Here is a 56,760-nt window from a genome sequence, read left to right on the forward strand (position 1 = left end):
GCTTCGGCAAGGCGCTGGTCGTGGGCCGGCCCGACGACGTGAAGACCAAGCTGGAAGCCGCCGGTCTGGGCGACGCGGTGCGCGAATTGGAGGTGGTCAATGCCGCCAACACCACGCATCTCGATGCCTACAAGGACTTTCTGTACCAGCGACTGCAGCGCAAAGGCTTTGACCGCAAGGACATCCACCGCCTGGCCGCGCGCGACCGGCATGTGTTCTCGGCCCTGATGCTGGCGCATGGGCATGGCGACGGTCTGGTGACCGGGGCCACCCGCAAGTCGGCGCATGTGCTGGACCGCATCAGCCATGTGTTCGACGCCGACGCCGCCCATGGCGCTGCCGGGATCACCGCGCTGCTGCACAAGGGCCGGATCGTGCTGATCGGCGACACGCTGGTGCATGAATGGCCCGACGAGAACGATCTGGCGACGATTGCCGAACGCGCCGCCACGGTTGCCCGCCACATGGGGCTGGAGCCTCGGGTGGCGTTTGTCAGCTTCTCGACCTTCGGGTATCCGGTGTCCGAGCGGACCGAAAAGCTGTACAAGGCCCCACAAGTGCTGGAGGCGCGCGGCGTCGATTTCGAATACGAAGGCGAAATGACCGTCGACGTGGCGCTGAACGCCCACCAGCAAGAGGCCTATCCCTTCTGCCGCCTGACCGGGCCGGCCAACATCCTGATCGTGCCTGCGCGGCACTCGGCGTCGATTTCCACCAAGCTGATGCAGGAAATGGCCGGGGCCACGGTGATCGGCCCGATCCTGACCGGCATCGACAAGCCGATCCAGATCTGTTCGACCGGCTCGACCGCGAATGACATCCTGAACATGGCCATCCTGGCCTCGTGCGACATGGCGTGATCTAATGGCGATCTGGAACCTTGGCTCGATCAATGCTGACACGGTCTATGCGCTGCCGCACCTGCCGGCGCCGGGTGAAACCCTGGCGGCCAGCGGGTTGCAGCGGTTTCTGGGCGGCAAAGGTGCGAACATGTCTGTTGCGGCGGCACGGGCCGGGGCGCATGTGCGCCACATCGGCGCCGTGGGGTCCGACGGGCTGTGGGCGCGCGACCGGTTGACCGAATACGGGGTCGACACGCGGCACATCGCGCAGGTCGATCAGCCCACGGGCCATGCGATCATCGCCGTGGATGCGCAGGGGGAAAACCTGATCATCCTGTACCCCGGCGCCAACCACGCGATCGGGGCCGATCAGGTTTCCGCCGCGCTGACAGACTCTGACACGGGCGATCTTCTGGTTTTCCAGAACGAGACCACCGCACAGGCCGAGGCCGCGAAGCTGGGCCGCGAGCGGGGTCTGACGGTGTGCTATGCCGCAGCCCCCTTCAGCGCGCCGGCAGTGCAGGCGGTGTTGCCCTATCTGGATTTCCTGATCCTGAACGAGGTCGAGGCCGCCCAGCTGCAACAGGCCACGGGGCTGGCCCCGGCCGATCTGCCGGTCGAACATGTGATCGTCACGCTGGGGTCAAAAGGCGCCCGATATCATCAACGCGGCCAGTCGGCGGTTGAGTTTCCCGCCCACAAGGTCAAGGCCGTGGACACGACCGGGGCCGGGGACACCTTTACCGGATATGTCCTGGCCGGAATGGACCGGGGGATGCCGATGGCGCAGGCCATCACCCAAGCCAACCGGGCGGCGGCGTTGATGGTGATGCGGCCCGGCACGGCAGACGTCATTCCGGACCTGAAAGAGGTGCGCGAGGCCGCGCTGGATTAAGATCCGGCAAACGGCGCGGCGCTGCCCCACAGCTGCCGGACCCGCGCATCGCGGCCGCAGGCCTTGCGATACGCCTTGTAGGCATTCAGCTGGCGTTTCGGCCCGAACCGGGTGAACACCAGTTTTTTGCCCTTGTAGTAATCTTGGTGATAGGCCTCTGCCGGATAGAACACCCCAAGCGGCAGGATCGGAGTCACGATGGCCTGACCCAGCGCACGATTCGCTTCGGCTTTGCTGCGTTCGGCCAAAGCTTTTTCGCCTGTGTTAGAGACGAAAATTGCGGTGCGATAGCTGTCGCCCCGGTCACAGAACTGGCCTCCGGCATCGGTGGGATCGACCGAGCGGAAAAACAGGTTCAGCAAAGTTTCACGGGAAACGCGGGCCGGGTCAAAGGTGATCTGCACCGCCTCGTAATGGCCGGTGCCGCCGCTCGTGACCTGGCTGTAGGTGGGGTTCGGGGTCGTGCCGCCGGAATAGCCCGAAACCGCCTCGATCACGCCGGGTACGGACTCGAAATCGGCTTCGACGCACCAGAAACAGCCGCCGGCCACGGTCAGCGACTCGGTCCCGGCCGCCGGGGCCGGCTGAGCGCGCAGGATCAGCGCCAGCGCAATCAGCGCAAACAGAAGGGTCAGCTTGATCTGGTCGAGGCAACGGGTCATGGCGGACCTCCTTTCCGCCTCAGGCTGCCGCGCATTGGGGCGGCTGACAATCGGCTGAAACCGTTTGTCACGCGGTGGTGAGACGAGTTTATCGCCTAGCCCAGCAGCTGCCCCAGCTTCATCGCGACGCCCATGTCGCCCGAGATCTTGAGCTTGCCCATCATCACCCCGGTCATCGGGTTCAGCTTGCCGGTCAGCAGTTTGCCCAGGTTTTCGCGCGAGATGCGGATGGTGCAATCGGTCTCGCGGTCCTGGGTGCTGGCCGTGTTGTCGGCCAGCACGATCACGCCATCGGCGCCGCAATCAAACTTCAACGAGCCGTCAAAGCGCTTGTCGGCCAGCCCTTTCTGGATTCCCTCGGCGATCTCCTGCAGCATCCCTGCCTCCCTTTTTTCGCTTTTGCGTTCGGGGTGACAGAGGGCAGGGGCCGGGGCAAGCGTGACCTTACGGGAAACCGCTCAGCCCAGGGCGTGCTGCGTGCGCGGGCAGGGATGACCGTCGTAGAACGCATCCAGAACCGCCTGGAATTCGGGGGGCGCATCGGGCACGGTGCCGAACAAGGTCATGGACGACCGCAGCTTCTTGGCATCCACCTTGCTCAGAATCTCGGCCGGGTCCTTGCCGGCGTGGGTCAGCATCAGCCGGGCCACCTCGGTCAGGCGGCGGCGCAGTTCGGGGTGGGCCAGGTAGGCCGCAGCCTCGTCCAGATCCTCGATCCCGTAGAGTTGCGCCATGTGCGATTGGCCCAGCTCGGCCAGTTGCGGAAAGACGAACCACATCCAGTGGCTGGTCTTCTGCCCCTGTTCCAGTTCGCGCAGGACATCGGACCAGACCGTGTCCTGCGCTTCGATGAACATTTCCAGTTCGTCGTTTATGCCGTCATCCTCGGTCACTTGGACAACCGCTTGTCGCGCGCCGCCAGCAGCTTGAGCCGCAGGGCGTTCAACTGGATGAAGCCCGCGGCGTCTTTCTGGTCATAGGCGCCGGCGTCTTCTTCGAAGGTCACATGCGCCTCGGAATACAGCGAATGATCCGACCAGCGGCCCACGGTCGAGGCCAGACCCTTGTAGAGTTTCACGCGAACGGTGCCGGTGACATGTTCCTGGCTTTTGTCGATGGCGGCCTGCAACATCTCGCGCTCGGGGCTGTACCAGAAGCCGTTGTAGATCAGTTCCGCATATTGCGGCATCAGCTGGTCTTTCAGGTGCATCGCGCCGCGATCCATGGTGATGGATTCGATGCCGCGATGCGCTTCCAGCAGGATGGTGCCGCCCGGTGTTTCATAGATGCCGCGCGATTTCATGCCCACGAACCGGCCCTCGACCAGATCGAGACGGCCGATGCCGTGCTTGCCGCCGTATTCGTTCAGCTTGGTCAGCAGGGTGGCGGGGCTCATCGCCTCGCCATTGATGCTGACCGGGTCGCCTTTTTCAAAGCCGATCTCGATATATTCGGGCTCGTTCGGGGCGTCCTCGGGGTGGACGGTGCGCTGATAGACATAGTCGGGCGCCTGAACGGCGGGATCTTCCAGAACCTTGCCCTCGGACGAGGTGTGCAGCAGGTTTGCGTCCACCGAGAACGGCGCCTCGCCGCGCTTGTCCTTGGCGATCGGGATCTGGTGCGCCTCGGCAAATTCCAGCAGCTTGGTGCGGCTGGTCAAGTCCCACTCGCGCCAGGGCGCGATCACCTTGATGTCGGGGTTTAGCGCATAGGCCGCCAGCTCGAACCGTACCTGGTCGTTGCCCTTGCCGGTGGCGCCATGGGCCACCGCGTCAGCGCCGGTTTCCTTAGCGATCTCGATCAGGCGTTTCGAGATCAGCGGACGCGCGATGGACGTGCCCAGCAGATAAAGCCCCTCGTACTGCGCATTGGCGCGGAACATCGGGAAGACGAAATCGCGGACGAACTCCTCGCGGATGTCCTCGATATAGATGTTCTCAGGCTTGATCCCCAGCAGCTCGGCCTTCTGGCGGGCGGGCTCCAGTTCTTCGCCCTGACCCAGATCGGCGGTGAAGGTCACGACCTCACAGCCGTACTCGGTCTGCAGCCATTTCAGGATGATCGAGGTATCAAGGCCACCGGAATAGGCCAGAACAACTTTCTTGGGCGCGGACATCTGACTTCCCCTTATGCGTAAGACGATTGGCCCCTAGCGGGTTTTCGACGTGGGGGCAAGAAGCAGTGGGTTGACCGGGCGCTGCGAATAAGCGCACACCAGAGACAACCAAAGATTGTCAAAGGGGTTTTTTGAATGCTTGGATGGAAGATTTTCGCCCATTCGCTGCGGATGGTGTTCGGCAATCTGCCGCAGGTTCTGCAAATCGTTCTTGGTCCGGCCGTGATCGGAACCGTCGTAGTCATCGGGCTGTTTCTGGTGTCCGGCATTCCGGTCGAAGCCTTTGACGACAGCGATACAGGATTGCCGCCCGAGGTGAATCCGGCATCATTCATCCTGTTCATCATACTTTTGGCGATCGTGATGCTTGTCACCATGGGCTGGATCGCCGTGGCGTGGCACCGCTTCATCCTGCTCGAGGAGTATCCCAGTGGGCTTCTGCCGACCTTCCGGTTCGACCGCATCCTGGCCTATTTCGGGCGCGGGCTGATGTTGATACTCCTGTTTGCGATCGGATACCTGCCGATGCTTGTGATGATCGGAATGTTGGGCGAGGGCGCGATCGCGGTTTCGATCTTTCTGACGATCCTTTACATCGTGTTCCTGACCGTCTGCTTCTATCGGTTGTCCATCATCCTGCCTGCGGCCGCCATCGGCCATCCGATCACGCTGGGCGATGCGTGGAGCAACACCCAAGGCACTTGGGCCACCATCCTCGTTTTGGTTCTGGTTTCGATCCTGTTCCAGTTCCTGGTGCAGCTGGCCGGTGGCGTTCTGTCGATGATTCCGGTTCTGGGGGTTCTGATCGCCGTGTTCTTCGGCATGGTGATCCTGCCGATGATCAGTGTCAGCATCCTGACCACGATGTATGGCGTGTTCATCGAAAAACGCGAACTGGGCTGATCGTCCGTACACCGATGTATTCCTTGCCCTTGTCGGCCTGATGGGGCAGGGAATGCGGCATGAGTGATTTCATGACCCGCGCCCGCGCCGCCGAACAGGCGATGCGCACCGTGTTTCCTGCAACCCCGTTGCAGCGCAATACTCATCTGTCAAAGAAATACGACGCCGACATCTGGCTGAAACGTGAAGACCTCAGCCCGGTGCGGTCCTACAAGATCCGCGGCGCGTTCAATGCCATGCGCAAGCAGCAGGGGCAGGACCTGTTCGTCTGCGCCAGCGCCGGCAACCACGCGCAGGGCGTGGCGTTCATGTGCAAGCACATGGATGTGCGGGGCGTCATCTTCATGCCGGTCACCACGCCGCAGCAGAAGATCCAGAAAACTCGGATGTTCGGCGGCGACAACATCCAGATTCACCTGACCGGCGACTATTTCGACCACACGCTTGCCGCGGCTCAGGACTGGTGCGCGCAGCAGGGTGGGTATTTCCTGTCGCCCTTCGACGATGACGACGTGATCGAGGGGCAGGCCTCATTGGCCGTCGAAATCGAGGAGCAGCTGGGCGGCCTGCCCGATCACGTGGTGCTGCCGGTGGGCGGGGGCGGCATGTCCTCGGGCGTGGCGACGTGGTTCGGCGACCGCACTCACTGCCTGTTTGTCGAACCCGCAGGCGGGGCCTGTCTGCGCGCGGCGCTGGCGGCGGGCCATCCGGTGGCGCTGGACAAGGTGGACAATTTTGTCGACGGCGCGGCGGTGGGCCGGATTGGCGACAAGCCGTTCCGGCTGTTGCGTGACCGGCACCTGTCGGACGTGATCGTTCTCCCCGAGGACCGCATCTGCACCACTATGATCGAGATGCTGAACGTGGAAGGCATCGTGCTGGAACCCGCCGGCGCCCTTGCGATCGAGGCGGTGGGCGATGTCCAAAGCTTTGTACGCGGCAAGACGGTCGTCTGCGTCACCTCGGGCGGGAATTTCGATTTCGAACGGCTGCCCGAAGTCAAGGAACGCGCGCAGCGCTATTCGGGCGTCAAGAAATACTTCATCCTGCGCCTGCCGCAGCGGCCCGGAGCGCTGAAGGAATTTCTGAATATCCTCGGCCCCGAGGATGACATCGCCCGGTTCGAATACATGAAGAAATCGGCGCGCAATTTCGGCTCGGTCCTGATCGGGATCGAAACCGCCAAGCCCGAAAACTTTCTGCGCCTGTTCGCCCATCTGGACGATGCCGGTTTCGTCTATGCCGACATCACCGAGGACGAGACACTGGCCCAGTTCGTGATCTGACCGCTCACAGGCTCTGCGCCAGTTCGGCCAGGAACCTCTTGCGCGACTCGTCGAAGGCGGCCAGGAGCGCGTCCAGATCCACCTCGGCGCCCTGGCCCGCCGAGGCCCGTCGCTCGCCATCCTGGCACAGCTTGGAGAAGGTGTCGAACCCGAGGCTCAGTGCGCTGCCCTTCAGGAAATGCAGGTTCTGCTCAAGTTCGCGCCGTTCGGTATCGGCCTGCAGGCGGTCGATGACCTCGCCCACCTCGTCCAGAAAGATGTGAACGACCTCATCGAACTCGTCGGGCCCGACCTCATCCCGCAATTGGCGCACCCTGGGCCAGTTTATCATGCCCGTTCTCCGCATTGACCCATTTGTGACCTGACTACCGGGATCGGGTAAAGAGCACGTTAAGTCGGTCCCTGTGTGGTGATGCCGGGTTTTCACAGGTTGTTAAGATTGGACTCTTAGCGTTTCTACACCCTGAATAGGAAGTGCAGAGGCCGGCGTGCGATTGCCCAGCCAACCAGAGATCAAGTCTGATCTGGATTTTGGTGCCATCCAGAACGTGCTGGTGGTGGATGACAGCCGCCTTCAGCGTCGGATCCTCGTGGCATCGCTCAAGAGATGGGGGTTCACCGTCATCGAGGCGGACAGCGGTGAAGAGGCGCTCGACCTGTGCAGGCAAGGCCTGCCCGATCTGGTGCTCAGCGACTGGGTGATGCCTGGGATGGGCGGGCTGGAGTTCTGCCGCGCCTTCCGACAGCTGGAAAAAGACGCGTACACCTACTTCATCCTTTTGACGTCCAAGAGCGAAAAGCAGGAGGTGGCGCGCGGCCTGGACGCGGGGGCGGATGATTTCCTCATCAAGCCGCTCGAGGCAGACGAACTGCGCGCGCGGATTTCGGCCGGTGCGCGGATATTGGGCATGCAGCGTGAATTGTCGGAAAAGAACCGGCTGATCGAAAAGGCCTTGTCCGAACTGCGCGCCGCACATGACTTGATCGACAAGGATCTCATGCAGGCCCGCAGCATCCAGGAATCGCTGGTGCCCGAGCTGACCCGGGAGTTTGGCCGCTCGCGCGTCAGCCTGTTGCTCAAGCCCTGCGGTCATATCGGCGGCGACCTGGTGGGCATGTTCTCGCCCGGTGCGAACCGGATCGGGTTCTACAGCATCGACGTGTCCGGGCACGGCATCACCTCGGCCATGATGACCGCGCGGTTGGGTGGGTACCTGACCAGCCAGCATTTTGACCATAACGTGGCGATGGAGAAGCGGTTCAACAAGTTCTATGCACTGCTGCCCCCCGAACAGGTGGCCGAGACGCTGAATGCACGCCTGATGGCCGATACCGGGATCGAGGAATATTTCACGATGGTCTATGCGATCGTCGATCTTCGGTATGGCCATGTGAAGATGGTTCAGGCCGGCCACCCGCACCCGTTGTTGATCCGTGCGGATGGTTCGATGCAGTTCATGGGCGACGGCGGTCTGCCGATCGGCCTGATCGATGGGGCGACCTTCCGAAAGATCGACTTCTACATGCAACCGGGCGACCGGTTGCTGTTGTATTCCGACGGGTTCACCGAATGCCGGGTGGCCGACGGCGGGCTGCTTGACGAAGATGGGCTGTGCAGGCTGGCGAGGGACTGTCTAGCCCAGCACAACGGCCCCGAGTTTCTGGACGACATGTTCTGGCGGCTCACCCAGTCGATGCCGCCCGGCGAAACGATGGATGATGACGTCTCGGCCGTGTTTTTCGAGTTCAACGGGAATTAGCGCTCTGAAAGGTGCAAGCGGGCGAAATGGCGGTCGCCGGCATTTCCCAGCATCTGGACCGCATCGCCCGCGTTCATCCAGACCGCCTCGTGAAAGGCTTCGGTCGGCGGCCCCTGGCGCCGCACCGGGTGGGCGCGATAGATCAAGCAGATCTTTTCGGCCCACAGGTCGTATTCAGGCATGTAGGTAAAGCGCCGGAACGCGCCGACCCGGCGGGGGGAGGCGATCGACCAGCCGGTTTCCTCGAACACTTCTCGATGCAGGGCGGTGACCGGGGATTCGCCCGGATCAATTCCGCCGCCGGGCAGCTGCAGGTCGGGGCCGGGCTCGATCTGGCAGGTCAGCAGCAGGCTGCCGCCCCGGGGCAGCAGCGCATAGACTCCCACGCGCCGAGTATATCTGCGCCCCGGTTCCGGGGTTTCGCCGAACCGCCTGATCATGTAAGAGCCCTTTCAACTCTGGATCTTCGACCTATATGGTGGCGGTATGCCAACCCGTGGCGTTTAAGGAAACCCCATGTCTTTTGGAACGAAAATCGCGTGGGACGATACCGTCCTGCCCTTTCAACTCGATGTCTCGGATATGCGCGGCCGTGTGGCGCGGCTGGACGGGGTGCTGGACGGCATCCTGAAACAGCACGACTATCCCGAACAGGTCGAGGCGCTGGTGGCCGAGATGGCCCTGCTGACCGCGCTGATTGGCCAGACCGTCGCGCTGCGCTGGAAGCTGTCGCTGCAGGTGCAGTCGAACGGACCGGTGCGGATGATCGCCACAGATTACTATGCCCCGCGCGAAGAGGGCCAGCCCGCGCAGATCCGGGCCTATGCCAGCTTTGACCGCGACCGGCTGACCGATGGCGCGCCGTTCGATCAGGTGGGCGAGGGGTATTTCGCGATCCTCATCGACCAAGGCAAGGGAACGCAGCCCTATCAGGGGATCACGCCGCTGACCGGCGGATCGCTGAAGGCCTGCGCCGAGTCTTATTTCGCGCAGTCCGAGCAGTTGCCGACGCGGTTCTCGCTGAGTTTCGGAAAATCGACCGAACCCGGAGCCGGCGAACGCTGGCGGGCAGGCGGCATCATGCTGCAGCACATGCCCAAGGCCTCGCCCTTCGTGGCCACGAATGACGGTACCGGCGACATCTTGACGGCGTCGGACCTGGTGGATGGCAATGAAGGCGAAAACTGGGACCGCGTGAACATCCTGCTGGATACGATCGAGGATCTGGAAATGATCGGGCCGTCCGTGGCGCCGACCGACCTGCTGGTGCGCCTGTTCCACGAGGAACAGCCCCGCGTGTACGAGGCCCAGTCGGTGCAGTTCGGCTGCACCTGCTCCGAAGACCGCGTGCGTCAAAGCCTGTCGATCTACTCGGCCCAGGACATCGAGAAGATGACCACCGACGAAGGCACCGTCACCGCCGACTGCCAGTTCTGCGGCGCGCATTACGTGCTGGATCCGAAATCGGTCGGGTTCGAGGCCGAAGACCCGGATGACGGCTGACCTGATCCCGCGTCTGAGCGAAGCGCTTGCCCGTCCGGGTGACGGGTCCAGCGACTTCGACCTCAATCCCGGCACGGTTCTGCCTGCGGGGCGCAAGCTGCGCCCCGCAGGTGTTCTGGTCGCCGTGGACCTGGTCCGTGGCGATCCGCGCCTGATCCTGACCAAGCGGTCCTCGGCCCTGAAACATCATCCGGGGCAGATCGCCTTTCCGGGCGGCAAGCAGGACGACACCGATGCGGATGTGACCGCCACGGCCCTGCGCGAGGCGCAGGAAGAGATCGGCCTGCCGCCGGACCTGCCGCGCATTCTGGGCACATTGCCGGTGCATGAAACCGTCACGTCATTCGCCGTGACACCGGTGGTCGCGGTTCTGGAGCGCGGCTTTGACCCGGTGGCCGAACCGGGCGAGGTGGACGAGGTGTTTTCGGTTCCGCTTGCGCATGTGCTGAACCCTGCGAATTATGTGGTTGAATCGCGCATCTGGCGCGGAACACGGCGGTATTACTTCGCGGTGCCCTTTGGCCCCTACTACATCTGGGGCGCCACGGCCCGCATGTTGCGCGGGTTGGCGGCACGGATGAGCGAATGATGCGGATCACCGAAGACTGGATCACGAACCCGGCCACACAGAACGTGTGTGCAGCGCTGACCGAGGGCGGTGCGCAGGCGTTGTTCGTGGGGGGCTGTGTGCGCAATGCGTTGCTGGGGGCACCGGTCTCGGATCTCGACATCGCCACCGATGCCCGGCCGCAGCAGGTGATGGAACTGGCCGAACGGGCCGGGCTGAAGGCGATTCCGACGGGGATTGATCACGGCACCGTGACCGTGGTCAGCGACGGCATACCGCATGAAATCACCACCTTTCGCCGCGACGTCGAAACCGACGGGCGGCGCGCGGTCGTTGCCTTTTCCGACCAGGTGGAAGAGGACGCCGCCCGTCGCGATTTCACCATGAACGCGCTCTATGCCCGCCCCGACGGCAGCATTCTGGACCCGCTGGGCGGCCTGCCTGACCTGCAGGCGCGGCGCGTGCGGTTTATCGGCACGGCCGGGGATCGCATCCGCGAGGACTATCTGCGCTCGTTGCGGTATTTCCGGTTCCACTCCTGGTATGGCGACGCGCAGGCCGGGATGGACCCGGATGCTCTGGCGGCGATTGCGGCCGATCTGGACGGGCTCGACCGGCTGTCGCGCGAGCGGGTCGGGGCCGAGATGCTGAAACTTCTGGCCGCGCCCGATCCGGCCCCATCGGTGGCCGCCATGCGCAGCATCGGCGTTCTGGCGCATCTGCTGCCCGGCGCCGACGATCGGGCGCTGCCGATCCTGATCCATCTTGAATCGCAGGCCGGGCTTGCCCCCGACGCGCTGCGCCGTCTCGCGGTCATCGCAGGGCCCGAGGTTGCCGGGACTCTGCGCCTCAGCAAGGCGCAACTGGCCCGCCTGACCCGGATCCGAGACGGCGCGCAGGGCGGTGCTGGGGCGGCCGAATTGGGATATCGGCTGGGCCAACCAGACGGACAGGACGCGGCCCTGTTGCGCTGCGCCTTTCTGGAACAACCCTGGACGGCTGAAACGAGCGCGGCCGTCGAAAAAGGGGCGTCGGCGACCTTCCCGGTCAGGGCCGCCGATCTGCTCGGGCGTTACTCTGGCCCGGCGCTGGGCGCGAAACTGGCCGAACTGGAAAGCCGCTGGATCGACTCGCATTTCACGCTGGACCGGGACGCGTTGCTGCAAGATTGACGGGAAGTCTCAAAAGGGGATGACAAGTCCTTGGGTTTCCGGCTAGGGTGCGCCTGTCTCATGGATGGAGGACTGCGAATGTATTACGGGATCTGGTTCGGCTAAAGCCAGAACACCTGACCCGTACGGTTGGTGTTTTGGCGCCATCTGCTTTCGCATTTTCAATTTTCCTGCTCGATCGGAGCACCTCCATGTTTCGCTATTTCGAAAACCTCGTTGACCCTTTTGTTGCCTATGAAGAGGTCGACACGCCGCCGACACGGCTGTGGCCCTTCATGCTGGATTATTCCCGCCCTTTTCGGCGCGTCTTCTTCTGGGCCGCGCTGATGTCGATCATCGTGGCCGCGGTCGAAATCGGGCTGATCTATTACATGGGCCGGGTCGTCGACCTTCTGGGCGGATCGCCGTCCGAGGTCTGGCAGGCCCACGGGACCGAGCTGGTTCTGGTCGCGCTGTTCATCCTGTTCCTGCGCCCGATCCTGCATGTGCTGGACGTGCTGTTGCTGAACAACGCGATCCTGCCCAATTTTGGCACACTGATCCGCTGGCGGGCGCACAAGCACGTTCTGCGCCAGTCGGTCGGTTGGTTCGAGAATGATTTTGCCGGGCGCATCGCCAACCGCATCATGCAGACCCCGCCCGCTGCGGGCGAGGTGGTGTTTCAAGTGTTCGATGCGATTTCGTTCTCGCTGGCCTATCTGATCGGCGCGGCGATCCTGCTGATGGCCGCCGATCCACGCCTGCTGCTGCCGCTGCTGATCTGGTTCGCGCTCTATGCGCTGCTGGTGCGCTGGACGGTTCAGCGGGTGGGACCGGCCTCGCAGGCCGCGTCCGATGCGCGGTCCACGGTGACGGGCCGGGTAGTGGACAGCTATACCAACATCCATTCGGTGAAAATGTTCGCCCATGCCCAGCAGGAACTCGATTATGCGCGCGAAGCGATCGAGGAGACCCGGCGCACCTTCCAGATCGAAATGCGTATCTTCACCATCATGGATGCCGTTCTGGTCGCGCTGAACGGCGTGCTGATCATCGGTGTGGTCGGCTGGGCCATTTACCTGTGGATGCAGGGCAGTGCCTCGGTTGGGGTGGTGGCGGCGGCCACCGCGCTGACGCTGCGGCTGAATGCCATGACCGGCTGGATCATGTGGGCATTGACCAGCTTCTTCCGCCAGCTGGGCGTCGTGGCCGAGGGGATGGAGACCATCGCCCAGCCCGTCGACCTGCTGGATGCGCCGGGCGCCAAGCCGCTGCAACTGACCGATGGCCGGATTGAGATCCGCGACCTGTCGCACCACTATGGCCGCGAGACCGGCGGGCTGGATCATGTCAATCTGACCATCCAGCCGGGCGAAAAGGTCGGCTTGATCGGGCGGTCGGGGGCCGGGAAGTCGACCTTGGTCAAGCTGCTCTTGCGGTTCTACGACGTGGAAAGCGGCGCGATCCTGATCGACGGGCAGGACATCCGCACCGTCACCCAGGACAGCCTGCGCCGCAATATCGGCATGGTTCAGCAGGACAGCGCGCTGCTGCACCGCTCGGTGCGCGACAACATCCTGTATGGCCGCCCCGATGCGACAGAAGACCAGATGATCGCCGCCGCCAAACAGGCCGAGGCGCATGACTTCATCCTCGACCTGCAGGACCCGCAGGGCCGCGCCGGCTATGACGCCCATGTGGGCGAGCGCGGCGTCAAGCTGAGCGGCGGGCAGCGGCAGCGGGTGACGCTGGCGCGGGTGATCCTGAAGGACGCGCCGATCTTGTTGTTGGACGAGGCCACATCCGCCCTAGATTCCGAGGTCGAAGCCGCAATCCAGGAGACGCTGTACGGCATGATGCAGGGCAAGACCGTGATCGCCATCGCGCACCGGCTCAGCACCATCGCCCAGATGGACCGCATCCTGGTGATGGACGGAGGCCGGATCGTCGAGGAAGGCACCCATGCCGATCTTTTGGAGCAGGGCGGTCTTTACGCCCAGTTCTGGGCGCGCCAATCTGGCGGCTTCATGAACCCCGGGGCCGCGGACGAGGCAGCAGAATGACGGTCGCAGACCTGATCAAACCGTTTGAACCCACCCAGACGCCCCCGCCGCAAAGGCTGGGGGCGTTCGTTCGCTGGTGCCTGACAGGGGCCTGGCCCATGTTGTTCGCCGCTGCGCTGTTTTCGGCCCTTGCAGGTGCAATGGAGGCCGGAACCGCCTGGATTCTGGGCTGGGTGATCGACATGGCGACTGCCAGTGGGCCCGAAAACTTTCTGACACCGCGAAACCTGTGGATGATCCTGGGGGCTGTGGCGTTCTTCATGTTGATCCGACCGCTGCTGTTCGGGCTGTCCTCGGTGTCGAACAACTATATCGTCATGCCCAACATCCCGCCGCTGGTGCTGGCAAAGCTGAACCGTTGGACGCTGGGCCAGTCGGTCGCCTATTTCGACGACGATTTTGCCGGCCGCATCGCGCAGAAACAGATGCAGACGGCCAATGCGCTGACATCGGTCGTATCGGAGACCATCAGCGCCATCGTCTTTGCCCTCGCCTCGCTTGTCGGATCTTTGCTTTTGTTAGGGTCTATTCACCCCTTGGTTATGCTGCCCTTCGTGGCTTGGCTGGCGGTGTATTTCCTGCTGGTGCGCTGGTACCTGCCGCGCATTCGGACACGCTCGGCCGCGCGGGCCGGGGCGCGGGCGATGGTGTCTGGGCAGGTAGTGGACACGATCACCAACATCAAGACGGTCAAGCTGTTTGCCCATTCCGAGTTCGAGGATCAGGCCGCCCGCGACTCGATGGTTGCGCTGCGCGACAAGTCGCTGGCCTTCGGCAAGCTGTCGGCCAGTTTCCGGTTCATTTTGATGACCTTGGCCGGGCTTCTGCCGGTTCTGCTTTTGGGCGCCACCTTGTGGCTTTGGCAGGTCGGGTCGGCGACCACCGGGGATATCGTGGCGGCGGGTGCCATCTCGATTCGCATCGCACAGATGACGGGCTGGGTCAGCTTCACCCTGATGGGGATCTACGCCCATGTGGGCGAGATCGAGAACGGCATGAAAACCCTGGCGCGGCCCGACCGGGTCGAGGATGCGCCGGACGCCATCGAGCTGGCAGTGCCCGAGGGCCGGATCGAGTTCCGCGATGTCAGCTTTGCCTATGGTCGCGACGTGGGCGGGGTCTCGGACCTGACGCTAAAGGTGCAGCCGGGGGAGAAGCTGGGGATCGTCGGCGCCTCGGGGGCGGGCAAATCCACCCTGGTTTCGCTGCTTCTCAGGCTCTACGACAGGGAAAATGGCCAGATATTGATCGACGGGCAGGACATCGCCCGCGTCACGCAGGACAGCCTGCGCCGCCAGATCGGCATGGTCACGCAGGAAACCGCGATGTTCAACCGCTCGGCCCGCGACAACATCCTGTACGGCCGACCCGATGCCACCGAGGACCAGATGATCGCCGCGGCCCAAAAGGCCGAAGCGCATGACTTTATCCTCGATCTGCAGGACGGGCAGGGGCGCAAGGGATATGACGCGCATCTGGGCGAGCGCGGCGTCAAGTTGAGCGGCGGCCAGCGGCAGCGCATCGCGCTGGCCCGCGCGATCCTCAAGGACGCGCCGATCCTCGTGCTGGACGAGGCGACCTCGGCGCTAGACTCCGAGGTCGAGGCCGCGATCCAGACCGCGCTGCACCGGGTGATGGAGGGCAAAACCGTTCTGGCCATCGCCCACCGCCTGTCCACCCTCAGCGAGATGGACCGGATCATCGTTCTGGATCACGGGCGCATCGTGGAGAGCGGGCCGCATGACACCCTGCTGGCGCAGGGCGGGCTGTATGCGCGGTTCTGGCACCGCCAGTCGGGCGGGTTCATCCAGACCGAGGCCGCCGAATAAGGGTTTTGTTGGCGCATCAGCCCGGCTATCAGGCAGGCCATGAAGCAGGAATACACCATTCTCCGCCTCGGGCATCAGGGCGACGGCATCGCCGAGGGCCCGGTCTATGCCCCCCGAACGCTGCCTGGCGAGCGGGTCAGCGGCCTGCTGGACGGCTCGGAGCTGACCGATATCAAGGTGCTGACGCCGTCGGACGATCGGGTCAAACCGCCGTGCCGCCACTACAAAAGCTGCGGCGGCTGCCAGTTGCAGCACGCCTCGGACGCCTTCGTGGCCGATTGGAAGGTCAAGGTGGTGCGTACCGCGCTGGCTGCTCAGGGGCTGCAGGCCGAGATGCGCCCGATCCTGACGTCGCCGCCGCAGTCGCGTCGCCGCGCCACCATCGCGGTGCGCCGCACCAAGAAGGGCGCGCTGGCGGGGTTCCACGGCCGCGCCTCGGACGTGATCACCGAGATTCCTGATTGCCAGCTGCTGGACCCGGCGCTGACCGCCGCCATCCCCGTGGCCAAGGCGCTGGCCGAACTGGGCGGCAGCCGCAAGGGCGTGTTGTCTGTCACCCTGACCCTATCCGAAGCCGGGCTGGACGTGGCGGTGCAGGGCGGCAAACCTCTGGACGGCCCGCTGGAACTGGCGCTTGCGCAGGCGACCGAGCAGCACGGCTTGGCGCGGCTGGCCTGGGATGGCGAGGTGATCGCCATGCGCAACCCACCCGCACAGCGTTTTGGTCCGGCCACGGTGGTCCCGCCGCCGGGGGCTTTCCTCCAGGCCACAAAAGATGGAGAACAGGCTCTAACACTGGCAGTTTTGGAGATTGTTGGCCCAGCCAAGCGTGTGGTTGATCTGTTCGCGGGCTGCGGCACGTTCTCGTTGCCGCTGGCGCAACGGGCCGAGGTTCATGCCGTTGAAGGCGCGGCTGATATGACCCGCGCGCTGGACCAGGGCTGGCGCAAGTCCACGGGATTGAAACAGGTCACGACCGAGATGCGCGACCTGTTCCGCCGCCCCTTGATGCCGGACGAGCTGCGCCGCTTCGACGCCGTGGTTCTGGACCCGCCACGCGCCGGCGCCGAGGCCCAGGTGGCCGAGCTGGCTCAGGCCCGCCGTCCGGTCATCGCCTATGTGTCCTGTAACCCTGTGACCTTCGCGCGGGATGCAAAAATTCTGGTTCAGGCGGGCTATGCCCTTGAATGGGTCCAAGTGGTTGACCAATTTCGATGGTCATCCCACAGCGAACTGGTGGGCAGCTTCAAACTGGCAGAGAACCCATGACCCGACAGGAGACCCTTCGCATGACGATCCGGCAGCGCCTGCAGGCCTTTGTCGAAAACCCGCGATTTGCGCAATTCATCACCGGCGTCATTCTGGTGAACGCGGTTCTGCTGGGCATGGAAACCTCGGACACGCTGATGGCGAAGTTCGGGCCGGTGATCGTGCTGCTCGATACCATCTGCCTGACCATCTTCGTGGCCGAGATCGCGATGAAACTGGTGGCCAACGGGCGCCGGTTTTTCCTCAATGGCTGGAACATTTTCGATTTCGTGATCGTCGGCATCGCCCTAGTCCCCGGCGGCGCCGGCATTTCGGTTCTGCGCGCGTTGCGGATCTTGCGGGTGCTGCGGGTGATCTCGGTCGCGCCGCGTCTGCGCCGGGTGGTCGAAGGGTTCATCCAGGCGCTGCCGGGCATGGGCAGCGTGTTCCTGCTGATGGCGATCCTGTTCTATATCGGCGCGGTGATATCGACCAAATTGTTCGGCGACAGCTTCCCCGACTGGTTCGGAGACCTCGGCCGCTCAGCCTATACCCTGTTCCAGATCATGACGCTGGAAAGCTGGTCGATGGGCATCGTGCGCCCGGTGATGGAGGTCTATCCCTATGCCTGGCTGTTTTTCGTGCCATTCATCATGGTCACAACCTTCGCGGTGGTGAACCTGCTGGTCGGTCTGATCGTGAATTCGATGCAGGATGCCCACCACGCCGAGGAAGGCGTCAGGACCGATGCCTATCGGGACGAGGTGCTCGAGCGGCTGGACTCGATCGAACGCCGCCTGACCGAACATATGAACAGCAAAAAGTGATTTCCGTTTCCGCCGGATTTTGGCATGATGCTGCAAAACGAGCAGGCAGTGAAATCATGGATCGTCGAGCATTTGGATTGGGTGCACTGGCAACACTGAGCCTTTCGGCTTGTGGAAGTGGGGGCCCTCGATTTCTGACCTACAACGGACCCGAGGTGACATCCATCGTTGTGAACAAGGGCGCGCGCAAGATGTACCTGCTGCATCACGAGCAGATCTTGCGCGAGTATGATGTCGAGCTTGGCTTCGCTCCAAGCGGCACAAAGGTCAAGCGCGGAGACGGCCGCACACCCGAAGGCACCTATCTGATCGACCGCCGCAACCCTCGCAGCCGATATCACCTGTCGGTCGGAATTTCCTATCCAAACGCGCAGGACGTCGCCAAGGCCAAGTCGATGGGGGTCGATCCCGGCGGCGACATCTTCATCCACGGCCAGCCGAACCTGCGCAAAGAGCGCAAGCGCGCGAAAAAGACCCCGGACTGGACCGCAGGCTGCATCGCCGTCAAGAATGACGAGATCGAAGAGATCTATGCCATGGTCAAGCCCGGCACGGTCATCACGCTGCGTCCGTGACCGGCCGCCAGTCGCCGAAACCGAACTGGACATAGTCGCGCTGATAGGCATCGGCCGCCAGCGCCTCGAGCCGGGCATCGTAGATCTGTTCCAGCCTGTAGGGCGCATCCGGCTCTAACGGGGGCGGCGCGGGCGGTGCGCCGTGGCCAAACCTGCGCGCAAGATCCGGCAGGGCGGTTGCCATCTCATCCTCGCGCAGGATCAGGTCAGGCTGGGCAAAGGCGGCGATGCCCTCCAGCACCTGCGCCTGGCTGCACCACAGCCCATCCACCCGGATCGGGGTCTGCCCCGCGAGGTTCAGCTTCAGAAACTCCAGAAACGCGGCAAAGGCCGCATGATGCTGATCCAGCGTATAATTCTGTTCGCGCAGCTGCCCCGGAATGGGCAGTTTGAACCGATTGCGCAGCGTGGCGCGGATGGCGGCATAGCTGCCCGGCCCGGTGGCAAGGATCTTGTTGCAGAATGTAGTATGGGCGCGGGCCAGCGGGTGTCGCAGCACGGTGAATTTGCGATGCCCCGGGCGCGTCTTCATCCAGCGGCGCACCTGTTGCTGGTTGCGTCGGGTCAGCAGCCCGTCGGGCGGGCAGCCGTCCAGCGCGGCCAGCCAGTGGGTCACCGCCTGCTCGGGTCCGCCGCGCACCGGCAGATATATCAGCGGCGTGTCCGGAGCCGCGACATAGCGGGGCACGCCGGGGCCGCGGCGCGGTTCGAAACTTGGTGGGCGGTGCAGGTTGAACCAATCGGTGTCGCGCAGCGCCTGTTGCATTTCCTCGGGGTTCGAGACCTTGGACAGGGCGGGTGCCGGATTCTGCGGTTTTAGGTCGGGGGCCAGCCGATCCAGCCGCGCAGCCACACCCAGCCAGGCGGCCAGCCCGTTCAGAACCTCCAGATCCGACAGGTCGTCATATCCGATGTGGAAGGCAACCTGTCCGGTGCGTTGCAGGTGGTTCAGGACCGCAAGGCGATGCTCCTGTCTCCGGTCCAGATAGTCGGCGAATTCCTGCGGATCGAAGGGCACCGTCGCATCGCGCCGCTGTTTCACGTTGGTCAGCTTCCACTGCTGGGTGGCGCGGGCGATCTTCAACGAGATGTAGCTGTCCAGCGGGTTGCGGGTCAGGATGATTTTGGCGCAGCGCGGATCGTCCAGCGCCAGCGCCAGCGCGCGCGGGTCGTGCGACGGAAAAAACCGGAACCCGTGCAGGCCGCCCGGTGCCCTGCGCACGGCCTGGATCACCGCGGCGGGGTCCTGGTCGCGCTGGTCGATGGAGAAACCCAGAACATGGGTCTCTTTCGGGTACCCGATAAAATGCGGGTTGAACAGCTCGCCATGGCAGGTCACGCCGTCCAGCGCGTTCAAATGCGTCTCGAGTAGGTTCGAGCCGGTGCGCATGTCGGCCAGGATGATGAAATGGTCAAACGGGCTGGGCATTCCGGATCATTGCACCAGATAGGGCTTGTGATAAGACCGGGTCTGGCCGCCGAACACGTCGTCGACCGGAAAATCCCCCATCAGGAAGGGGTGCATGCCTTGGTTCTTTAGGTTCTGCAGGAATTTTCCGAACCCGGTCAGATCGACCATCCTGGGCGCTTCGATCAGGTGGCCCGGCTGCGACACGCCCATCTCGTCGATGACGGTCTGCAGATGCTCGATCGGGGATTCGAGGAATTCTGCCATCGACCAGATTCGCACCCGTGCCTTGGTCCAGACGGAATCGAGCACCTCGAGCTGCTCGCTCTCGATCTTCTGCAGCCGCGCGGCCTGGGCGCGGATTTCCCCGAAATTCTGGTTCGACCGGAACAGGGGCACCGCCCAGGCGCCGGTAACGACCGAAACCTGCGCGTTCTTGTCCCGCGCCAGGAACCAGTTGATCTTTTGCGTATCGGCGGGGCCGAACTGAAAACACTGCCGCTCGCCGCGGGTGTTCCAGATCAGGTTCGACAGAAAGGCGGTTGGGTTGTAGTCACGCAGCGTCGCGCTGTCGCTGAGCGCGCCGTTGATGAGGGTTTCCCGGCCTGCGAACTCGGCCCGCTCGGGTGCGAACAGATGGCCATGGACCCGCGCGCCGGTGGTGTTGGACAGCCAGTCCTCGAAATCGACGAACAGCTCCGAAAATCCCTGAAACACCGAATAGGGGAACGCGGTCAACCCGTTCTCGCTGCCGTGGCGGGGAAAGCGGCTTTGCATGTACAGCCCGTCGCGTCCGCGGGTGCGACGCTCGACCGCGCGGGAAAACACCCGGTCGATCTTGCCCGGATTGGGTTCGGCAGGTTTCAGCGCGCCGGGCTGGTCGGACAGGAACGCCTGGTACAGCCGGTCGGCTTGTAGCCAGATTTTGCGGGCGACGAAACAGTCGGACCGGCGCAGCAGCTGCAGGTGATCGTCATAGAAGATGTGCGGCCGGCCCTGGTAGTCGAATTTAGACAGGGTCAGCGACCGGCTTTCGATCTGGGTGGAATACAGCCGCGCCAGTGTCTGGAAATAGCTTTCGTCCGGAATCCAGACATGCCGGAAATAGCGATCGTAAATCGGGCGTTTCGGGTCCTGCAGGATCGCCGACAGCGTCTGGCGGGTCAGGCACCACCACTGGCTGCCCATGTGGGGCACCAACCCGTCGGGGATTCGCCGCCGGTAGCCGACTGCGCGTTGCAGCTTTACGAACCGGTCGAACAGCTTGCGGTGCTTGCGCCACGAGAACGGAAACCGCAGCGTGAACCGCTCGGCATCCAGCCCGCCCACGGTCCAGCTGACATCGGCGGTGGTGGCGCTTTCGATGAAGTCCGCGCGCGGCCGGTCAGCCAGATAGTCGATCAGGTCCTGTACCGGGCGCAGCGGCAGGCACGCGCCCGAGGACAGAAAGACGTGACGCACGCCCGGGAAGCGGTCCAGCATCAGTTCCGCGGCCGTCTGGGTGGCCGCGACGATCCCCCAGCCGCCCCAGTGACAGACATGGCGGTCACAGAACACGATCAGCGGATCATCGGCGCAGGCCGACACGAAATCGTCATGCACCTGTCGGGCGACCTTACGATCGACATGGATCACCACAGGGCATCCCGCAGCCGTCCAGTGCCGGGCCACCTGTTCGGCCCGGCCCAGCGCGGTATGGACCAGCATGATGATGCCCAAGCTGCCATTCATGCCCAGTTCCCCTTGGACATCAGACCCAGAATCTCGAGCTGGCGCCAGTTGATGTATTTCTCGGACCATTTGCACCAGAAGACAGGCCGGTTTTCCAGCTCGGCCAGATAGGCCTTGTATTCCGCCGACCCGCGATAGTGCTGGCCCCGCCGCAGCTCTTCCTGCACCTTGGTGCCCAGGGTGTCGATCAGCTTGGCATGCAGCAAGGCGCCGCTGGCCTTTTCTCCGCCCCATTCGTCATAGACCTGGTTCAGGCCGCGCGGCAGCAAGGCATGGGTCGAACTGACATAGACATATCGCCGGTCCCATCTGACCAGCGGGATCTTGTTCAGGGCCGGGGCCTTTTCCGGCCGGTCCCGGAAGAACATGCGCGCGCGCGGGCCACCCTGGATCCAGAGGTTGCCGTATACGGGGTTTTTGCTGATCACATAGTTGCCCGAGTCGAACCAGGGCGCGATTTCGAACGGGTCCTGACCTTCGTGATACGGGGCCTCCTGGATCGGGCCTTCGGGGTACATGTCCAGCAGCATGGTGCCGAAGCTGCGCACCCCGGTGCCGTCCAGCCAGTCGGTCAGCGCGCGCAGCGGGCGCGTGTCGCAGAAGGGATAGACGAAGAACTCATCCGGATCGACGGTCAGGACCCAGTGGCCATGCGCGTATCGGCGCAGCAGGTGGTTGGACCAGTCAACCCCGAATGTGGCCCGGCGATAGCTGGCCGCCGTATGCCAGACCGAGACGTCGGGCTGCTGTGCCAGGTATTCCAGCGTGCCGTCATCGCTGTCATTGTCCACGAACAGAAAGTGGTCGATGCCCAGCTTTCGGTAGTAGGACAGGAACCAGGGCAGGCGGATCTTTTCGTTGCGCACCACGCTCATCAACAGGATGTCGTCCGAGCGGATCTGGCGGGTCTTGTCCTGAACGGGTTTCAGATCGCGGCCGCGGCGGGCGCAACGCAACAGACGGCGCTTGCGCCGCAGTCTCATCCGATAGGAATCCAAAAGGCTCACGCGACTGCCCAACCTTTTTCCTTACGCGAGCATGCCCGGGGCTGGTTGCGGCCAGAGTGGTGCCGGGCAATGACGTTTTATGACATTTTCGCACCTTGCAAGGCAATCTATTTAAATGGCGTTATCCAGACAGGGGTTTTCCGGGTGCGGAGTTCCCCCTTCAGCGCCAGCCGCCCGAAGACATCAGCCCCAACGCCTGCAGATGCGCCCAGCCCGCAAAGCGCTCGGAACGGGCGGTCCACAAGTCAGGTCCGGCGATGATGCCATCATAGTATGGCCCGAATTGGTCGGGATCGTGAAAATGCTGGCGCCTGCGCTTTTCCTCCTGCGATTTGGCGAGGACCTGCGGCAGGAACTTGGTGTGCAGCATCACCCCCGAAGGCGCCTCGCCCCCCGGCCCATCATAGGCATGGTTCAGATGTCGGGGCAGCGCCGAGTGGCAGGAATTCACATAGGCGAACCGGCGGTTCCACTTGACCAAGGGGATCTTGTTCAACGTCGGCGCCCGCTCGGGCCGGTCGGCAAAGAAAACCCGGTCACGCACCCCGCCTTGCACCCACAAATTGCCCAGCGGCTGTTGCCGCCGCACGCGATAGGGGCCGGGGTCGAACCAGGGCAGGGTCTCGGTCGGGTCGGTATCGGGGTCGTGCGTCTGGCTGCCCAGCGGTCCCTTGGGATAAAGGTCGAGCATCAGCGCGCCGAAAGCCAGCTGCCCGCGGCTGTCCAGCCATCGAGTCAGGTCATGCAGGGTGCGGCTGTCGTGATGGGCATAGATCAGCAGTTCGTCGGCATCCACCATCAGGGTCCAGTGGCCATGGCCATAGCGCATCTGCAACCAGGTCAGCCAGTCCAGCCCGAACCGCGCCTCGCGATAGCTGGCCCCGGTCTGCCACAGCGAAACGTCCGGCTGGTTGAGCAGGTAGGTGACCGAGCCGTCATCGCTGCCGTTGTCGACCATCAGGAAATGATCGACCCCCAGCCGGCGATAGTGGCGCAGGAACCAAGGAAGGCGCTCCATCTCTTTGCGTAGGGTGGTAAAGGCCAGAATGTCGGTGGGCGCGATCAGCCGGGTCTTGTCCGAAACCGGCGTCAGCGCGTGGCGGCTGCGGAAGGACCGCCACAACAGGCGCTTGCGTTTCAGGCGCAGGCGGTATCTGCGAATCCAGCCCGGGGCGTTTTCGTCATGATGGTGCGCGGCGCCCATGGCACGATCACTTTTCGTAATGGCCATTCTGATGCCAGCGCCAGGCATCGGCGATCATCACTTCCAGCCGCGACCGTTTAGGCCGCCAGCCCAGTTCGGCCTCGGCCCGGGTCGAGCCTGAAACCAGCTTGGTGCAGTCGCCCGCCCGGCGCGGACCGACATTGAAGGGCACCTCGCGGTTGGTCACGCTGTGCGACTGCGCGATCACCTCTTTTACTGAAAACCCGGTGCCGGTGCCCAGATTGAACACCCGGCTACCCTTGCCCTGTTCCAGCCAGCGCAGGCCCAGCACATGCGCATCCACCAGGTCGCAGACATGGACATAGTCGCGGATGCAGGTGCCGTCGGGCGTGTCGTAATCTGTGCCGTAGACGGTCAGCGCGTCGCGCTTGCCGTCGATCGCGTCCAATAGCAGCGGAACCAGATGGGTCTCGGGGCGGTGGAACTCGCCCACGTCGCCGTCAGGGTCGGCACCAGCCACGTTGAAATAGCGAAAGATCACGTGGTTCAGCCCGTGCGCCTGTTCGAAATCGCGCAGGATATCCTCAATCGCACGTTTCGAGGCGCCATAGGCGTTCAGCGGGTGTTGCGGCGTGGTTTCGTCCAGCACCACGTTGTCGTGGTCGCCATAGGTTGCGCAGGTGGACGAGAAAACGAAATCCAGGCAACCGGCGGCCACGGCCGCCTCGATCAGGTTCAGTGATCCGGTGACGTTGTTGCGCCAGTACCGGCCCGGCTCGCTCATGGCTTCGCCGACTTGGCTGAGCGCGGCGAAATGCATCACCGCCGCCGGTTGGTGCTTGGCAAAGACCTGATCCAGCCGCGCGCGGTCCAGCAGATCGCCCTGTTCGAACGGGCCGAATTTCACCGCATCCTGCCAGCCGGTTACAAGGTTGTCATAGGTCACGGGCACATAGCCCGCCTGCGCCAGCGCCTTGCAGGCATGAGATCCGATATATCCGGCGCCGCCGGTCACGAGTATGTTTGTCATCCGTGGTCCTGCCGAATGTCTGCCGCTCATGGGTTAATTGCTGCGCTGCCCGCGCGGAACGGGGAATCTGCGCCTATTCCAACCCCATCGCGGCCATCATACTTTCGATTTTGGCCACGTCCTGCGGATTGTTCAACTCCCAGAACTGGCGGCCTTTTGCCTCGACCTCGACACACAGAACCTTGCGTCCGTTTTCCATGAACCGCAGCTGTTCCAGCCCCTCAAGCCGTTCCAGCGGCCCGACCGGCCAACCCGGATAGGCGGCCAGCGCGTCGGGGCGGTAGGCATAGACGCCCACATGATGGAACACCGGCGTCGGATCCGACCCGGCATAGGTGTCGGCGGTGAAGGGGATCACTTCCTTCGAGAAATAGAGCGCGCTGTGATCGGTCGCGAAGACGGCCGTGGTGCCGCCCACCCGGCCGTGCCTGCGGTCGTTCAGCAGCCCGTTCAGCGCCTCGCCGTCGCACCGCAGCACCGGCGTGGCCACGCCGGCCTCAGGCGCAGCGCGCAGGCCATTGACCAAATCCTCGATGAACCAATGCGGGGTCAGGGGGGCGTCGCCTTGCAGGTTGACCACGATCTCGTATCCGCCGCCCAGCCTGTCATGCGCCTCGGCGCAGCGTTCGGTGCCGTTGGCGCAGCTTTCTGAGGTCATCACCACCTCGGCGCCAAAGCCCTCGGCCGCAGCGCGGATGCGGTCGTCATCGGTGGCCACCACCACCCTGTCGACGCCCGAGACCGACATGGCCGCGCGCCAGGACCGCTCGATAAGGGTCATGGGCTTTCCCGTTGCGCCGGTCAGCGGCACCAGCGGTTTGCCCGGATAGCGGGTCGAGGCATAGCGGGCGGGGATCGCGATCAGAACCGACATCAGGCCTCCTTGAGTTCGACGCCCGGGGCATAGGCAATAAAGAACGGGTTGGCATAACCCTCCTTGCCGTAGGTCAGCGGCGTGTGGTCGTCGAAACGCACCACATGGCCCCCGGCTCCGGCCAGCACCGCGTGGCCTGCGGCGGTGTCCCACTCCATGGTTCGCCCGACACGCGGGTAGAGGTCGGCCTCGCCCGTGGCCACCAGGCAGAATTTCAGCGACGAGCCCGCCGACTTGCTGTCTTTGACCTGGTATTTGTTGATGTAGTCATCCGTGGCCTGATCGCGATGCGATTTCGAGGCCACCACCAAAAGCGCCGAATTGTCCGGATCAGAGACTGAAATCGGCGTGACCTCGCCCGGTTTGTCCTTGTCCAAGGCGCCGGTCTCCTCGACCGAGCGGCCATCGGCCAGGGTATAGAACATGCGCCCGCGGGCCGGGGCATAGACCACGCCGCGGGTGGGCACGCCGTTTTCGACCAGCGCGATGTTCACGGTGAAATCCCCGCGCCGGTTGATGAATTCCTTGGTGCCGTCCAGCGGATCGACGATTAGAAAGGTGTCGCCTTGCTGGCTGTGCGACGCGGCCTGTTCCTCGGTCACCAGCAGGATGTCGGGGAAAGCGGCGCGCAGCCCGGCCGAGATCAGCGCATCGGCGGCTTCGTCAGCTTCGGTCACTGGGCTGGAATCGGATTTGACCTTCACGTCAAAATCATCGGCATCGTAGATCTCCATGATCTTGTCGCCCGCTTCCAGGGCCAGGCGTCTGATCACGGGGATGAGGTCGTCATAGGTCACAAAAATGCTCCGTTTCCATGGTTTGTTGATCCGAAAACCTGACGAACTTATGCTGTGCCGGATACGGAACGGCAAGGAATTCGTGCCAGGCTGTCGGAACAAACCCGGGAAAGAGCGTTCGAGTGTTCTATTACAAGCGCAGCAGCAGTCTGCTTGGCAGCGCCTTCACCACGGCGGAACTGGTGTTCCACGCCGTCGTGCGCAACATCCGCTCGCAGCACAGCAACGCCGTTCTGGCCATCGTGATGAACATCCTGCAGGTCGTGCTGCTGGCCAGCGTATTCTACCTGATCATGTCTTTCATGGGTGCCCGGGTGGCCAAGATCCGCGGCGAGTTCATCCTGTACCTGCTGTCGGGCATTTTCCTGTTCATGACCCATATCAAGGCGGTGGGCGCGATCGCCTCGTTGGGGGGCACCAACAACCCGATGATGCTGCATTCGCCGATGAACATGATGGTTCTGCTGCTGGCGGCGGCTTTCGGCGCGCTGTATACGCAGATCGTGTCGATCCTGGTGATCCTGTTCGTCTACAGCGTGGCGGTTACCCCGATCGAGATGCAGGACCCCGGCGGCGCCTTCGCGATGTTGGTGCTGGCTTGGTACACGGGCTGTTCCGTGGGGCTGGTGTTCATGGCGCTCAAGCCGTGGCTGCCGACGGTGTCCCTGATGCTCAGCAACGTCTATCGGCGGTTGAACATGGTGTTTTCCGGCAAGATGTTCGTCGCCAACGCGTTGGGCGGCTATTTGCTGGCGATGTTTGCCTGGAACCCGCTGTTCCATGCGATCGATCAGTGCCGCGGGTTCATCTTTCGCAACTATTTCCCGCGCAACACCAGCTGGGAATATGCGCTTTGGGTCGGCATCGCGCTGATGATGATCGGCCTGCTGGGTGAATTCTATACACGCAAGCACATCTCGAAAAGCTGGGACGCCCGGCGCTAGGTCGCCACGCGCAGGGTCAGGTTGATGCGGCCACCCCGGGGCAGCAGGCGCGACGACCCGAACCGGATCCGGTCGATTCCGTGATAGGCCAGCCGTGCGGGGCCGCCCATGACCACCACGTCGCCCGAGTTCAGCCACACGGATTCGGTTTTTCCGCCGCGGGTGGTGTTGCCGATGCGGAACAGAGCGTCATCCCCCAATGAGATTGACACGACCGGCCACGAGAAATCGGCCTCGTCCCTGTCCTGGTGCAGGCCCATGCGGGCGCCTTCGCCGTAATAGTTGATCAGGCAGCAGTCCGGGTCGCGGTCCAGCGCGGTCACCTCGCGCCAGATGGTCAGGATCGGCTGCGGGATGTCCGGCCAGGGCATGCCTTTGGGGTGCGCGCCCTGGTAGCGGTATCCGCGGCCGTCCGACACCCAGCCCAACGGCCCGGCCGAGGTCATGCGCACCGACATCTTGCGCCCCGAGGCCGTGCTGGGATGAAACAGCGGCGCGGCTTTCAGAACCGGTCGCAAGGCGTCGACCAGCTGTTGCTGGGCGGCGCCGTCCAGATGGCCTTTTCTGATGTCGAATCCGCGTAAATTCAGGCGCGTCACGGCAGAAACCTCATTCCTTTCGAAATCCTTGCCAAAAAAGGCCCAAGATTCCCGAAAACCTGCATTTCACAGTGCTTGCAGGCCTTGGGCCTCGCCCTTATATACGCCGGGACGCGCGAGGGTGTAGTGCCACCGCGCCCAACAGATCGGGGCTGGGATGCCATAACGGGTTCTGGCCTCGGGACATCGCCTTGAAAAGAAAGGGATCGAAATAATGGGAAAAGTAATCGGGATTGACCTCGGGACCACCAACTCGTGCGTGGCCATCATGGACGGCTCGCAGCCGAAGGTCATCGAAAACGCAGAAGGGGCGCGGACCACGCCCTCGATCGTCGCCTTCACCGAGAATGAGCGACTGGTCGGACAGCCGGCAAAACGCCAGGCGGTCACCAACCCTGAAAACACAATTTTCGGCGTCAAGCGCCTGATCGGCCGCCGGGTCGACGACCCCGAGGTCGAAAAAGACAAGAAGATGGTGCCCTATCGCATCATCGACGGCGGCAACGGCGACGCATGGGTCGAAGCCCGCGGCGAAAAGTACTCCCCAAGCCAGATTTCGGCCTTCATCCTGGGCAAGATGAAGGAAACTGCTGAAAGCTACTTGGGTGAGGAAGTCACGCAGGCCGTCATCACCGTTCCGGCCTATTTCAACGACGCCCAGCGTCAGGCCACCAAGGATGCCGGCAAGATCGCCGGCCTGGAAGTACTGCGGATCATCAACGAGCCGACCGCCGCCGCTCTGGCCTATGGCCTGGACAAGAAAGACAGCCAGACCATCGCGGTCTATGACCTTGGTGGCGGTACCTTCGACGTGACCATCCTGGAAATCGACGACGGCCTGTTCGAGGTCAAGTCGACCAACGGTGACACCTTCCTGGGTGGTGAAGACTTTGACATGCGCATCGTCAACTACCTGGCCGAAGAGTTCAAAAAGGAACACGGCGTCGACCTGAGCCAGGACAAGATGGCGCTGCAGCGACTGAAGGAAGCTGCCGAAAAGGCCAAGATCGAGCTCAGCTCGACGACCCAGACCGAGATCAACCAGCCGTTCATCTCGATGGGCTCGAACGGCCAGCCGCTGCATATGGTCATGAAACTGACCCGCGCCAAGCTGGAATCGCTGGTCGGTGACCTGATCAAGAAATCGCTGAAACCCTGTCAGGCCGCTCTGAAAGACGCCGGCATCTCGGCCAGCGACGTGGACGAGGTGGTTCTGGTCGGTGGTATGACCCGGATGCCGAAGGTCATCGAAGAGGTGACCAAGTTCTTTGGCAAAGAGCCCCACAAAGGCGTGAACCCTGATGAAGTCGTGGCCATGGGTGCTGCAATCCAGGCCGGCGTTCTGCAAGGCGACGTCAAGGACGTGGTCCTGCTGGACGTGACCCCGCTGTCGCTGGGCATCGAAACCCTGGGCGGCGTGTTCACCCGTCTGATCGACCGCAACACCACGATCCCGACCAAGAAGTCTCAGGTATTCTCGACCGCCGAGGACAACCAGAACGCGGTGACCATCCGGGTGTTCCAGGGTGAACGCGAAATGGCGGCCGACAACAAGCTGCTGGGTCAGTTCAACCTTGAAGACATCCCGCCGGCTCCGCGCGGCATGCCTCAGATCGAGGTGACTTTCGACATCGACGCCAACGGCATCGTTTCGGTTTCGGCCAAGGACAAAGGCACCGGCAAAGAGCAGAAGATCACCATCCAGGCTTCGGGCGGTCTGTCGGAAGACGACATCGAACGGATGGTCAAGGATGCTGAAGAGAACGCCGAGGCCGACCGCAAGCGCAAGGAGCTGGTCGAGGCCAAGAACCAGGCCGAAAGCCTGATCCATGCGACCGAGAAATCGATCGAGGAGCATGGCGACAAGGTCGATCCGTCGACCATCGAGGCGATCGAACTGGCCGTGGCCGCGCTTAAGGACGAATTGGAATCGGACAATGCCGACAAGATCAAGTCGGGCATCCAGAACGTGACCGAAGCGTCCATGAAGCTGGGCGAGGCGATCTACAAGGCGCAGTCTGAAGAGGCCAGCGAAGAACCGACCGCCGCCGATGCGGGCCCCGGCGATGACGACATCGTCGATGCCGAGTTCGAAGATCTGGACGATGACAAGCGCACCTAACGGCTAACCGGGCCAGTTCGGGCCGGTCCGGATACCGGGCCGGCCCGTTTTACGTTGAGGCAGAAGGAAACACCGATGTCAAAACGCTGCTATTACGAAGTGCTCGGCGTATCCAAGGGCGCTTCGGCGGAAGAGATCAAGAAGGCCTTTCGCCGAAAGGCGAAGGAGCTGCATCCCGACCGCAACAAGGACAACCCAGAGGCCGAGGCGCTGTTCAAAGAGGCCAACGAGGCCTATGACATCCTGCGCGATGCCGACAAGAAAGCCGCTTATGACCGGTTCGGTCACGCGGCCTTTGAGAACGGCACCGGCGGTGCGCGCCCGGGTGGCGGTTTTGGCTCGGGCGATTTTTCCAGCGCCTTTTCCGACGTGTTCGACGATCTGTTCGGCGATTTCATGGGCGGCCGGCAGGGCGGTGGGCGCCGGGCCGCGCGGGGGTCCGACCTGCGCTACAATCTGCGCGTGACCTTGGAAGAGGCCTACTCGGGGCTGCAGAAAACCATCAACGTGCCGACCGCCGTGGCCTGTTCGTCCTGCGAAGGCACCGGCGCCGAAGGCGGGGTCGAACCCACCACCTGCCCGACCTGTTCGGGCATGGGTAAGGTGCGCGCGCAACAGGGCTTTTTCACCGTCGAGCGCAGTTGCCCGACCTGTGCGGGCCTGGGCCAGATCATCAAGAACCCCTGCAAATCCTGCCACGGCTCGGGTCGGGTCGAGAAGGAACGCGCGCTGTCGGTCAACATTCCAGCAGGTGTCGAAACCGGAACCCGCATCCGCCTGGCGGGCGAAGGCGAAGCCGGCATGCGCGGCGGTCCTCCGGGCGACCTCTACATCTTTGTCGAGGTGACGCCGCACAAGCTTTTCGAGCGGGATGGCATGAACCTGTATTGCCGGGTCCCGGTCAGCATGGCCAAGGCGGCGCTGGGCGGCTCGATCGAGGTGCCCACCATCGACGGTGGCCGCGGCCGGGTGCAGATTCCGGCCGGCAGCCAGTCGGGCCGGCAGATGCGTCTGCGCGGCAAGGGCATGCCAGCGCTGAGGGGCGGCGGTGTCGGGGACATGTTCATCGAACTGGCGGTCGAGACCCCGGTCAACCTGACCGCGCGGCAGAAAGAACTGCTGAAGGAGTTTGACGAGCTGGGCGAAGACAACCACCCGGAATCCAAGAGCTTCTTCTCATCCGTCAAATCCTTCTGGGAGCGGATGCAAAGCTGATCCCAGTGTTTCAGACAGCCAAGGGCCGGCGAAACATCGCCGGCCTTTTTCGTTCTGAGTCCAGTTTGGTCCGAAACTGCGCGGAATTGGCCCTTGATTCCTCGCCCTAGCCTTGAGAATGTGCGCCCAACCGTTGGGGTGCCCCGAACCCGGGGCTGAGAGGCGCGCGAGCCAACCCATCGAACCTGATCCGGGCAATACCGGCGGAGGGAACGGTCTAAAACACTCAGACGTTTTCCATGCCCGCGTTGCCCCACATGCAAGAAGGGAGCGACATGGCGCATATCGCTTTGACCATCGCGGGATCCGACAGCGGCGGAGGGGCCGGCATTCAGGCCGACCTCAAGGCGATGTCGGCGCTGGGTGTGTTCGGTGCCAGTGTCATCACCGCCGTCACCGCCCAGAACACGCAGGCGGTCACCGCCGTACATGGCATCCCGCTGGACGTGATCGCCGCGCAGATCGACGCGGTTCTGTCCGATCTGGACGTGCGCGCGGTCAAGATCGGCATGTTGGCCACGCCCGAAATCATCCAGACCGTCGCCGACGGCCTGTCCGGCTTTACCGGGCCCATCGTGCTGGACCCGGTGATGATCGCCAAATCGGGCGATGCCCTGCTGGCGCGTGAGGCGGTGCAGACGTTGCGCGAGGTGCTTCTGCCCCGCGCCACCGTCCTGACCCCGAACCTGCCCGAGGCGGCCTGCCTGCTGGATCAGATGGTTGCGGAGACCACAGACGAAATGACCGCGCAAGGCCATGCCCTGTGCGATCTGGGTGCGGGCGCGGTTCTGATGAAGGGCGGGCATGGCAAGGGCGATGTCTGCCGGGATCTGCTGGTATCTCAGGATGGGGTCGTCGCTCAGTTCGAGGCCCCGCGGGTGAACACGAAGAACACGCATGGCACGGGTTGCACCCTGTCTTCGTCCATCGCGGCCGGATTGGCCAGAGGGCTAGGGCTGGCGGATGCCGCTGCACAGGCACATTCCTATCTTCAGGGCGCAATTGCGGCGGCGGACGGTCTTGCAGTCGGGCACGGGCATGGCCCCGTTCACCATTTCTATCGGGTCTGGGAGGCGTGACGGTCTGGTCCGTCATAGGTGCCGGGGTGGCCGGTCTGGCCGTGGCCTCGGAACTGGTCGCGCGGGGTGCGCAGGTACGGGTGTTTGACCCCGGCGGGCCTCCTGGGCCACATGGTTGTTCCTGGTGGGCGGGCGGCATGCTGGCGCCGTGGTGCGAATATGAAAACGCCGAGGAACCCGTGCTGCGACTGGGGCAACAGGCCATCGATTGGTGGGCAGCCCGCACTCCGGTCACGCGGCAAGGAACGCTGGTTGTGGCCAACATGCGAGACCTGCCCGACCTGCGCCGATTTGCCCGCCGGACTGAGGGGTTCACGCAGGTCGATCAAGCGAAAATTGCTGAATTAGAGCCTGATTTGCACGGTTTTTCCCAAGGCCTGTTCTTCGCAGATGAGGCCCATCTGGACCCTCGCCGCGCGCTGCAGGACCTGTATCGCGGCCTTCAGGACAAGGGCGTCGAATTCCATCGCAAGCTGGCTCCGTCGCGGCTGGACAACGCCATCGACTGCCGTGGCCTGCACGCGCGCGACATCCTTCACGACCTGCGCGGCGTGAAGGGGGAAATGCTGGTGATCCGCTGCCCCGACGTGACGCTGACCCGTCCCGTGCGGCTTCTACATCCTCGGATGCCGCTCTATGTCGTGCCGCGGGGCGAGGGCGTCTACATGCTGGGCGCCACGATGATCGAATCCGAGGACAGCAGCCGCATCACCGCGCGCTCGATACTGGAACTGCTCAGCGCGGCCTATGCGCTGAACCCGGCCTTCGGCGAGGCCGAAGTGCTGGAGATCGGCGTCGATCTGCGCCCGGCCTTTGCCGACAACCTGCCGCGCATCCGCCGGCTGGGCCGGACGATCTATGCCAACGGGCTGTATCGCCATGGCTACCTGCTGGCCCCGGCCTTGGCCCGGGGCGTGGCCGATCTGGCGCTCGAGAACACACATTCGGAGATGGTCGATGAAGATCGTGCTTAATGGCGAACCGCGCGAGGTGCGCGCCGAAACCCTTGGTGAATTGCTGGCGGAATGCGGCTTTTCCGGCCGAGTTGCCACCGCGGTGAACGAGGAATTCGTGCCTTCCAGCCTGCGCATCGCGCACAAACTGGCCGAGGGCGACCGGGTCGAGGTCGTCGCACCGATGCAGGGGGGCTGAGATGAAAACGTTTTACGGCACCGAACTGCCCAACCCGCTGATGCTGGGCACCGCGCAATATCCCAGCCCGGCGATCCTGGAACAGGCCTTCCGGACCAGCGGTGCGGGCGTGGCCACGGTGTCATTGCGGCGCGAGGGCGCGGGCGGGGCGGGTCAGGCGTTCTGGTCGATGATCCGCGATCTGGGCGTGCTGATCCTGCCCAACACCGCCGGCTGTCACACGGTCAAAGAGGCCGTCACCACCGCCCACATGGCGCGCGAGGTGTTCGACACACCGTGGATCAAGCTGGAACTGATCGGTCACACCGACAGCCTGCAGCCCGACGTGTTCCAACTGGTCGAGGCCGCGCGCATTCTGACCGACGAGGGGTTCCAGGTGTTTCCCTACACCACCGAAGACCTGATCGTGGCCGAGCGTCTGCTGGCCGCTGGATGTCAGGTTCTGATGCCCTGGGGCGCGCCGATCGGGTCGGGGCGGGGTTTGAACAACGAATACGCCCTGCGCGCGATGCGGGCCGAGTTTCCCGACGTGCCGTTGGTGGTGGATGCGGGCATCGGCCTGCCCAGCCACGCCGCCCACGCGATGGAGCTGGGCTATGACGCGGTTCTGTTGAACACCGCCGTTGCCCGCGCGGGCGATCCGGTGGCGATGGCGCAGGCCATGGCGCTGGCGGTGCGGGCCGGGCAATTGGCGCATCAGGCCGACCCGATCGAGCCGCGCGACATGGCCGAACCCTCGACCCCCGTGATCGGAAAGGCCTTTCTGTCATGACGCTCGACCGCTTTTATCCGATCTTCGATCACACCGACTGGCTGCGGCGGATGCTGCCCCTGGGCGTGAAGTTGGTGCAGCTGCGCATCAAGGATCAGCCCGACGCGGTGGTGCGCGCGGAGATCGCCACCGCGCAGGCCCTGTGCCGCGACCACGGCGCGGTGCTGGTGGTGAACGACTATTGGCAGGCCGCCATCGACGCAGGCTGCGATTGGATCCACCTGGGGCAGGAGGACTTGGACGACGCCGATCTGCCTGCCATCCGCAAGGCCGGGCTGAAACTGGGCGTATCCACGCATGACGATGACGAGCTTGAACGCGTGTTGTCGATGGACCCGGACTATGTGGCACTGGGGCCGGTCTATCCGACCATCCTGAAAAAGATGAAATGGCACCAACAGGGCCTGCCGCGCGTGACCGAGTGGAAACGGCGCGTGGGTGACATCCCTCTGGTCGGCATCGGCGGTATCAGCGTCGAGCGCGCGCCGGGCGTGTTTCAGGCCGGGGCCGACATCGTCTCGGCCGTGACCGACATCACCCTGAACGCCGACCCCGAAGCGCGGGTGCGCCAGTGGATCGAGGTTACGCGATGAGCCGCTATGCCCGCCAGATGATCCTGCCCGAGGTCGGGGTCGAGGGGCAGAACCGGCTTGCCCGCGCGCGGGTTTTGGTCGTCGGCGCCGGCGGGCTTGCCGCGCCCGTGCTTCCGCTGCTGGTCGGGGCTGGGGTGGGGCATCTGACCATCGTCGATGCCGATACGGTGGACCTGTCGAACCTGCATCGCCAGACGCTGTTTGCCGAGTCCGATTGCGGCCGCCCCAAGGCCGAAGCGGCCGCCGAACGCTGCCGGACACTGAACAGCGAGATTACCGTTGCAGCGCGAAAACAGACTCTAACGCCTGCCAATGCCGCTGAATTGGTGGCCGAGGCCGATCTGGTTCTGGACTGCGCGGACAGTTACGCGGCCAGCTATACGTTGTCGGATACCTGCCTGGCGCAGGGCAAGCCGCTGATCAGCGCCTCGGTTTTGGGCCTGTCGGGGTATGTTGGCGGGTTCTGCGGCGGTGCGCCCTCCTTGCGCGCGGTTTTTCCCGACGCGCCGGACAGTGGCGCCAGTTGTGCCACCGCGGGTGTTCTGGGCCCGGTCGTGGCGATGATCGGCGCGATGCAGGCGCAGATGGCGCTGGGCGTGATCCTGGGCCTCGAGCCTTCGCCGTTGGGCCAAATGATGCAGGTGGACGGGCGCAACTGTATCAGCAGCGGCTTCCGCTTTGACACCGCGCCGGAACCGGACGGCCATTTCCCCTTTGTTGCCCCCTCGCAACTGACCCCGGACGACCTGGTTGTCGACCTGCGCAGCGTCGATGAGGCCCCCCAGCCGATTCACCCCAACGCTCGCCGATTGACGGTCGAAGCGCTGAAAACAGATCCTAACAAAGGAAAATCGCTGGCCCTCTGCTGTGCCACAGGGCTGCGCGCCTGGCGCGCGGCCGAGGAACTCCGCCCCCATTGGCCCGGCCGGATCGTTCTGGTCGCCGCCGCAACGTCGTGAAGCAAAAGGAAACGCAGACCATGAAGAAACTGATCACCGCCTTTGCCCTGCTGGCCGCCGCGCCCGCCTGGGCGCAGGACAAGATGACCGTTCTGCTGGACTGGTTCGTGAACCCCGACCACGGGCCGATCATCGTGGCGCAGGAAAACGGCTATTTCGCCGAACAGGGGCTTGAGGTCGAAATCGTTCCGCCCGCTGATCCGTCGGCCCCGCCGCGCCTTGTGGCCGCCGGTCAGGCCGATCTGGCCGTGTCCTACCAGCCGCAGCTGCACCTGCAGATCCACGAGGGCCTGCCGCTTAAACGGGTCGGGACGCTGGTCGCCACGCCGCTGAACTGCCTTCTGGTGCTCGAGGACGGCCCGATCAACACGCTGGCCGATCTCAAGGGCAAGAAGATCGGCTTTTCGGTTGCCGGTGTCGAAGAGGCGATCCTGACCGCGATGCTGAACGCGCATGGCGTGTCGCTGGACGATATCGAGATGATCAACGTCAACTTCTCGCTGTCGCCGTCGCTGATGACCGGGCAGGTGGACGCCGTGATCGGCGCCTTCCGTAATTTCGAACTGAACCAGATGGATATCGAGGGCGTCCCGGGCCGCTGCTTCTACATCGAGGAAGAAGGCGTGCCGCCCTATGACGAGCTGATCTATGTGGCCAACCCCGAAACGATGGACAAGGACATGATCGCCCGTTTCCTGGCCGCGACCGAGAAGGCCACGCAGTTCATCGTGAACAATCCGGAAAAAAGCTGGGAGATCTTCGCCGCCACCTCGCCCGAGTTGCAGGACGAGCTGAACGCCCGCGCCTGGGTCGATACCCTGCCGCGTTTCGCACTGCGCCCGGCGGGATTCGATGCCGGCCGCTATGCCCGGTTCGAGGCCTTTCTGAAAGAGTCCGGCATGATCGACAGTATCAACCCGGTCAGCGACATCACCATCGACGTGACCGCGCAATGAGCGAGTACGGCAAAGCCTTCGCACTGATGCGCGACGCGGCGCACGGGCCGTGGCGGGACTATACCCGCCACGCCTTTGTCGAGGGACTGAAGGACGGCACCCTGCCGCGCGCGGCGTTCCTGCATTACCTGCGGCAGGATTACGTGTTCCTGATCCACTTCTCGCGCGCCTGGGCGCTGGCGGTGGTGAAATCGAAAACCCATGCCGAGATGCTGGCCGCGTCGCGCACGGTGAACGGTCTGATCAGCGAAGAGATGAAGTTGCATATCGGCATTTGCGAGGCCGAGGGCATCAGCCAGGACGAGTTGTTCGCCACGCCCGAACGCCCCGAGAACCTGGCCTATACCCGCTATGTGCTCGAGGCCGGCTACAGCGGTGATCTGCTGGATCTGCTTGCGGCGCTGGCGCCCTGCGTGATGGGATACGGGGAAATCGGCACCCGGCTGGCGGCCGAGGCCACCTCGGACAACTATCGCGATTGGATCGACGCCTATTCCAGCAGTGAATATCAGGAAGCCTGTCAGGCTGTGGGTGAACTGCTGGATTCCGCTCTGATACGGCGACTTGGGGCGGATTTCCGTACCACACCGCGTTGGGATCGCCTGTGCCAGACCTTCCGCACCGCGACCGAGCTCGAAGTGAATTTCTGGCAGATGGGTCTGACCCCATGACCCCGCCCCCCGATCTGATCCTCAGCGGACAGGCCAGCATCGACGGCGCGCCGCTGTTCGCGCCGCTGACCCTGTCGCTGAAGGCGGGGCAGTGGACCTGTCTGCTGGGCGGATCGGGGGTCGGCAAGACCACGGTTCTGCGCCTGATCGCCGGGTTGGCGACGGGGGCCGAGTTCACCGGCGAGATCCGCGCCAGCGACGGGCTGCCGGTGGCCGAGCGCGTCGCCTACATGGCGCAGGACGATCTGCTGCTGCCTTGGGCCACGGTCGCGAAGAACGTGGCGCTGGGTGCCCGGTTGCGCGGCGAACGGATCGACGAGGACCGCCGCGCCCGGCTGATCGAACGGATGGGGTTGCGGGATCACATGACCAAGAAGCCCTCGGAACTGTCCGGCGGGCAGAGTCAGCGCGTGGCGCTGGCCCGCACCCTGATGGAGGACAAGCCGATCATCCTGTTGGACGAGCCGTTCTCGGCGCTGGATGCGCGCACCCGCGCTGACATGCAGGACCTGGCCGCCGAAGCGTTGCAGGGACGCACCGTCTTGCTGGTCACCCACGACCCGGCCGAGGCCGCGCGTCTGGGTCAGTCGATCATGGTGATGACGCGCCGTGGCCTGACCCCGTGTCAGCCGCCCCATGCGCCAGTGCCGCGCAAGGTGGACGATCTCGAGACGCTGGAAACGCAGGGGGCGCTGCTGAAGCTGCTGCGGGAGGAGGTGGCATGAAGACGCTCTCGGCCCTTGCCGCGACACTGTTTGCGCTGGCCCTTTGGCAGGCGATCGTCACCCTGACCGGCCTGCCGAAATTCATCCTGCCTGGCCCGGCGGTGGTGGCCGAGACCTGGTGGCAGAACCGCTGGCTGATCGCCGAGCACACCTGGATCACCGCCATCGAGGTGCTGATCGGCCTGGCCTTTGGAACGGTGCTGGGTGTCATAACGGCGCTGCAGCTGGCCAATTCCCGCGCCGCGCGGGTGCTGGTGCAGCCGATGCTTGTGTTCACCCAGGCACTGCCGGTCTTTGCGCTGGCGCCATTGCTGACCCTGTGGCTGGGCTATGGGCTGTGGTCCAAGGTCGCGATGGCCGTGCTGATCATCTATTTCCCCATCACCGCGTCGTTTTTCGACGGGCTGATGCGCACGCCGCCCGGCTATCTGGACCTGGCCCGCACCATGCAGGCCAGCCCACGCAGCGTGTTGTGGCATATCCGCATCCCGGCAGCGCTGCCCTCGCTGGCCTCGGGGATGCGGCTGGCGGCAGTCTATGCCCCGATCGGGGCCGTGATCGGTGAATGGGTCGGCTCGTCTCAGGGGTTGGGATACCTGATGCTGCTGGCCAATGGCCGCGCCAAGACCGACCTGATGTTTGCCGCGATGCTGACGCTGGGGGTGTTCTCGATCCTGCTGCATCTGGTTGTGCGCCGCGCCACGGCCCGCATGGCCGGTGAGGCGCGTTAACCATTCGGAAACCGATTCTGCGGCAATCATGGGCGTATGACCAAGGACGCCTTTGCCGAAGCCCCATCGCTGTTCGAAAGTGACGAAGCGCCGGTCACGCCGCTGCCCACGGGTCGGCTGCCCTCGTATATCAAGGACCACCGCAAGCGCCTGCGCGAACGGTTCATGTCGGGTGGCGCGGGGGCGATGCCGGATTACGAGCTGCTGGAACTGGTCCTGTTCCGCTCGATCCCCCGGCAGGACGTGAAGCCGCTGGCGCGGCGGCTGCTGGATACGTTCGGTGATTTCAACCGGGTGCTGACCGCCCCGGTCGAGCGTCTGCGCCAGATCAAGGGCGTGGGTGATACCGTCATCACCGACCTCAAGATCCTCGAGGCCTGCGCCCATCGCATGGCCCGCGCCCGGGTGATGCAGCGGCATGTGATCTCCAGCTGGGACGCGTTGCTGGATTATTGCCACACCACCATGGCGCATCGCGAGATCGAGCAGTTCCGCGTGTTCTACCTGGACCGCAAGAACGTGCTGATCGCGGATGAGGAGCAGGCCAAGGGCACCGTCGATCACGTACCCGTCTACCCGCGCGAGGTCGCCAAACGCGCGCTGGAGCTGAACGCCTCGGCGCTGATCTTGGTGCACAACCACCCGTCGGGCGACCCGACGCCGTCGCAGTCGGATATCGACATGACCAACCGCATCAACGATGCCTGCGCCGCACTTGGGCTGACCTTGCACGACCACCTGATCATCGGCAAATCGACCGAACTGAGCTTCCGGTCAGAAGGTTATCTCTAACCGCTAGCGCACCCAGACTTCGACACGACGGTTGGCCTTGCGGCCCCAGTCAGTGTCGTCGCAGGCCAGGGGCATCGCCTCTCCGAACCCCTCGACCGAGATGTCGACGGAGTCGGGCACCGATGTCTGCACCGCTGCCAGAACCGCGTTGCGCACGGTCTGCGCCCGGCGCAGGGCGATCCGGGCATTGGACTCGGCCGGTCCGTCGCCGTCGCTGAAGCCGACGAAGACCAGCTTGCGCCCGTCATATTGGCCGGCCTCCAACGCCTGCGCCAATTGCTGGATGTTCGACCGTGACTGTGCGTCCGGCCGCGACGATCCCGGCTCGAACCGGAACGATAGCGACACGCGCGAGAGGGGGCGCAGGGTTTCGACCATGCGTTGCAGCTCCTGCAGCCCCACTTCGGACCCGCCCGAAGTGATGGCATTGGCCAGCCGGTCCCCTTGCAGCCCGATCTGAACGGCCTCGTGCGATTGGTCGGTGAACCCGGCTTTGCGGATCACCATCTGGGCCTCGGGGCCCAGGGCATAGGCCAGAAACTGTCGGGCGATCTTGGGCAGGCGCCGCTGTGGCAGATACAGGAACATCGGTAGGGTCAGGGGGTAGTCCTCGGTCTTGATGGCCGGGCGGGTGGCCCGCATCGCGTGACCGCAGCCCCCCGCCAGCGGCAGGGCGCGCAACCCGCGGGCCTGGGCCAGGGTGGCGATTCCGATGGCAAAGGGATCGCGCGCGATGGCTGCGACCAGATCGCTGCCCCGTGCATGGCGGATCGTGGTGTCGGCGGGTTGTGCCCGGGCGGGTTGCAACAGCTGGTCCTGCACGGCCTGCGCCAGGCCTGATCCCGCATCGGGCAGATGCAGGGAAATCGGCGCGTCCGGTCCGCCGAGTTCGGCCCAGTTGGTTACCGCGCCGCTGAACACGCGTGCCAAGTCCGCCGGCGAGATCTGCGTCAACGGATTGTCCGGTGCCACCACCGGCACGAGCGCGTCCAGCGCCACCACCCGCGAGCGGCGCGGCCGGGTCAGGTCGCCAAGACCGGCATCACGGGCCGCGGCGATCTCGGGCGCGCGGATCTCGCGCATCGCCAAGGCGATGTCGGTTTCATCGGCGATCAGATCGGCAAACGCCTGGCCGGTAGGGGTGGCGTGCAGCGTAAATCGGGCCATGGGCGCATCGCGTCCGGCCCGATGCAGGGCCAGTTGAAACCGGTCGGCGCCCAGGTCGGTGCGTATCAGCATCAGCCCTTCTCGTTCGGCAAAGCCTTCGATCAGCGCAGGAAACAGAGTTTCGGCCATCACCGGGGCGCCCGACAGGTGCAGTTCGGTGACGAAATCGGTCAGGTTGGGGCAGGCCGGGCCATCGCAGGTCACCCCCGAGCCGTCCACCGTCAGCTCTCCGAACCGGGTCCCGACGCGGTAGAACTCGCCGTCATATCCCAGAAGGGTGCCCGTGATCTCGACCTGACCGTCATGCGAGGTCAGTGTGATGTCTTGTGCCAGGGCGCCCGATACACCCGTGAACAGCGACACCGCCGTCACCGCCGCGCGAAGAAATGTCATTAATCCCGTTGACCCGCCTGCCGATTAGTTTGCGGCGATTTTCAGGTCTTGGAACAGATTATTCAACACCAGAAAATCCTGCCCGCTGTCGCAGGCGGGTAGAACAAGCGACAATTCGCGAGACCGCAGTTCCTGGTCGCTCAGCAGCTCGAGCGATTGCATGCTCAGCTCCTGCCCGCAGTTCGCGGGGGTGATTTCGGCCTCGACGGTCAGAGCGACTGATCCGTCGGTTCCGTTGCCGTTCTTGGGAATCGAGTAGATTTCGACCTTGCGGCCGCCGCCGGTGCCATAGTGCTCCACCCGGCCTGTGCCTTGCGCTTCCGCGTTCGACCAGACATGCCCGGCTTCGCCATACGACGCACCGAATTCCAGCGCATGCAGCTGCAGCTCGGTGCTGCCCGACCATTGAAGGGCCACACGGTCGAATCCGGCGATTTCGGGCACATGGGTGGTGGCCACCGTGCCCAGCTTGTCATCGAACGAGATCAGGAAAATCGCGTACTCGGCCAGAACGGGGATGGTCAGATCCAGCCGCCCGTCCTGATCGGTCTGTCCGGTGAAGACCATGCCGCTGTGCAGCAGTTCGACTGTCTGGTTCGGATGGCATGGCGCCGTCACGACGACATGGGCGGAAGCCAGTGGCACGGTCGTCGCCCGGGCACGCAGCCCGCAATCGGCCGCGGCGGTCGCGTCGGCGGGGGCAGGGCGCGCGGTGTCCGGGGTTGGGGTGTCGCCGGTGGCCGGAGAGGCGGAGGTCAGGACGATGTCCTCGAGCCCGGCGATCATCGTACTTTCGGCAACAGCAGTCTGGCCCGCAGAGGGGGATGCGGCCGACTGCGCCGCCGGGCCGTACTGCATCAGATACCCGATGGCCAGCGCGCACGCGACCGTACCGCCGGTGGTCACATAGTTTCGAATCACGAACAAGACACCCTCCCCAGTTGAAGGAGCGAGGGAGACTGTCGTTAAAGATCGCGGCCAATCTGTGGCCGCGACGCGGAGTCATTGTGTCGGAAATTGGGCCGGGTCAGACCAGCCGGCCATGGCAATGCTTGAACTTCTTGCCCGATCCGCAGGGACATTGATCGTTGCGCGAGGGATTGCCCCAGGTTGACGGGTCGTCCTCGACGAAGCCGGGGCGCGCATCGCCCGAGGCCTTGGCTTCGGCCACCGCTTCGGCCCGTTCGGCGGCCTTCTGGATCTGGGCCTGCTGCGCCTGCATCTGGGCCAGCATCTCGCGCTGCTCTTCCTCGCTCAGCGGGCGCACACGTGCCAGATGTTGGGTCACCGTCTCGCGCATGCCGTCCAGCATGTTCTCGAACAGCTGGAACGCCTCGGTCTTGTATTCGTTCAGCGGGTCGCGCTGGGCATAGCTGCGGAACCCGATGACCGAGCGCAGATGCTCCAGCGTCAGCAGGTGCTCGCGCCATTTGCTGTCGATGGTCTGCAGCAGCACCTGCTTTTCGATGTTGCGCATGTTCTCGGGGCCGAAGGCGACGGCCTTCTGGGCCATCATCTCGTCGGCGGCCTTGATCAGGCGCTCACGTATGGCTTCATCGTCCACGCCTTCTTCGGCGGCCCAGTCCTGAACCGGGGCATCCATGTTCAGCTTGTCCTTGACCGCCGCGTGCAGCCCCTCGGTATCCCATTGGTCGGCATAGCTCTTGGGCGGCATATACTGGTCGATCAGGTCGTCGATCACCTGCTCGCGCATGTCTGACACGATGTCGGATAGATCGTCGGAGGACATGATCTCGCGGCGCTGGCTGAAGATCACCTTGCGCTGATCGTTCATAACGTCGTCGAACTTGAGGACGTTCTTGCGCATGTCGAAGTTGCGGGCTTCGACCTTGGCCTGCGCGCGCTCCAGCGATTTGTTCACCCAAGGGTGCACGATCGCCTCGCCTTCCTTCATGCCCAGTGTGGTCAGAACCTTGTCCAGCCGTTCCGAGCCGAAGATGCGCATCAGGTCGTCTTCCAGGCTGAGGAAGAACACGGTGCGGCCCGGGTCGCCCTGACGGCCCGAGCGGCCGCGCAGCTGGTTGTCGATGCGGCGGCTTTCATGGCGTTCCGAGGCCAGAACGAACAAACCTCCGGCCTCCAGCACCTTCTGCTTTTCCTCGGCGTGGCGAGATTCTTCCCGGGCACGCAGTTCCGCCGGGTCGGCGTCGGGGTTCTCGGCCAGCGCCTGCATCACGCTCATTTCCACATTGCCGCCCAGCTGGATGTCGGTGCCGCGGCCGGCCATGTTGGTGGCGATGGTCACTGCGCCCAGACGTCCGGCCTCGGCCACGATCTGGGCCTCCTGCTCGTGCTGGCGGGCGTTCAGGACGTTGTGCTTGATGCCTTCCTTGGTCAGCATCTGGCTGAGCATCTCGGACTTCTCGATCGAGGTCGTGCCAACCAGAACCGGCTGGCCCTTGGCGTTGGCTTTCTTGATCTCTTCGATCATGGCCGCGTATTTCTCGGCCGCGGTGCGATAGACCTGATCATCCTCGTCCACGCGAGCGATCGGCTTGTTGGTCGGAATCTCGACAACGCCCAGGCCATAGATCTCGGCGAATTCCTCGGCCTCGGTCAGGGCGGTGCCGGTCATGCCGGCCAGCTTGTCGTACAGGCGGAAATAGTTCTGGAAGGTCACGCTGGCCAGGGTCACGTTCTCGGGCTGGATCGGCACCCCTTCCTTGGCCTCAATCGCCTGGTGCAGACCTTCGGACAGGCGGCGGCCCGGCATCATGCGCCCGGTGAATTCGTCGATCAGAACCACGTTGCCGTCGCGGACGATGTAGTCCTTGTCGCGCTGGAACAGCTTGTGCGCGCGCAGGCCCTGGTTCACGTGGTGCACCACCGTGGTGCTTTCGGGGTCGTACAGCGACTGGCCCTCGGGCAGCAGGCCGCGGGCCTGCAGCTGTTCTTCCAGGAACTCGTTGCCTTCATCTGTGAACGTCACGCTGCGGGATTTTTCGTCGATCGTATAATGATCTTCCTGCAGCTCGGGGATCAGCGCGTCGATGGCGGTGTACAGATCCGACCGGTCCTGCGACGGCCCCGAGATGATCAGCGGCGTGCGCGCCTCGTCGATCAGGATCGAGTCGACCTCGTCCACGATCGCGAAATTGTGGTACTTCTGGTAGACGTCCGCCAGGTCCGACTTCATGTTGTCGCGCAGATAGTCGAAGCCCAGCTCGTTGTTGGTGGCATAGGTGATGTCGCAGGCATAGGCGGCCTTTTTCTCGGCATCGGGCTGACCCGACCAGATCACACCGGTCGTCATGCCGAGGGCGCCGAACACCTTGCCCATCCATTCGGCGTCGCGCTTGGCCAGGTATTCGTTGACCGTGACCACATGCACGCCCTTGCCGGTCAGTGCGTTCAGATAGGCGGGGAAGGTGGCGACCAGAGTCTTGCCTTCGCCCGTCTTCATCTCGGCGATGTTGCCCTGATGCAGGAAGATACCGCCCAGAAGCTGCACGTCGAAGGCCCGCAGACCCAGAGCCCGTTTTGCGCCCTCGCGGACGTTGGCGAAGGCTTCGGGCAGCAGGTCGTCCAGACTCTCTCCCTCCTTGGCGCGTTTGCGCAACTCGTCGGTCTTGGCCTTCAGATCGTCATCCGAGAGCTTCTCGAACTCCGGCTCCAGCGCGTTGATCTTTTCGACCAGCGGGCGGGTTGCCTTGATCTTGCGGTCGTTCGGTGTTCCGAACACCTTTTTGGCAAGCGTACCGAGTCCCAGCATGTTCACTCCAGCGGATCTTTTCTTGTCTTGGTTGCGACAGGCTTGCCCACCTTGCGCGCAACCCATAGATAGCTGGGAGGAAAGATGGTCCTGTCAAAGGCTTCAAGCGATGTAAGCGGCAGGTTCCAGAGTGTCAACGCCACGCCCTGTCGCGGCCAGAATATAGGATGAATTCATGCCCAAAGGTCTCACTTTTCTGCCATCGCTGGCGCTTGCGGCCATGATGGCCCTGCCGGTTGCCGCCGAAACCGAACCTTCGGCCGACACGGTTGTGGCGCGCGTCAACGGCGACGAGATCACTTTGGGCCATGTCATTGCCACCGCGGCCAGCCTGCCGCCGCAATATCAGCAGCTGGATGACGAGGTGCTGTACCAGTTCATCGTAGAGCAGCTGATCCAGCAGCAGCTGCTGAGCCAAGAGCAGGAAGACCTGACCCGCCTGAACGCGCTGATGCTGGAAAACGAGGCGCGCTCGCTGAAGGCGGTGCAGACGGTGAACCAGATCACCGATGCCCAGGTGACCGACGAAGCGATCCAGGCCGCCTATGACGCGCAGTTCGCCGAGTTCCAGGGCGAGGACGAGTTCAACGCCAGCCACATCCTTGTCGCGACCGAGGAAGAAGCCAAAGAGATCAAGGCGCAACTGGATGACGGCGCCGATTTTGCCGAGCTGGCCAAAGAGAAATCCACCGGCCCGTCCGGCCCCAACGGCGGCGCGCTGGGCTGGTTCGGAAAGGGTCAGATGGTGCCCGAATTCGAACAGGCCGTGATCGGGCTGGAAAAAGGTCAGGTCTCGGACCCGGTGCAGACCCAGTTCGGGTGGCATGTCGTGATCCTGAACGACAAACGCAAATCCGAAGCGCCCGAGTTTGCGGCGGTGCGGGATGAACTGGCCCAGTCCGTTCGTCAGGAGGCCATTCAGGCCAAGATCGACGAGCTGACCCAGGCGGGCAGCGTCGAGCGCCCCGAGGTCGAGGGCCTGACCCCGGACGTGGTCCGCAAGCTGGACCTGGTTCAGGAGTAAACCCCAGTGGCCAAGATCACCAAGGTGTCTCCGCTGGCCCCCGCGGCCTTTCCTGATCTGCCGGTTGTCGACGGTGTGCGATTCGCCACGGTCGCCGCCGGGGTGCGGTATCAGGGCCGCACCGACGTGATGCTGGCGGTGCTCGATCCGCGCACCGCGGTGGCGGGGGTATTCACCCGCTCGGCCACCCGTGCGGCGCCGGTGCTGGATTGCCAGGACAAGATCGGCGGACCCAGCGACGGGCCGGCGGCGATCCTGGTGAACTCGGGCAACGCCAACGCCTTTACCGGGCAGTACGGGCAGGCGTCGGTCGAGCAGATCACCGAAGCCGTGGCGCAGGCGACCGGTGTGGCGCAGAGCCGCGTGTTCACCTCGTCCACAGGGGTGATCGGCGAGCCGCTGCCGCATGACCGGATCGTGGCCCGGCTGGACGAACTGACCGCCGGCCTGCGCGCCGACGCGCTGGAAGAGGCGGCGCGGGCGATCATGACCACCGATACCTTCCCCAAAGGCGCCAGCGCGCAGTTGGAGATTGATGGCAAAACAGTCTCTATTGCGGGGATTGCCAAAGGGTCGGGCATGATCGCGCCCGACATGGCGACGATGCTGGTCTATATCTTCACCGATGCGAAGATCGAGCAACCGGCGCTGCAACGGTTGCTGGCCGAGCAGACCGACCGGACCTTCAACTGCATCACCGTGGACAGCGACACCTCGACCTCGGACAGCCTGCTGCTGTGCGCGACGGGCGCGTCAGGGGTGGAGGCCACCGGCAATGCCGATTTCGCGCGGGCGCTGGAATCGGTGATGCTGGACCTGGCGCATCAGGTGGTGAAGGACGGCGAAGGCGCCACCAAATTCGTCGAGATCCGCGTGACCGGCGCCGCCTCGGACGCCGATGCCAAGGTCCACGGTATGGCCATCGCCAATTCACCGCTGGTCAAGACCGCCATCGCGGGCGAGGATCCGAACTGGGGCCGTGTCGTCATGGCGATCGGTAAATCCGGCGCGGCGGCCGATCGCGACACGCTCAGCATTTCCTTCGGCGATATTCTCGTGGCCGAAAACGGCTGGGTCAGCCCAACCTATCGCGAGGAACACGCCGCCGCTTATATGAAAGGCCAGGAACTGGTGATCGCGGTCGATCTGGGGCTGGGCGCGGGCAAGGCCACTGTCTGGACCTGCGACCTGACGCACGGGTACATCGAGATCAACGCGGACTACCGGTCGTGACATCAGAGCAATTCCAGCAGAAGTGGAGCCCGGTTTTGCGTCCGGGACTGCGACAATGAAAACGGTTCTCGTCTCTGCCGTCGCCTTGATCGACGTGGATGGGCGGGTGCTGCTGGCGCAGCGCCCGGAGGGTAAGTCCATGGCCGGGCTGTGGGAATTTCCCGGCGGCAAGATCGAGCCGGGTGAAACCCCCGAGGCCGCCCTGATCCGCGAATTGCACGAGGAACTGGGCATCGACACCTGGGCCTCGTGCCTGGCGCCGCTGACCTTTGCCAGCCACAGCTATGACGATTTCCACCTGCTGATGCCACTGTTTGCCTGCCGTAAATGGCAGGGCATTCCGCAGTCAAAAGAAGGGCAGGCGCTGAAATGGGTGCGCGCGAACGACCTGCGCAACTATCCGATGCCGGCGGCAGATGTTCCACTGATCCCGATCCTGCGGGATTGGCTGTAACAATTCGTAAGATTCCGGAAAACATCACGAAAAAGTTGACGCTGATCGTCCTCCTTGTCCTTAATCGGGGCAGCGGCGCGCGGGTCTGACCCGGCGACGTCGTTCCGGCCCAAACCGGGGTCGGATGGGGAGGAGAGATAGAATTGGCTCAGACGCAGTCGGGCGCCGAGGGGATGCACTCCCTTCCGGCGCTGCTACACCGCAATGCGACGCAGTTCGGGGATGCCCCGGCCTACCGCGAAAAGGAATTCGGGATCTGGCAGTGCTGGACCTGGGCGGAAACGGCCGCCGAGATCCGTGCGCTGGCGTTGGGGTTCCTGGAGCTCGGCGTTGAAAAGGGCGACCATATCGCCGTAATCGGGCGCAACCGTCCGGCGCATTACTGGTCGATGATCGCGGCCCAGATGGTGGGTGCGGTGCCGGTGCCGCTGTATCAGGACTCGGTCGCCGAAGAGATGGCCTATGTGCTGGAGCACTGCGGCGCGAAATACGTGGTCTGCGGCGACCAAGAGCAGGTCGACAAGGTCATCGAGATCCAGCAGGATCTGCACCAGGTCAAGCATATCCTCTATACCGACAAGCGCGGCATGCGGAAATACGACCACAGCCAGATGAACGCGCTGAGCGACATCATGGCCGAGGGGCGCGCCGGGCATCACCGGTTCGATGCCGAGCTGGACCGCCGCATCGCCGAGATCACCTATGACGACACCTGCGTGATGCTCTATACCTCGGGCACCACGGGCAAGCCCAAGGGCGTGGTTCTGTCGAACCGCAACGTGATCGAAAGCGCAAAGAACTCGGCCGAATTCGACCACCTGACCCGGAACGAGGATATCCTGTCCTATCTGCCGATGGCTTGGGTGGGAGACTTCATCTTCTCGATCGGTCAGGCCTATTGGTGCGGCTTCTGCGTGAACTGCCCTGAAAGCGCCGACACGATGATGACCGACCTGCGCGAGATCGGGCCGACCTATTTCTTCGCGCCGCCGCGGGTGTTCGAGACCCAGTTGACCAACGTGATGATCCGGATGGAGGATGCCAGCCCGATGAAGCAGCGGATGTTCCGCTATTTCATGGATCACGCGAAGAAGGTCGGTGGACGCATCCTGGACGGCAAGCCGGTCAGTTTCATGGACCGTTTGAAATACGCGATCGGCAACGTGCTGGTCTATGGGCCGCTCAAGGATACGCTGGGCTATAGCCGCATTCGCGTGGGATACACCGCGGGCGAGGCGATCGGGCCCGAAATCTTCGAGTTCTACCGCTCGCTGGGGATCAACCTCAAACAGCTTTATGGCCAGACCGAGGCGACGGTGTTCATCACCGTCCAGCCCGACGGCGAGGTGCGGGCCGACACGGTGGGCGTCCCGGCCCCCGATGTCGAGCTTAAGATCGCCGAGAATGGCGAGATCTTCTATCGCTCGCCCGGCGTGTTCGTCGAATATTTCAAGAACCCCGAATCCACCGCCTCGACCAAGGACCCCGAAGGTTGGGTGGCCACGGGCGACGCGGGCTTCATCGAGGAAAGCAGCGGCCACCTGCGGATCATCGACCGCGCCAAGGACGTGGGCAAGATGGCCGATGGCTCGATGTTTGCGCCGAAATATGTCGAGAACAAGCTGAAGTTCTATCCCGACATCCTCGAAGCGGTGCTGTTCGGCAATGGTCGCGACCGTTGCGTGGCGTTCATCAACATAGACCTGACGGCGGTGGGCAATTGGGCCGAGCGCAACAACATCGCCTATGCCTCGTACCAGGAACTGGCGGGCCATACGCGGGTGCTGGAGACGATCCGCAGCCACGTGGAAGAGGTCAACACGTCGGTTGCCGCCGACGAGATGCTGTCGGGTTGCCAGGTGCACCGGTTCGTGGTGCTGCACAAGGAACTGGACCCTGATGATGGCGAGATCACCCGCACCCGAAAGGTGCGCCGCAAGTTCGTCGAGGACAAATACGCCGACATCATCGCCGCGCTCTATGACGGGTCCGAGACGGTCTCGACCACGACCGAGGTGACCTATGAGGACGGACGCAAGGGATCCATCAGCGCCACGCTGCAGATCGTCGACGTGCCGGTCGCGCCGGTGTCGCATCAGAAGGTGGCCGCGGAATGAGGCCGGTCGCGCGCCGCTCGGCCTGCGGCCATCGCCCCGCCCGCCGTCCCGTTCACCCGCAGTTTGAGGAGTAGACGATGCTGGATGCATCCGACGACGGATATGTCACCGAGGATGGCCGCAAGATTGGCGGCGTGGTGATGGAGATGAAGAACATCACCCTGCGGTTCGGCGGCGTGGTGGCTATCAAGGACATCTCGTTCGACATTCGCCAGGGCGAGATCCGCGCGATCATCGGGCCCAACGGTGCGGGCAAGTCCTCGATGCTGAACGTGATTTCCGGCTTCTACGTCCCGCAGGAGGGCGAGGTCTGGTTCCACGGGGCGAAGCGCCCGCCGATGAAACCCTATGAGGTGGCCCGGCAGGGCATCGCCCGGACCTTTCAGAACATCGCCCTGTTTGAAGGCATGAGCGTTCTGGACAACGTGATGACAGGCCGCCTGAATTTCATGAAGACCAACATCGTGCAGCAGGCGATCTGGCGCGGCAAGGCCGAGGCGGAAGAGGTGGAAAACCGCGAGGCGGTGGAAAAGATCATCGACTTTCTGGAAATCCAGCACATCCGCAAGACACCGGTGGCGCGGCTGCCCTATGGCCTGAAGAAACGCGTCGAGTTGGCCCGCGCACTGGCCGCCGAACCCAAGCTGCTGCTGCTGGACGAGCCGATGGCGGGCATGAACGTCGAGGAAAAAGAGGACATGAGCCGCTTTATCCTGGATGTGAACGACGAATTCGGCACGACCATTGCCCTGATCGAGCATGACATGGGCGTGGTGATGGACTTGAGCGACCGCGTGGTCGTGATGGATTACGGCAAGAAGATCGGGGACGGCACGCCGGACGAGGTGCGCAACAACCAGGAAGTCATCGACGCCTATCTGGGGGTAAGCCATGACTGAGCACCGTACAGAATTGAGGGGAGGCGCAGATGCCTGATCAGTTGATTTTCGCGATGGAGGTCTTTCTGAACGGCCTCATGGCCGGGGTGCTGTATGCGCTGGTCGCGCTGGGCTTTGTGCTGATCTACAAGGCGTCTGGGATCTTCAATTATGCCCAGGGGGTTATGGCCCTGTTTGCGGCGATGACGCTGGTGGGGATCATGAACGGGCAGGTGCCCTTTGCCCATCTGATCAACGCCATTTTCGGCACGCATGTCTATACGTTCGGCTGGACCGTTCCGGCGTTTCTGGCGATCATTCTGACGATGGCGGTAATGGTGTTGCTGGCCTGGGCGGTGCAGCGCTTTGTCATGCGCCACCTGGTCGGGCAGGAGCCGATCATCCTGTTCATGGCCACGATCGGCCTTGCCTATTTCCTGGAAGGCGTGGCCGACCTGATGTGGGGGTCCGAGATCAAGACACTGGACGTGGGTCTGCCGCAGGGCATCAACCTGTGGATCGACGAGACCACCTACAACATCTTCGGCTACGGCTTCTTCATCGACAATCTGGACATCGTGGCGACGGTCATCGCGGCGCTTCTGGTGGCGGCACTGGTTGCGTTCAGCCAGTACACCAAGCAGGGCCGGGCCATGCGGGCCGTGGCCGACGACCACCAGGCCGCACTGTCGGTCGGTATCTCGCTGAACTTCATCTGGATCATGGTCTGGTCGGTGGCCGGGTTCGTGGCGCTGGTCGCGGGCATCATGTGGGGCACCAAGTCGGGCGTGCAGTTCTCGCTGTCGCTGATCGCGCTCAAGGCATTGCCGGTTCTGATGTTGGGTGGGTTCACTTCGATCCCCGGCGCCATCGTCGGCGGGCTGATCATCGGTGTGGGCGAGAAGCTGTTCGAGTTCGCAGTGGGCCCGCTGGTGGGTGGCGCGACCGAGAACTGGTTCGCCTACGTGCTGGCGTTGATCTTCCTGGTGTTCCGGCCGCAGGGCCTGTTCGGCGAGAAGATCATCGAGAGGGTGTAGGCCATGACCAAGCTGATCGCCATCATCAACGTGATCGCGTGGGCGGGGTTCTGGGCCTTTGGGTACATCGCCCTAACCTCGGACGATCTGACCGCCAATCAGCTGACCGTGGCCGCGCTTTTGGCCTTTGCCGGGCTGGTCATGGGCGTTCTGGCTTACATGAAACTGGTGCGCGCCTCGGAGGCGAGCGGATATGCCAAACGGTCCAACCAACTGGACGTCGAAGCCCGCAACCGGGCGCAGGAACAATGGGGAAAGTAAGACATGTTCTATCGTGAGGCCGGAGACTTCAAGACCTCCTACAGGGACGACAACCAGACTTTCCCGATCAAGTTCGACCGGTATCGGTATTATGTGGTGCTGGCGGTGGCGTTCGGGATAATTCCGTTCATCATCAACGACTATTGGGCCAACGCGCTGCTGCTGCCCTTCCTGATCTATGCGATCGCGGCGATTGGGCTGAACATCCTTGTGGGGTATTGCGGGCAGGTTTCCTTGGGCACCGGGGGGTTCATGGCCGTGGGCGCCTATGCCTGCTACAAGCTGATGACCGCCTTTCCCGACGTGTCGATGTTCATCCATGTGATCCTGGCCGGCGGCATCACTGCCATCGTGGGCGTGCTGTTCGGCCTGCCCAGCCTGCGGATCAAGGGGTTCTATCTGGCGGTGGCGACGCTGGCGGCGCAGTTCTTCTTGGTGTGGCTGTTCAACCGGGTGCCGTGGTTCTACAACTATTCGGCCTCGGGGCAGATCAACGCGCCGGAACGTGACGTGTTCGGCATCATCATCACCGGCCCCAACGCGCCGGCCTGGGCGACCTATCTGTTCTGCCTGATCTTCCTGACCGCCTGCGCGATCATCGCCCGCAACCTGACCCGCGGAACCACCGGGCGCACCTGGATGGCGATCCGCGACATGGACATCGCCGCCGAAATCATCGGTGTGAACCCGCTGCGCGCCAAGCTCAGCGCCTTTGCCGTCAGTTCGTTCTTCGTGGGCGTGTCGGGCGCGCTGTTCTTCGCCATCTACCTGGGCGCGGTCGAGGTGGGCGAGGCCTTCGGCATCCAGAAATCCTTCCTGGTGCTGTTCATGGTCATCATCGGCGGGCTGGGCTCGATCTTCGGATCCTTCGCCGGCGCCGCCTTTCTGGTGCTGCTGCCGGTGGTGCTCAAGGTCGTGGGCGCGGACATGCTGGGCTGGCCCACCGACATCGTCGCGCATCTGCAGCTGGTGATCGTGGGCGGGCTGATCATCCTGTTCCTGATCCTCGAACCGCACGGTCTGGCGCAGCTGTGGCGCGTCGCCAAGGAGAAACTGAGACTCTGGCCTTTCCCGCACTAGGGACCGGCCCAATCAAGAAAGGGGCGCAAAGCCCGAACCAACATCGGACAAACCAAGGGAGGAGACACCCGATGAACAAGAAACTGGCAACCATGGCGCTGAGTGCGCTGATGGCCGCAGGTCCGGCAATGGCCGACCTCGTGTTCCCGTCGCTCAGCTACCGCACCGGGCCTTACGCCGCGGGCGGCATCCCCTTCGCGGATGGCTACGCGGATTATTTCACTCTGCTCAACGAGCGGGACGGCGGCATCGGTGGTGTTCCGGCCAAGGTCATCGAGTGCGAAACCGGCTACAACACCGAGAAGGGTGTCGAATGCTATGAATCGACCAAAGGCGAAGGTGCGCTGGTGTATCAGCCGTTGTCAACCGGCATCACCTATCAGCTGATCCCGAAAACCACTGCTGACGACATCCCGATGCACACGATGGGCTATGGCCGCACCTCGGCCAAGAACGGCAAGGTGTTCAGCCACACGTTCAACTATCCGGCCAACTACTGGGACGGCGCCTCGGGTGCGATCAACTATCTGCTGGACGAGAACGGCGGTGACCTGAACGGCAAGAAAATCGCGCTGGTCTATCACAACTCGGCCTATGGCAAAGAGCCGATCCGCACGCTGGAAGAGCTGTCCAAGAAGCACGGCTTCGAGCTGGTGGCCCTGCCGGTCGATCACCCGGGCCAGGAGCAGAAATCGCAGTGGTTGCAGATCCGCCGCGACCGTCCCGACTATGTCCTGATGTGGGGCTGGGGCGTGATGAACCAGGTCGCCATCCAAGAGGCCGCGAACATCCGGTTCCCGATGGAGAACTTCATCGGCATCTGGTGGTCGGGCGCTGAACATGACGTGATGCCCGCCGGTGCGGCCGCCGATGGCTACAAGGCGCTGACTTTCCACAATGTCGGCTCGGACTTTCCGCTGTATGACGATCTGAGGAAATACGTCGTCGATGCAGGCAAGGCCGCCGGTGCCGGCGATCAGGTCGGTACGGTCCTGTACAACCGCGGACTCTATGCCGCGATGCTGGCCGCCGAAGCCGCCAAGAAGGCGCAGGAAATCTCGGGCAAGGCCGACATCACTGGTGCCGACATGCGGGCCGGTATGGAAGCGCTTGAGATGACCGAAGAAAAGATGGCCGAACTGGGACTGCCGAATTTCGGCCCGACCTTCACCGTGAGCTGTGAAAACCACGGCGGCAACGGAATGGTGGGTGTGACCCAGTGGGATGCGGACACCAAGACTTGGTCGCTGATCTCGGACTTCAAGCCGACCGATGGCGACGTGATCGGTGCGCTGATCGAGGAAGACTCGGCCGCTTATGCCGCCGAGAACAACATCGAATCGCGCTGCAACTGAGCGGCACGAACACCGGGGCGGCGGCTGACCGCCGCCCCGAACCGGACAAGCCCCGAACGGGGCAGGCATGAGGACACGCGCTGATGCTGGATGCGGCACAAACCACTGACGTGCAGGCGGAAACCCTGCTTGAGGTCAACAATATCGAGGTGATCTACAACCACGTGATCCTCGTGCTGAAGGGCGTCAGCCTGACCGTGCCCAAGGGCGGGATCACCGCGCTTCTGGGCGGCAACGGGGCCGGCAAGACGACGACGCTCAAGGCGGTGTCGAACCTGCTGAAATCCGAACGTGGTGAGGTGACCAAAGGCTCGATCAAGTATCGCGGCCAGAACGTGCACGAGCGCGACCCGGCCGATCTGGTGCAGAAGGGCGTCATCCAGGTGATGGAAGGCCGCCACTGTTTCGAACACCTGACTGTCGAGGAAAACCTGCTGACCGGGGCCTATACCCGCAAGGACGGCAAGGCCGCCATTCAGCAGGACCTCGAGATGGTCTACAACTATTTCCCCCGCCTAAAAGAGCGGCGCCGCAGCCAGGCGGGCTATACCTCGGGCGGGGAACAACAGATGGTGGCCATGGGCCGCGCGCTGATGTCCCGCCCGGAAACCATCCTGCTGGACGAGCCCTCGATGGGACTGGCGCCGCAGCTGGTCGAGGAGATCTTCACCATCGTGAAGGACCTGAACGAACAGGAAGGCGTGTCCTTCCTGCTGGCCGAGCAGAACACCAACGTGGCGCTGCGCTTTGCCCATTACGGATACATCCTTGAATCGGGGCGCGTGGTGATGGACGGCCCTGCCGCCGAACTGCGCGAGAACCCGGACGTCAAGGAATTCTACCTCGGCATGTCCGACGAAGGCCGCAAGAGCTTCCGCGACGTGCGGTCCTATCGTCGCCGCAAAAGGTGGCTGTGAGCGGATGGAGGATCTGGCGATGACATTCTACGATGCTCTGGAAACCCGTTCGGCCGACCAGCGCGCCGCCGAGCAATCGGCCGGTCTGCGCGAACAGCTGGCGCGGGCGAAATCCGCGCCCGGTTTCGCGGCCCATTTCGCCGATGTCGATCTGGATGCGATCCAGACCATCGCCGATCTGCCCAGGGTGCCGGTTCTGCGCAAGTCCGACCTGACCAAGGCGCAGGGTCAGCACCCGCCCTTTGGTGGCTTTACCGTCAAGCCTGCGCATGGCTTTGCCCATGTGTTCCAGTCGCCGGGGCCGATCTATGAACCCGGCGGAGTCGATTACGACTGGTGGCGCATGGGCCGGTTCCTGCATGCGGCGGGCGTGGGCCGGGGCGATATCGTGCAGAACTGTTTTGGCTATCACTTGACACCCGCGGGCATGATCTTTGAAAACGGCGCCCGTGCCGTGGGCGCAGCCGTGCTGCCCGCCGGCACGGGCCAGACCGAACTTCAGGTGACCGCCGCGCGCGACGTGGGCTGTACCGCCTATGCCGGCACGCCCGATTACCTGAAGGTGATCTTGGACAAGGCCGACGAGATGGGCGTTTCGCTGAACTTCTCGAAGGCCGTCGTGGGCGGCGGGGCTCTGTTCCCCAGCCTGCGCCAGGCCTATGCCGATCGGGGCATCTCCTGTCTGCAGTGCTATGCCACGGCCGATCTGGGCAATATCGCCTATGAAAGCGCCGCGATGGAGGGCATGATCATCGACGAGCATGTCATCGTCGAAATCGTGACCCCCGGTACCGGAACACCGGTGGCGGAAGGCGAGGTCGGCGAGGTCGTGGTGACCTCCCTCAACCCCGACTATCCGCTGATCCGCTTTGCCACCGGTGATCTGTCGGCGGTGTTGCCCGGGCAGTCGCCCTGTGGTCGCACCAACCTGCGCATCAAGGGCTGGATGGGGCGTGCCGACCAGACCACCAAGATCAAGGGCATGTTCGTGCGACCCGAACAGGTGGCCGCGCTGGTCGCCAAGCATGACGAGATCGTCAAGGCCCGCGTGATCGCCGCCCGGCAGGGCGAGATGGACACGATGACCGTTCAGATCGAAAGCCCCGGCGGCGACGCCGATACCTATGCCAAATCTGTGGTCGAGGTGCTCAAGCTGAAGGGTGCGGTTCAGGTGGTGCCGCCTGGCTCGCTGCCCAAGGACGGGCTGGTGATCGAGGATCAGCGCGTCTACGATTGATCCGGCCCCGGGTTCTGCGGCTAAATACGCCGCAGAATCCTGTGCCTGCCCACTGGCGTTTCCGAGTTTTTTGGTCGATTAAAGGGGAACCGCAACCTTTGTCGACCCGAGGCCATGGCCCAGATCGAATTTTCAGAACATGGATCGCGCAACCGCGGGGCCTTCGGCACGCGGTTCGTCGGGGCCTTGGCCTATCTGTTGGCGGCAGTCTGCCTGTTGCCGATGGTCGCCGTGGTGCTGGCGGCCGTCACCGGCGGTACCGACACGATCCGGCATCTGCTGGACACGGTCCTGCCCGGCTATGCCGCCACCACGGCTATTCTG

At 63.6% G+C, this 56,760-nt stretch carries 55 protein-coding genes, 1 pseudogene and 1 riboswitch (2 of these 57 cut by a window edge); of the genes and pseudogenes, 39 read left to right on the forward strand and 17 right to left on the reverse strand.

The features are described 5' to 3' along the window. On the forward strand, positions 1–860 hold the 3' end of the coding sequence (locus AC2FMM_RS14300; RefSeq protein ID WP_496681606.1) for an NADP-dependent malic enzyme. The gene continues 1,396 nt to the left of window position 1, outside the view; only the last 860 of its 2,256 coding nucleotides appear in the window; its start codon lies off the left edge, out of view; its stop codon occupies positions 858–860. A 4-nt stretch (positions 861–864) separates the two neighbouring features. Next, positions 865–1,737, forward strand: coding sequence for a ribokinase (locus tag AC2FMM_RS14305; protein WP_496796916.1), 873 nt, complete (start codon positions 865–867; stop codon positions 1,735–1,737). On the opposite strand, the gene msrA is transcribed toward AC2FMM_RS14305, so the two are convergent. From msrA to AC2FMM_RS14325, 4 genes and pseudogenes are all read right to left on the reverse strand, one after another. Continuing rightward, positions 1,734–2,399 (reverse strand): peptide-methionine (S)-S-oxide reductase MsrA, encoded by a 666-nt coding sequence (gene msrA, locus AC2FMM_RS14310; RefSeq protein WP_496796917.1) that lies wholly within the window; start codon positions 2,397–2,399, stop codon positions 1,734–1,736. The genes AC2FMM_RS14305 and msrA overlap by 4 nt on opposite strands. Positions 2,400–2,494: 95 nt before the next feature. Further along, positions 2,495–2,779: pseudogene (locus AC2FMM_RS14315) on the reverse strand (SCP2 sterol-binding domain-containing protein); the annotation flags it as partial. Between the two features lie 78 nt (positions 2,780–2,857). Then, on the reverse strand, positions 2,858–3,256 hold the full coding sequence (locus AC2FMM_RS14320) for a DUF1810 domain-containing protein (protein ID WP_496796949.1): 399 nt from the start codon (positions 3,254–3,256) through the stop codon (positions 2,858–2,860). Positions 3,257–3,288: 32 nt separating this feature from the next. Beyond that, positions 3,289–4,515, reverse strand: a complete 1,227-nt coding sequence (locus tag AC2FMM_RS14325; protein ID WP_170373152.1) for an argininosuccinate synthase — start codon at positions 4,513–4,515, stop codon at positions 3,289–3,291. 135 nt (positions 4,516–4,650) lie between these two features. Between AC2FMM_RS14325 and AC2FMM_RS14330 the strand changes: the two genes are divergently transcribed. Continuing rightward, on the forward strand, positions 4,651–5,418 hold the full coding sequence (locus tag AC2FMM_RS14330) for a hypothetical protein (RefSeq protein ID WP_496796918.1): 768 nt from the start codon (positions 4,651–4,653) through the stop codon (positions 5,416–5,418). A 59-nt stretch (positions 5,419–5,477) separates the two neighbouring features. After that, positions 5,478–6,704, forward strand: a complete 1,227-nt coding sequence (gene ilvA / locus AC2FMM_RS14335) for a threonine ammonia-lyase IlvA (RefSeq protein WP_496796919.1) — start codon at positions 5,478–5,480, stop codon at positions 6,702–6,704. A 4-nt stretch (positions 6,705–6,708) separates the two neighbouring features. Here ilvA and AC2FMM_RS14340 read toward each other — a convergent pair whose 3' ends face one another. Further along, positions 6,709–7,035: an Hpt domain-containing protein gene (locus AC2FMM_RS14340; RefSeq protein WP_496796920.1), complete on the reverse strand. Its 327-nt coding sequence runs from the start codon at positions 7,033–7,035 to the stop codon at positions 6,709–6,711. Positions 7,036–7,198: 163 nt separating this feature from the next. On the opposite strand from AC2FMM_RS14340, the gene AC2FMM_RS14345 reads away from it, so the two are divergent. After that, positions 7,199–8,464, forward strand: coding sequence for a PP2C family protein-serine/threonine phosphatase (locus AC2FMM_RS14345; RefSeq protein ID WP_496796950.1), 1,266 nt, complete (start codon positions 7,199–7,201; stop codon positions 8,462–8,464). Here the strand turns inward: AC2FMM_RS14345 and AC2FMM_RS14350 are convergent. Further along, positions 8,461–8,904 carry an NUDIX hydrolase gene (locus AC2FMM_RS14350; RefSeq protein WP_496796921.1) on the reverse strand — a complete coding sequence of 148 codons (444 nt, stop codon included), beginning with the start codon at positions 8,902–8,904 and terminating at the stop codon, positions 8,461–8,463. The two genes, AC2FMM_RS14345 and AC2FMM_RS14350, sit on opposite strands and share 4 nt — an antisense overlap. A 76-nt stretch (positions 8,905–8,980) precedes the next feature. Between AC2FMM_RS14350 and hslO the strand changes: the two genes are divergently transcribed. The 8 genes from hslO to AC2FMM_RS14390 all read left to right on the forward strand — a co-directional run bounded on the left by hslO (position 8,981) and on the right by AC2FMM_RS14390 (position 18,228). Then, entirely contained in the window at positions 8,981–9,967 is a 987-nt protein-coding gene (gene hslO, locus AC2FMM_RS14355; protein WP_496796922.1) for an Hsp33 family molecular chaperone HslO, read from the forward strand. Continuing rightward, positions 9,957–10,556 (forward strand): CoA pyrophosphatase, encoded by a 600-nt coding sequence (locus AC2FMM_RS14360; protein ID WP_496796923.1) that lies wholly within the window; start codon positions 9,957–9,959, stop codon positions 10,554–10,556. The genes hslO and AC2FMM_RS14360 overlap by 11 nt, the downstream gene beginning before the upstream one ends. After that, on the forward strand, positions 10,553–11,707 hold the full coding sequence (locus AC2FMM_RS14365; protein ID WP_496743430.1) for a CCA tRNA nucleotidyltransferase: 1,155 nt from the start codon (positions 10,553–10,555) through the stop codon (positions 11,705–11,707). Before AC2FMM_RS14360 ends, AC2FMM_RS14365 begins: the two co-directional genes overlap by 4 nt. Positions 11,708–11,898: 191 nt before the next feature. Further along, the gene (locus tag AC2FMM_RS14370) at positions 11,899–13,749 is read left to right on the forward strand and encodes an ABC transporter ATP-binding protein (protein ID WP_496796924.1); all 1,851 of its coding nucleotides are present in this window, start codon (positions 11,899–11,901) and stop codon (positions 13,747–13,749) included. Then, on the forward strand, positions 13,746–15,578 hold the full coding sequence (locus AC2FMM_RS14375) for an ABC transporter ATP-binding protein (RefSeq protein ID WP_496796925.1): 1,833 nt from the start codon (positions 13,746–13,748) through the stop codon (positions 15,576–15,578). Before AC2FMM_RS14370 ends, AC2FMM_RS14375 begins: the two co-directional genes overlap by 4 nt. Positions 15,579–15,617: 39 nt before the next feature. Further along, positions 15,618–16,847, forward strand: a complete 1,230-nt coding sequence (locus AC2FMM_RS14380; RefSeq protein WP_496796926.1) for a class I SAM-dependent RNA methyltransferase — start codon at positions 15,618–15,620, stop codon at positions 16,845–16,847. 20 nt (positions 16,848–16,867) lie between these two features. Continuing rightward, positions 16,868–17,653 carry an ion transporter gene (locus tag AC2FMM_RS14385; protein ID WP_496681584.1) on the forward strand — a complete coding sequence of 262 codons (786 nt, stop codon included), beginning with the start codon at positions 16,868–16,870 and terminating at the stop codon, positions 17,651–17,653. Between the two features lie 56 nt (positions 17,654–17,709). Further along, positions 17,710–18,228 (forward strand): L,D-transpeptidase family protein, encoded by a 519-nt coding sequence (locus tag AC2FMM_RS14390; protein WP_496681582.1) that lies wholly within the window; start codon positions 17,710–17,712, stop codon positions 18,226–18,228. Here the strand turns inward: AC2FMM_RS14390 and AC2FMM_RS14395 are convergent. From AC2FMM_RS14395 to cysQ, 7 genes are all read right to left on the reverse strand, one after another. Next, positions 18,212–19,657, reverse strand: a complete 1,446-nt coding sequence (locus AC2FMM_RS14395; RefSeq protein WP_496743434.1) for a nodulation protein NodH — start codon at positions 19,655–19,657, stop codon at positions 18,212–18,214. The two genes, AC2FMM_RS14390 and AC2FMM_RS14395, sit on opposite strands and share 17 nt — an antisense overlap. Before the next feature lie 6 nt (positions 19,658–19,663). Further along, on the reverse strand, positions 19,664–21,367 hold the full coding sequence (locus AC2FMM_RS14400) for a DUF5927 domain-containing protein (protein ID WP_496796927.1): 1,704 nt from the start codon (positions 21,365–21,367) through the stop codon (positions 19,664–19,666). Next, complete coding sequence (locus tag AC2FMM_RS14405; protein ID WP_496711008.1) at positions 21,364–22,350, reverse strand: glycosyltransferase family 2 protein; 987 nt, start codon at positions 22,348–22,350, stop codon at positions 21,364–21,366. Before AC2FMM_RS14405 ends, AC2FMM_RS14400 begins: the two co-directional genes overlap by 4 nt. 184 nt (positions 22,351–22,534) lie before the next feature. Continuing rightward, positions 22,535–23,578, reverse strand: a complete 1,044-nt coding sequence (locus AC2FMM_RS14410; RefSeq protein ID WP_496796951.1) for a glycosyltransferase family 2 protein — start codon at positions 23,576–23,578, stop codon at positions 22,535–22,537. Positions 23,579–23,585: 7 nt separating this feature from the next. Then, positions 23,586–24,569 carry a UDP-glucose 4-epimerase GalE gene (gene galE, locus AC2FMM_RS14415; protein WP_496796928.1) on the reverse strand — a complete coding sequence of 328 codons (984 nt, stop codon included), beginning with the start codon at positions 24,567–24,569 and terminating at the stop codon, positions 23,586–23,588. Positions 24,570–24,642: 73 nt separating this feature from the next. Then, a complete protein-coding gene (locus tag AC2FMM_RS14420; protein ID WP_496681572.1) occupies positions 24,643–25,443 on the reverse strand; it encodes a 3-deoxy-manno-octulosonate cytidylyltransferase family protein in 801 nt (266 codons plus the stop codon). Continuing rightward, the gene (gene cysQ, locus AC2FMM_RS14425; RefSeq protein WP_496796929.1) at positions 25,443–26,240 is read right to left on the reverse strand and encodes a 3'(2'),5'-bisphosphate nucleotidase CysQ; all 798 of its coding nucleotides are present in this window, start codon (positions 26,238–26,240) and stop codon (positions 25,443–25,445) included. The genes AC2FMM_RS14420 and cysQ overlap by 1 nt, the downstream gene beginning before the upstream one ends. A gap of 122 nt (positions 26,241–26,362) precedes the next feature. Here cysQ and AC2FMM_RS14430 point away from each other — a divergent pair, with 122 nt between their 5' ends. Beyond that, entirely contained in the window at positions 26,363–27,184 is an 822-nt protein-coding gene (locus AC2FMM_RS14430) for an ABC transporter permease (protein ID WP_496681567.1), read from the forward strand. Here the strand turns inward: AC2FMM_RS14430 and AC2FMM_RS14435 are convergent. Beyond that, positions 27,181–27,783, reverse strand: coding sequence for an alpha-ketoglutarate-dependent dioxygenase AlkB family protein (locus tag AC2FMM_RS14435; protein WP_496687820.1), 603 nt, complete (start codon positions 27,781–27,783; stop codon positions 27,181–27,183). The genes AC2FMM_RS14430 and AC2FMM_RS14435 overlap by 4 nt on opposite strands. Before the next feature lie 214 nt (positions 27,784–27,997). Between AC2FMM_RS14435 and dnaK the strand changes: the two genes are divergently transcribed. The 13 genes from dnaK (at position 27,998) to radC (ending at position 39,550) form a co-directional block, all read left to right on the forward strand. After that, complete coding sequence (dnaK, locus tag AC2FMM_RS14440) at positions 27,998–29,905, forward strand: molecular chaperone DnaK (protein WP_496681563.1); 1,908 nt, start codon at positions 27,998–28,000, stop codon at positions 29,903–29,905. 75 nt (positions 29,906–29,980) lie between these two features. Further along, positions 29,981–31,120, forward strand: coding sequence for a molecular chaperone DnaJ (dnaJ, locus tag AC2FMM_RS14445; protein ID WP_496681560.1), 1,140 nt, complete (start codon positions 29,981–29,983; stop codon positions 31,118–31,120). A gap of 124 nt (positions 31,121–31,244) precedes the next feature. Beyond that, positions 31,245–31,349, forward strand: a riboswitch (TPP riboswitch). 46 nt (positions 31,350–31,395) lie between these two features. After that, positions 31,396–32,199, forward strand: coding sequence for a bifunctional hydroxymethylpyrimidine kinase/phosphomethylpyrimidine kinase (gene thiD, locus AC2FMM_RS14450; protein ID WP_496796952.1), 804 nt, complete (start codon positions 31,396–31,398; stop codon positions 32,197–32,199). Next, on the forward strand, positions 32,196–33,173 hold the full coding sequence (locus AC2FMM_RS14455) for an FAD-dependent oxidoreductase (protein WP_496796930.1): 978 nt from the start codon (positions 32,196–32,198) through the stop codon (positions 33,171–33,173). Before thiD ends, AC2FMM_RS14455 begins: the two co-directional genes overlap by 4 nt. Then, positions 33,157–33,351, forward strand: a complete 195-nt coding sequence (gene thiS, locus AC2FMM_RS14460; RefSeq protein ID WP_170342698.1) for a sulfur carrier protein ThiS — start codon at positions 33,157–33,159, stop codon at positions 33,349–33,351. Before AC2FMM_RS14455 ends, thiS begins: the two co-directional genes overlap by 17 nt. Before the next feature lies 1 nt (position 33,352). Next, positions 33,353–34,123 (forward strand): thiazole synthase, encoded by a 771-nt coding sequence (locus AC2FMM_RS14465; RefSeq protein WP_496711001.1) that lies wholly within the window; start codon positions 33,353–33,355, stop codon positions 34,121–34,123. After that, complete coding sequence (locus AC2FMM_RS14470; RefSeq protein WP_496796931.1) at positions 34,120–34,716, forward strand: thiamine phosphate synthase; 597 nt, start codon at positions 34,120–34,122, stop codon at positions 34,714–34,716. Before AC2FMM_RS14465 ends, AC2FMM_RS14470 begins: the two co-directional genes overlap by 4 nt. Next, positions 34,713–35,675 carry a ThiF family adenylyltransferase gene (locus AC2FMM_RS14475; RefSeq protein ID WP_496796932.1) on the forward strand — a complete coding sequence of 321 codons (963 nt, stop codon included), beginning with the start codon at positions 34,713–34,715 and terminating at the stop codon, positions 35,673–35,675. Before AC2FMM_RS14470 ends, AC2FMM_RS14475 begins: the two co-directional genes overlap by 4 nt. Positions 35,676–35,695: 20 nt before the next feature. Further along, positions 35,696–36,631 carry an ABC transporter substrate-binding protein gene (locus AC2FMM_RS14480; RefSeq protein WP_496796933.1) on the forward strand — a complete coding sequence of 312 codons (936 nt, stop codon included), beginning with the start codon at positions 35,696–35,698 and terminating at the stop codon, positions 36,629–36,631. After that, positions 36,628–37,302, forward strand: a complete 675-nt coding sequence (gene tenA / locus AC2FMM_RS14485; RefSeq protein ID WP_496796934.1) for a thiaminase II — start codon at positions 36,628–36,630, stop codon at positions 37,300–37,302. The genes AC2FMM_RS14480 and tenA overlap by 4 nt, the downstream gene beginning before the upstream one ends. Then, positions 37,299–38,027 (forward strand): ABC transporter ATP-binding protein, encoded by a 729-nt coding sequence (locus AC2FMM_RS14490; RefSeq protein WP_496796935.1) that lies wholly within the window; start codon positions 37,299–37,301, stop codon positions 38,025–38,027. The genes tenA and AC2FMM_RS14490 overlap by 4 nt, the downstream gene beginning before the upstream one ends. After that, complete coding sequence (locus AC2FMM_RS14495) at positions 38,024–38,758, forward strand: ABC transporter permease (RefSeq protein WP_496796936.1); 735 nt, start codon at positions 38,024–38,026, stop codon at positions 38,756–38,758. The genes AC2FMM_RS14490 and AC2FMM_RS14495 overlap by 4 nt, the downstream gene beginning before the upstream one ends. A 36-nt stretch (positions 38,759–38,794) precedes the next feature. Then, positions 38,795–39,550, forward strand: coding sequence for a RadC family protein (radC, locus tag AC2FMM_RS14500; RefSeq protein ID WP_170457055.1), 756 nt, complete (start codon positions 38,795–38,797; stop codon positions 39,548–39,550). A 3-nt stretch (positions 39,551–39,553) separates the two neighbouring features. Here the strand turns inward: radC and AC2FMM_RS14505 are convergent, their stop codons facing one another. The 3 genes from AC2FMM_RS14505 to secA form a co-directional block, all read right to left on the reverse strand. Next, positions 39,554–41,110, reverse strand: coding sequence for a phosphate ABC transporter substrate-binding/OmpA family protein (locus AC2FMM_RS14505; protein WP_496796937.1), 1,557 nt, complete (start codon positions 41,108–41,110; stop codon positions 39,554–39,556). A gap of 24 nt (positions 41,111–41,134) precedes the next feature. Then, positions 41,135–42,031 carry a hypothetical protein gene (locus AC2FMM_RS14510; protein WP_496711065.1) on the reverse strand — a complete coding sequence of 299 codons (897 nt, stop codon included), beginning with the start codon at positions 42,029–42,031 and terminating at the stop codon, positions 41,135–41,137. 106 nt (positions 42,032–42,137) lie between these two features. Further along, the gene (gene secA / locus AC2FMM_RS14515; RefSeq protein ID WP_496681025.1) at positions 42,138–44,843 is read right to left on the reverse strand and encodes a preprotein translocase subunit SecA; all 2,706 of its coding nucleotides are present in this window, start codon (positions 44,841–44,843) and stop codon (positions 42,138–42,140) included. A gap of 175 nt (positions 44,844–45,018) precedes the next feature. Between secA and AC2FMM_RS14520 the strand changes: the two genes are divergently transcribed. The 12 genes from AC2FMM_RS14520 to AC2FMM_RS14575 all read left to right on the forward strand — a co-directional run. Then, entirely contained in the window at positions 45,019–45,867 is an 849-nt protein-coding gene (locus AC2FMM_RS14520) for a peptidylprolyl isomerase (RefSeq protein WP_496796938.1), read from the forward strand. Positions 45,868–45,873: 6 nt separating this feature from the next. Next, complete coding sequence (argJ, locus tag AC2FMM_RS14525; protein ID WP_496796939.1) at positions 45,874–47,100, forward strand: bifunctional glutamate N-acetyltransferase/amino-acid acetyltransferase ArgJ; 1,227 nt, start codon at positions 45,874–45,876, stop codon at positions 47,098–47,100. Positions 47,101–47,155: 55 nt separating this feature from the next. Next, positions 47,156–47,554 (forward strand): 8-oxo-dGTP diphosphatase MutT, encoded by a 399-nt coding sequence (mutT, locus tag AC2FMM_RS14530; protein ID WP_496681018.1) that lies wholly within the window; start codon positions 47,156–47,158, stop codon positions 47,552–47,554. 173 nt (positions 47,555–47,727) lie between these two features. Then, on the forward strand, positions 47,728–49,671 hold the full coding sequence (locus AC2FMM_RS14535) for an AMP-binding protein (RefSeq protein WP_496796953.1): 1,944 nt from the start codon (positions 47,728–47,730) through the stop codon (positions 49,669–49,671). A gap of 77 nt (positions 49,672–49,748) precedes the next feature. Then, positions 49,749–50,570: an ATP-binding cassette domain-containing protein gene (locus AC2FMM_RS14540; protein ID WP_490361278.1), complete on the forward strand. Its 822-nt coding sequence runs from the start codon at positions 49,749–49,751 to the stop codon at positions 50,568–50,570. A gap of 29 nt (positions 50,571–50,599) precedes the next feature. Beyond that, positions 50,600–51,586 (forward strand): branched-chain amino acid ABC transporter permease, encoded by a 987-nt coding sequence (locus tag AC2FMM_RS14545; RefSeq protein ID WP_170443916.1) that lies wholly within the window; start codon positions 50,600–50,602, stop codon positions 51,584–51,586. Positions 51,587–51,589: 3 nt separating this feature from the next. Beyond that, a complete protein-coding gene (locus AC2FMM_RS14550; RefSeq protein WP_170443918.1) occupies positions 51,590–51,847 on the forward strand; it encodes a hypothetical protein in 258 nt (85 codons plus the stop codon). A 3-nt stretch (positions 51,848–51,850) separates the two neighbouring features. Then, positions 51,851–52,927, forward strand: coding sequence for a branched-chain amino acid ABC transporter permease (locus AC2FMM_RS14555; protein ID WP_005979938.1), 1,077 nt, complete (start codon positions 51,851–51,853; stop codon positions 52,925–52,927). A gap of 71 nt (positions 52,928–52,998) precedes the next feature. Continuing rightward, on the forward strand, positions 52,999–54,282 hold the full coding sequence (locus AC2FMM_RS14560; protein ID WP_496710991.1) for an ABC transporter substrate-binding protein: 1,284 nt from the start codon (positions 52,999–53,001) through the stop codon (positions 54,280–54,282). Between the two features lie 83 nt (positions 54,283–54,365). Then, on the forward strand, positions 54,366–55,199 hold the full coding sequence (locus AC2FMM_RS14565) for an ABC transporter ATP-binding protein (RefSeq protein ID WP_490361275.1): 834 nt from the start codon (positions 54,366–54,368) through the stop codon (positions 55,197–55,199). A gap of 19 nt (positions 55,200–55,218) precedes the next feature. Beyond that, on the forward strand, positions 55,219–56,436 hold the full coding sequence (locus tag AC2FMM_RS14570; protein ID WP_496796940.1) for a phenylacetate--CoA ligase family protein: 1,218 nt from the start codon (positions 55,219–55,221) through the stop codon (positions 56,434–56,436). Positions 56,437–56,550: 114 nt separating this feature from the next. Beyond that, a protein-coding gene (locus tag AC2FMM_RS14575) for an ABC transporter permease (protein ID WP_496796941.1) crosses the window boundary here: on the forward strand, positions 56,551–56,760 show its start. The gene runs 1,458 nt beyond the window's last position; 210 of the gene's 1,668 nt are visible here — the first part of the coding sequence; it begins with the start codon at positions 56,551–56,553; its stop codon lies off the right edge, out of view.

Source organism: Ruegeria sp. BHSC043 (assembly GCF_059612985.1).

Bases quoted from the DNA above. Each gene is read 5' to 3' on its own strand.
- AC2FMM_RS14305 (WP_496796916.1), top strand. From the start codon at position 865: ATGGCGATCTGGAACCTTGGCTCGATCAATGCTGACACGGTCTATGCG.
- msrA (WP_496796917.1), bottom strand. From the start codon at position 2,399: ATGACCCGTTGCCTCGACCAGATCAAGCTGACCCTTCTGTTTGCGCTG.
- AC2FMM_RS14320 (WP_496796949.1), bottom strand. From the start codon at position 3,256: ATGTTCATCGAAGCGCAGGACACGGTCTGGTCCGATGTCCTGCGCGAA.
- AC2FMM_RS14325 (WP_170373152.1), bottom strand. From the start codon at position 4,515: ATGTCCGCGCCCAAGAAAGTTGTTCTGGCCTATTCCGGTGGCCTTGAT.
- AC2FMM_RS14330 (WP_496796918.1), top strand. From the start codon at position 4,651: ATGCTTGGATGGAAGATTTTCGCCCATTCGCTGCGGATGGTGTTCGGC.
- ilvA (WP_496796919.1), top strand. From the start codon at position 5,478: ATGAGTGATTTCATGACCCGCGCCCGCGCCGCCGAACAGGCGATGCGC.
- AC2FMM_RS14340 (WP_496796920.1), bottom strand. From the start codon at position 7,035: ATGATAAACTGGCCCAGGGTGCGCCAATTGCGGGATGAGGTCGGGCCC.
- AC2FMM_RS14350 (WP_496796921.1), bottom strand. From the start codon at position 8,904: ATGATCAGGCGGTTCGGCGAAACCCCGGAACCGGGGCGCAGATATACT.
- hslO (WP_496796922.1), top strand. From the start codon at position 8,981: ATGTCTTTTGGAACGAAAATCGCGTGGGACGATACCGTCCTGCCCTTT.
- AC2FMM_RS14360 (WP_496796923.1), top strand. From the start codon at position 9,957: ATGACGGCTGACCTGATCCCGCGTCTGAGCGAAGCGCTTGCCCGTCCG.
- AC2FMM_RS14365 (WP_496743430.1), top strand. From the start codon at position 10,553: ATGATGCGGATCACCGAAGACTGGATCACGAACCCGGCCACACAGAAC.
- AC2FMM_RS14370 (WP_496796924.1), top strand. From the start codon at position 11,899: ATGTTTCGCTATTTCGAAAACCTCGTTGACCCTTTTGTTGCCTATGAA.
- AC2FMM_RS14375 (WP_496796925.1), top strand. From the start codon at position 13,746: ATGACGGTCGCAGACCTGATCAAACCGTTTGAACCCACCCAGACGCCC.
- AC2FMM_RS14380 (WP_496796926.1), top strand. From the start codon at position 15,618: ATGAAGCAGGAATACACCATTCTCCGCCTCGGGCATCAGGGCGACGGC.
- AC2FMM_RS14385 (WP_496681584.1), top strand. From the start codon at position 16,868: ATGACGATCCGGCAGCGCCTGCAGGCCTTTGTCGAAAACCCGCGATTT.
- AC2FMM_RS14390 (WP_496681582.1), top strand. From the start codon at position 17,710: ATGGATCGTCGAGCATTTGGATTGGGTGCACTGGCAACACTGAGCCTT.
- AC2FMM_RS14395 (WP_496743434.1), bottom strand. From the start codon at position 19,657: ATGCCCAGCCCGTTTGACCATTTCATCATCCTGGCCGACATGCGCACC.
- AC2FMM_RS14400 (WP_496796927.1), bottom strand. From the start codon at position 21,367: ATGAATGGCAGCTTGGGCATCATCATGCTGGTCCATACCGCGCTGGGC.
- AC2FMM_RS14405 (WP_496711008.1), bottom strand. From the start codon at position 22,350: ATGAGACTGCGGCGCAAGCGCCGTCTGTTGCGTTGCGCCCGCCGCGGC.
- AC2FMM_RS14410 (WP_496796951.1), bottom strand. From the start codon at position 23,578: ATGGGCGCCGCGCACCATCATGACGAAAACGCCCCGGGCTGGATTCGC.
- galE (WP_496796928.1), bottom strand. From the start codon at position 24,569: ATGACAAACATACTCGTGACCGGCGGCGCCGGATATATCGGATCTCAT.
- AC2FMM_RS14420 (WP_496681572.1), bottom strand. From the start codon at position 25,443: ATGTCGGTTCTGATCGCGATCCCCGCCCGCTATGCCTCGACCCGCTAT.
- dnaK (WP_496681563.1), top strand. From the start codon at position 27,998: ATGGGAAAAGTAATCGGGATTGACCTCGGGACCACCAACTCGTGCGTG.
- dnaJ (WP_496681560.1), top strand. From the start codon at position 29,981: ATGTCAAAACGCTGCTATTACGAAGTGCTCGGCGTATCCAAGGGCGCT.
- thiD (WP_496796952.1), top strand. From the start codon at position 31,396: ATGGCGCATATCGCTTTGACCATCGCGGGATCCGACAGCGGCGGAGGG.
- thiS (WP_170342698.1), top strand. From the start codon at position 33,157: ATGAAGATCGTGCTTAATGGCGAACCGCGCGAGGTGCGCGCCGAAACC.
- AC2FMM_RS14465 (WP_496711001.1), top strand. From the start codon at position 33,353: ATGAAAACGTTTTACGGCACCGAACTGCCCAACCCGCTGATGCTGGGC.
- AC2FMM_RS14470 (WP_496796931.1), top strand. From the start codon at position 34,120: ATGACGCTCGACCGCTTTTATCCGATCTTCGATCACACCGACTGGCTG.
- AC2FMM_RS14475 (WP_496796932.1), top strand. From the start codon at position 34,713: ATGAGCCGCTATGCCCGCCAGATGATCCTGCCCGAGGTCGGGGTCGAG.
- AC2FMM_RS14480 (WP_496796933.1), top strand. From the start codon at position 35,696: ATGAAGAAACTGATCACCGCCTTTGCCCTGCTGGCCGCCGCGCCCGCC.
- tenA (WP_496796934.1), top strand. From the start codon at position 36,628: ATGAGCGAGTACGGCAAAGCCTTCGCACTGATGCGCGACGCGGCGCAC.
- AC2FMM_RS14490 (WP_496796935.1), top strand. From the start codon at position 37,299: ATGACCCCGCCCCCCGATCTGATCCTCAGCGGACAGGCCAGCATCGAC.
- AC2FMM_RS14495 (WP_496796936.1), top strand. From the start codon at position 38,024: ATGAAGACGCTCTCGGCCCTTGCCGCGACACTGTTTGCGCTGGCCCTT.
- radC (WP_170457055.1), top strand. From the start codon at position 38,795: ATGACCAAGGACGCCTTTGCCGAAGCCCCATCGCTGTTCGAAAGTGAC.
- AC2FMM_RS14505 (WP_496796937.1), bottom strand. From the start codon at position 41,110: ATGACATTTCTTCGCGCGGCGGTGACGGCGGTGTCGCTGTTCACGGGT.
- secA (WP_496681025.1), bottom strand. From the start codon at position 44,843: ATGCTGGGACTCGGTACGCTTGCCAAAAAGGTGTTCGGAACACCGAAC.
- AC2FMM_RS14520 (WP_496796938.1), top strand. From the start codon at position 45,019: ATGCCCAAAGGTCTCACTTTTCTGCCATCGCTGGCGCTTGCGGCCATG.
- mutT (WP_496681018.1), top strand. From the start codon at position 47,156: ATGAAAACGGTTCTCGTCTCTGCCGTCGCCTTGATCGACGTGGATGGG.
- AC2FMM_RS14535 (WP_496796953.1), top strand. From the start codon at position 47,728: ATGCACTCCCTTCCGGCGCTGCTACACCGCAATGCGACGCAGTTCGGG.
- AC2FMM_RS14540 (WP_490361278.1), top strand. From the start codon at position 49,749: ATGCTGGATGCATCCGACGACGGATATGTCACCGAGGATGGCCGCAAG.
- AC2FMM_RS14545 (WP_170443916.1), top strand. From the start codon at position 50,600: ATGCCTGATCAGTTGATTTTCGCGATGGAGGTCTTTCTGAACGGCCTC.
- AC2FMM_RS14550 (WP_170443918.1), top strand. From the start codon at position 51,590: ATGACCAAGCTGATCGCCATCATCAACGTGATCGCGTGGGCGGGGTTC.
- AC2FMM_RS14555 (WP_005979938.1), top strand. From the start codon at position 51,851: ATGTTCTATCGTGAGGCCGGAGACTTCAAGACCTCCTACAGGGACGAC.
- AC2FMM_RS14560 (WP_496710991.1), top strand. From the start codon at position 52,999: ATGAACAAGAAACTGGCAACCATGGCGCTGAGTGCGCTGATGGCCGCA.
- AC2FMM_RS14565 (WP_490361275.1), top strand. From the start codon at position 54,366: ATGCTGGATGCGGCACAAACCACTGACGTGCAGGCGGAAACCCTGCTT.
- AC2FMM_RS14570 (WP_496796940.1), top strand. From the start codon at position 55,219: ATGACATTCTACGATGCTCTGGAAACCCGTTCGGCCGACCAGCGCGCC.